Source organism: Sphaerotilus sp. FB-3, from assembly GCF_023706025.1.
Classification (GTDB): domain Bacteria; phylum Pseudomonadota; class Gammaproteobacteria; order Burkholderiales; family Burkholderiaceae_C; genus Sphaerotilus; species Sphaerotilus sulfidivorans.
In genome coordinates, this window is the sequence record NZ_BQWE01000010.1 from 55,892 (window position 1) to 113,202 (window position 57,311).

General features: G+C 71.3%; 47 protein-coding genes and 1 tRNA gene (2 of these 48 running past the window's edge). 29 read left to right on the forward strand and 19 right to left on the reverse strand.

Annotated elements, in window-relative coordinates:
- Positions 1 to 110, reverse strand: partial view of a RidA family protein gene (locus tag NFT33_RS04600; RefSeq protein ID WP_149503437.1) — the start only. It extends 349 nt beyond the left edge of the window; 110 of the gene's 459 nt are visible here — the first part of the coding sequence; it begins with the start codon at positions 108 to 110; the stop codon falls past the left edge of the window.
- Between the two features lie 138 nt (positions 111 to 248).
- Between NFT33_RS04600 and NFT33_RS04605 the strand changes: the two genes are divergently transcribed.
- The 8 genes from NFT33_RS04605 (at position 249) to NFT33_RS04640 (ending at position 14,651) form a co-directional block, all read left to right on the forward strand.
- On the forward strand, positions 249 to 2,804 hold the full coding sequence (locus NFT33_RS04605; RefSeq protein WP_251673493.1) for a DNA internalization-related competence protein ComEC/Rec2: 2,556 nt from the start codon (positions 249 to 251) through the stop codon (positions 2,802 to 2,804).
- A gap of 43 nt (positions 2,805 to 2,847) precedes the next feature.
- A complete protein-coding gene (locus NFT33_RS04610) occupies positions 2,848 to 4,278 on the forward strand; it encodes a circularly permuted type 2 ATP-grasp protein (protein WP_149503438.1) in 1,431 nt (476 codons plus the stop codon).
- 73 nt (positions 4,279 to 4,351) lie between these two features.
- Entirely contained in the window at positions 4,352 to 5,305 is a 954-nt protein-coding gene (locus NFT33_RS04615; RefSeq protein ID WP_037480442.1) for an alpha-E domain-containing protein, read from the forward strand.
- 135 nt (positions 5,306 to 5,440) lie between these two features.
- Positions 5,441 to 9,019 carry a transglutaminase family protein gene (locus NFT33_RS04620; RefSeq protein ID WP_251673495.1) on the forward strand — a complete coding sequence of 1,193 codons (3,579 nt, stop codon included), beginning with the start codon at positions 5,441 to 5,443 and terminating at the stop codon, positions 9,017 to 9,019.
- A 105-nt stretch (positions 9,020 to 9,124) separates the two neighbouring features.
- On the forward strand, positions 9,125 to 11,719 hold the full coding sequence (locus NFT33_RS04625; RefSeq protein ID WP_251673497.1) for a circularly permuted type 2 ATP-grasp protein: 2,595 nt from the start codon (positions 9,125 to 9,127) through the stop codon (positions 11,717 to 11,719).
- Positions 11,720 to 11,766: 47 nt separating this feature from the next.
- The gene (locus tag NFT33_RS04630) at positions 11,767 to 12,789 is read left to right on the forward strand and encodes a transglutaminase family protein (protein ID WP_376744125.1); all 1,023 of its coding nucleotides are present in this window, start codon (positions 11,767 to 11,769) and stop codon (positions 12,787 to 12,789) included.
- A 46-nt stretch (positions 12,790 to 12,835) separates the two neighbouring features.
- A complete protein-coding gene (locus tag NFT33_RS04635; protein ID WP_251673501.1) occupies positions 12,836 to 13,636 on the forward strand; it encodes a transglutaminase family protein in 801 nt (266 codons plus the stop codon).
- A 121-nt stretch (positions 13,637 to 13,757) separates the two neighbouring features.
- The gene (locus NFT33_RS04640; protein WP_251673504.1) at positions 13,758 to 14,651 is read left to right on the forward strand and encodes a hypothetical protein; all 894 of its coding nucleotides are present in this window, start codon (positions 13,758 to 13,760) and stop codon (positions 14,649 to 14,651) included.
- A gap of 12 nt (positions 14,652 to 14,663) precedes the next feature.
- On the opposite strand, the gene NFT33_RS04645 is transcribed toward NFT33_RS04640, so the two are convergent.
- The 8 genes from NFT33_RS04645 to lptF form a co-directional block, all read right to left on the reverse strand.
- Entirely contained in the window at positions 14,664 to 15,764 is a 1,101-nt protein-coding gene (locus tag NFT33_RS04645) for a phosphotransferase (protein ID WP_251673506.1), read from the reverse strand.
- A gap of 43 nt (positions 15,765 to 15,807) precedes the next feature.
- Positions 15,808 to 16,512 (reverse strand): Crp/Fnr family transcriptional regulator, encoded by a 705-nt coding sequence (locus NFT33_RS04650; protein ID WP_251673509.1) that lies wholly within the window; start codon positions 16,510 to 16,512, stop codon positions 15,808 to 15,810.
- A complete protein-coding gene (locus NFT33_RS04655) occupies positions 16,509 to 17,261 on the reverse strand; it encodes a histidine phosphatase family protein (RefSeq protein WP_251673511.1) in 753 nt (250 codons plus the stop codon). Before NFT33_RS04655 ends, NFT33_RS04650 begins: the two co-directional genes overlap by 4 nt.
- Positions 17,262 to 17,343: 82 nt before the next feature.
- Entirely contained in the window at positions 17,344 to 18,531 is a 1,188-nt protein-coding gene (locus tag NFT33_RS04660) for a pyridoxal phosphate-dependent aminotransferase (RefSeq protein ID WP_251673513.1), read from the reverse strand.
- A gap of 34 nt (positions 18,532 to 18,565) precedes the next feature.
- Positions 18,566 to 19,534: a CysB family HTH-type transcriptional regulator gene (locus NFT33_RS04665; protein ID WP_220787306.1), complete on the reverse strand. Its 969-nt coding sequence runs from the start codon at positions 19,532 to 19,534 to the stop codon at positions 18,566 to 18,568.
- Complete coding sequence (locus NFT33_RS04670; protein WP_251673515.1) at positions 19,531 to 19,923, reverse strand: sirohydrochlorin chelatase; 393 nt, start codon at positions 19,921 to 19,923, stop codon at positions 19,531 to 19,533. Before NFT33_RS04670 ends, NFT33_RS04665 begins: the two co-directional genes overlap by 4 nt.
- Before the next feature lie 67 nt (positions 19,924 to 19,990).
- Complete coding sequence (gene lptG / locus NFT33_RS04675) at positions 19,991 to 21,094, reverse strand: LPS export ABC transporter permease LptG (protein WP_220787307.1); 1,104 nt, start codon at positions 21,092 to 21,094, stop codon at positions 19,991 to 19,993.
- 7 nt (positions 21,095 to 21,101) lie between these two features.
- The gene (gene lptF / locus NFT33_RS04680) at positions 21,102 to 22,208 is read right to left on the reverse strand and encodes an LPS export ABC transporter permease LptF (protein WP_149503451.1); all 1,107 of its coding nucleotides are present in this window, start codon (positions 22,206 to 22,208) and stop codon (positions 21,102 to 21,104) included.
- Positions 22,209 to 22,235: 27 nt separating this feature from the next.
- Here lptF and NFT33_RS04685 point away from each other — a divergent pair, with 27 nt between their 5' ends.
- The 5 genes from NFT33_RS04685 (at position 22,236) to NFT33_RS04705 (ending at position 26,133) form a co-directional block, all read left to right on the forward strand.
- Positions 22,236 to 23,696 carry a leucyl aminopeptidase gene (locus tag NFT33_RS04685; RefSeq protein WP_251673517.1) on the forward strand — a complete coding sequence of 487 codons (1,461 nt, stop codon included), beginning with the start codon at positions 22,236 to 22,238 and terminating at the stop codon, positions 23,694 to 23,696.
- Positions 23,693 to 24,145, forward strand: coding sequence for a DNA polymerase III subunit chi (locus NFT33_RS04690; protein WP_309296114.1), 453 nt, complete (start codon positions 23,693 to 23,695; stop codon positions 24,143 to 24,145). The genes NFT33_RS04685 and NFT33_RS04690 overlap by 4 nt, the downstream gene beginning before the upstream one ends.
- Complete coding sequence (locus tag NFT33_RS04695; protein WP_251673519.1) at positions 24,142 to 24,612, forward strand: hypothetical protein; 471 nt, start codon at positions 24,142 to 24,144, stop codon at positions 24,610 to 24,612. The genes NFT33_RS04690 and NFT33_RS04695 overlap by 4 nt, the downstream gene beginning before the upstream one ends.
- 148 nt (positions 24,613 to 24,760) lie before the next feature.
- On the forward strand, positions 24,761 to 25,903 hold the full coding sequence (locus NFT33_RS04700; RefSeq protein ID WP_251673521.1) for a branched-chain amino acid ABC transporter substrate-binding protein: 1,143 nt from the start codon (positions 24,761 to 24,763) through the stop codon (positions 25,901 to 25,903).
- A gap of 140 nt (positions 25,904 to 26,043) precedes the next feature.
- Positions 26,044 to 26,133, forward strand: a tRNA-Ser gene (locus NFT33_RS04705).
- A gap of 269 nt (positions 26,134 to 26,402) precedes the next feature.
- Here the strand turns inward: NFT33_RS04705 and NFT33_RS04710 are convergent.
- Positions 26,403 to 27,215, reverse strand: coding sequence for a DNA/RNA non-specific endonuclease (locus tag NFT33_RS04710; protein WP_251673523.1), 813 nt, complete (start codon positions 27,213 to 27,215; stop codon positions 26,403 to 26,405).
- Between the two features lie 150 nt (positions 27,216 to 27,365).
- Here NFT33_RS04710 and NFT33_RS04715 point away from each other — a divergent pair, with 150 nt between their 5' ends.
- Complete coding sequence (locus NFT33_RS04715; protein WP_251673525.1) at positions 27,366 to 27,863, forward strand: hypothetical protein; 498 nt, start codon at positions 27,366 to 27,368, stop codon at positions 27,861 to 27,863.
- On the forward strand, positions 27,860 to 28,762 hold the full coding sequence (locus NFT33_RS04720) for a DUF2145 domain-containing protein (protein ID WP_220786463.1): 903 nt from the start codon (positions 27,860 to 27,862) through the stop codon (positions 28,760 to 28,762). Before NFT33_RS04715 ends, NFT33_RS04720 begins: the two co-directional genes overlap by 4 nt.
- Positions 28,763 to 28,787: 25 nt before the next feature.
- Here NFT33_RS04720 and NFT33_RS04725 read toward each other — a convergent pair whose 3' ends face one another.
- Both NFT33_RS04725 and mltB read right to left on the reverse strand, forming a co-directional pair.
- Entirely contained in the window at positions 28,788 to 30,743 is a 1,956-nt protein-coding gene (locus tag NFT33_RS04725) for an ABC-F family ATP-binding cassette domain-containing protein (RefSeq protein ID WP_251673527.1), read from the reverse strand.
- Positions 30,744 to 30,756: 13 nt separating this feature from the next.
- Positions 30,757 to 31,836, reverse strand: a complete 1,080-nt coding sequence (gene mltB, locus NFT33_RS04730) for a lytic murein transglycosylase B (protein ID WP_251673529.1) — start codon at positions 31,834 to 31,836, stop codon at positions 30,757 to 30,759.
- A gap of 58 nt (positions 31,837 to 31,894) precedes the next feature.
- Here mltB and NFT33_RS04735 point away from each other — a divergent pair, with 58 nt between their 5' ends.
- From NFT33_RS04735 to NFT33_RS04745, 3 genes are all read left to right on the forward strand, one after another.
- Positions 31,895 to 32,701, forward strand: a complete 807-nt coding sequence (locus tag NFT33_RS04735; RefSeq protein ID WP_251673531.1) for an enoyl-CoA hydratase — start codon at positions 31,895 to 31,897, stop codon at positions 32,699 to 32,701.
- 85 nt (positions 32,702 to 32,786) lie between these two features.
- Positions 32,787 to 33,239, forward strand: a complete 453-nt coding sequence (locus NFT33_RS04740; protein ID WP_251673533.1) for a BLUF domain-containing protein — start codon at positions 32,787 to 32,789, stop codon at positions 33,237 to 33,239.
- Positions 33,240 to 33,250: 11 nt separating this feature from the next.
- Entirely contained in the window at positions 33,251 to 33,964 is a 714-nt protein-coding gene (locus NFT33_RS04745) for an EAL domain-containing protein (RefSeq protein ID WP_220786467.1), read from the forward strand.
- Here NFT33_RS04745 and NFT33_RS04750 read toward each other — a convergent pair.
- Positions 33,949 to 35,634: an electron transfer flavoprotein-ubiquinone oxidoreductase gene (locus NFT33_RS04750; protein WP_251673536.1), complete on the reverse strand. Its 1,686-nt coding sequence runs from the start codon at positions 35,632 to 35,634 to the stop codon at positions 33,949 to 33,951. The two genes, NFT33_RS04745 and NFT33_RS04750, sit on opposite strands and share 16 nt — an antisense overlap.
- A 261-nt stretch (positions 35,635 to 35,895) precedes the next feature.
- Between NFT33_RS04750 and NFT33_RS04755 the strand changes: the two genes are divergently transcribed.
- The 4 genes from NFT33_RS04755 to NFT33_RS04770 are packed head-to-tail and all read left to right on the forward strand — an operon-like array spanning position 35,896 to position 39,157.
- Positions 35,896 to 36,408: a hypothetical protein gene (locus NFT33_RS04755; protein WP_220786469.1), complete on the forward strand. Its 513-nt coding sequence runs from the start codon at positions 35,896 to 35,898 to the stop codon at positions 36,406 to 36,408.
- A gap of 13 nt (positions 36,409 to 36,421) precedes the next feature.
- Positions 36,422 to 37,204, forward strand: coding sequence for an SDR family oxidoreductase (locus NFT33_RS04760; protein WP_149503467.1), 783 nt, complete (start codon positions 36,422 to 36,424; stop codon positions 37,202 to 37,204).
- Positions 37,204 to 37,863, forward strand: coding sequence for a YceH family protein (locus tag NFT33_RS04765; protein ID WP_251673538.1), 660 nt, complete (start codon positions 37,204 to 37,206; stop codon positions 37,861 to 37,863). The genes NFT33_RS04760 and NFT33_RS04765 overlap by 1 nt, the downstream gene beginning before the upstream one ends.
- Positions 37,864 to 37,876: 13 nt before the next feature.
- On the forward strand, positions 37,877 to 39,157 hold the full coding sequence (locus tag NFT33_RS04770; RefSeq protein WP_251673540.1) for a DNA recombination protein RmuC: 1,281 nt from the start codon (positions 37,877 to 37,879) through the stop codon (positions 39,155 to 39,157).
- Here NFT33_RS04770 and mnmC read toward each other — a convergent pair.
- Positions 39,094 to 41,112, reverse strand: a complete 2,019-nt coding sequence (gene mnmC, locus NFT33_RS04775) for a bifunctional tRNA (5-methylaminomethyl-2-thiouridine)(34)-methyltransferase MnmC2/FAD-dependent 5-carboxymethylaminomethyl-2-thiouridine(34) oxidoreductase MnmC1 (RefSeq protein WP_251673542.1) — start codon at positions 41,110 to 41,112, stop codon at positions 39,094 to 39,096. The genes NFT33_RS04770 and mnmC overlap by 64 nt on opposite strands.
- Positions 41,113 to 41,236: 124 nt before the next feature.
- On the opposite strand from mnmC, the gene NFT33_RS04780 reads away from it, so the two are divergent.
- The 7 genes from NFT33_RS04780 (at position 41,237) to NFT33_RS04810 (ending at position 52,765) form a co-directional block, all read left to right on the forward strand.
- Positions 41,237 to 41,701, forward strand: a complete 465-nt coding sequence (locus NFT33_RS04780) for a c-type cytochrome (protein WP_180692811.1) — start codon at positions 41,237 to 41,239, stop codon at positions 41,699 to 41,701.
- Between the two features lie 58 nt (positions 41,702 to 41,759).
- A complete protein-coding gene (gene rimO / locus NFT33_RS04785) occupies positions 41,760 to 43,148 on the forward strand; it encodes a 30S ribosomal protein S12 methylthiotransferase RimO (protein WP_251673544.1) in 1,389 nt (462 codons plus the stop codon).
- A 29-nt stretch (positions 43,149 to 43,177) separates the two neighbouring features.
- The gene (locus tag NFT33_RS04790; protein WP_251673603.1) at positions 43,178 to 44,377 is read left to right on the forward strand and encodes a PLP-dependent transferase; all 1,200 of its coding nucleotides are present in this window, start codon (positions 43,178 to 43,180) and stop codon (positions 44,375 to 44,377) included.
- 12 nt (positions 44,378 to 44,389) lie between these two features.
- A complete protein-coding gene (locus NFT33_RS04795; protein ID WP_251673546.1) occupies positions 44,390 to 46,054 on the forward strand; it encodes a FecR family protein in 1,665 nt (554 codons plus the stop codon).
- The gene (locus NFT33_RS19205; RefSeq protein WP_251673548.1) at positions 46,051 to 48,408 is read left to right on the forward strand and encodes a CHASE2 domain-containing protein; all 2,358 of its coding nucleotides are present in this window, start codon (positions 46,051 to 46,053) and stop codon (positions 48,406 to 48,408) included. Before NFT33_RS04795 ends, NFT33_RS19205 begins: the two co-directional genes overlap by 4 nt.
- Before the next feature lie 19 nt (positions 48,409 to 48,427).
- Positions 48,428 to 52,411 (forward strand): ATP-dependent RNA helicase HrpA, encoded by a 3,984-nt coding sequence (gene hrpA / locus NFT33_RS04805; RefSeq protein WP_376744124.1) that lies wholly within the window; start codon positions 48,428 to 48,430, stop codon positions 52,409 to 52,411.
- Positions 52,412 to 52,507: 96 nt separating this feature from the next.
- Positions 52,508 to 52,765 (forward strand): GlsB/YeaQ/YmgE family stress response membrane protein, encoded by a 258-nt coding sequence (locus tag NFT33_RS04810; protein WP_037483506.1) that lies wholly within the window; start codon positions 52,508 to 52,510, stop codon positions 52,763 to 52,765.
- Between the two features lie 6 nt (positions 52,766 to 52,771).
- Here the strand turns inward: NFT33_RS04810 and NFT33_RS04815 are convergent, their stop codons facing one another.
- From NFT33_RS04815 to NFT33_RS04835, 5 genes are all read right to left on the reverse strand, one after another.
- Complete coding sequence (locus NFT33_RS04815; protein WP_251673550.1) at positions 52,772 to 53,962, reverse strand: ROK family transcriptional regulator; 1,191 nt, start codon at positions 53,960 to 53,962, stop codon at positions 52,772 to 52,774.
- Positions 53,963 to 54,115: 153 nt separating this feature from the next.
- Positions 54,116 to 54,580 carry an RbsD/FucU family protein gene (locus NFT33_RS04820; protein ID WP_251673552.1) on the reverse strand — a complete coding sequence of 155 codons (465 nt, stop codon included), beginning with the start codon at positions 54,578 to 54,580 and terminating at the stop codon, positions 54,116 to 54,118.
- 25 nt (positions 54,581 to 54,605) lie between these two features.
- Positions 54,606 to 55,409, reverse strand: coding sequence for an ATP-binding cassette domain-containing protein (locus NFT33_RS04825; protein WP_149503476.1), 804 nt, complete (start codon positions 55,407 to 55,409; stop codon positions 54,606 to 54,608).
- A 1-nt stretch (position 55,410) separates the two neighbouring features.
- Positions 55,411 to 56,370, reverse strand: coding sequence for an ABC transporter permease (locus NFT33_RS04830; protein ID WP_246607533.1), 960 nt, complete (start codon positions 56,368 to 56,370; stop codon positions 55,411 to 55,413).
- 213 nt (positions 56,371 to 56,583) lie between these two features.
- On the reverse strand, positions 56,584 to 57,311 hold the 3' portion of the coding sequence (locus tag NFT33_RS04835; RefSeq protein WP_220786483.1) for a sugar ABC transporter substrate-binding protein. It continues 271 nt past the right edge of the window; 728 of the gene's 999 nt are visible here — the last part of the coding sequence; the start codon falls outside the window, past its right edge; the stop codon is at positions 56,584 to 56,586.

Below are 57,311 nucleotides of genomic sequence, written 5' to 3' on the forward strand. Positions count from 1 at the left end.
GACAGGAAGACCAGGTTGCCGGTGCGCACGAAGGGCACATAGGCGGCGGCCGGCACGGCCACCGGCGGCAGGCTGATGCCGAGGTCCTGGAGGCGCTGGGAAATGCTCATGGCGGGAGTTCCGTGAATCGGTTCGGTTCGGGGGATTCTTCGTTTCCGGGGCGATGCGTGCTGGCGCTGTCAAGCGCGGATCACCCGTGCACCGCCCGGCTGGGCGCGATCCTACACTGAGCCGAAAAGGGAGGGCGGATGGTCAGCAGCCTGCACGGGGTCTCGGCCGTGATGCCGCTGGGCGTGGCGGCCGGCGCGGTGCTGGCGGGCACGCTGCTGCAGCTCCAGCAGCCGCGCCTGCTGGCGCCGCCCGAGCGCCAGATGCTGCTGGGTGCCGCGCTGCTGCTGCTCCTGCTGGCGTGGATCGGGCTGCGGGCAGGGCGCGGGCGCCGCCGCTGGCCGCGGATTCTCGGTGCCCTCGCGCTGGCACCGGTCGCGCTGCTGCTGACCGATCTGCGTGCCGAGGCCGGCCTGCGCGACCGGCTCGATCCGGCGCTGCAGGACCGGCTGGTGCAGGTCGAGGGCGTGATCGTCGGCCTGCCGGTCTGGCGCGAGGGCGCCTGGCGTGGCCAGATCGAGGTGGAGCGTGCCGGCTGGCCCGGCACCTTGAGCGGCGCACGCGTGGCGGATGCGCCCGCGCCGGTGCCGCTGGTCCTGCCGCGCCGGCTGCAGGTCTTCTGGGGCGAAAGCGGCCTGTCCGGACCGCCGCCTCGGGCCGGGGCGCCACGCGCCGGCCAGCGCTGGCGACTGGCGCTGAGGCTGCGGCCGGTCGAGGCGCCGGCACCGCTGCACGGGCCGGACCTGGCGCTGCGTGCGCTCGAGGAGGGCCTGGGCGGCCAGGGCCGGGTGGTGCAGCGCAGCGGCGTCGCGGCCGACCGGCCGGTGCTGCTGGCCGAGACCGGCCAGGCACGCATCGACCGCTGGCGCCAGGATCGGCGCGAGCATCTGTTCTCGGTGCTGGGCGAGCGGCCGGCGGCCGGGGTGATCACCGGGCTGAGCCTGGGTGACCAGAGCGCGATCGAGCGCGAGGACTGGGCGCTGTTCCGCCTGGCCGGCCTGAGTCATCTGATGGCGATCAGCGGCCTGCATGTGACGATGTTCGCCTGGCTGGCCGGCGTGCTGATCGCGCTGCTGTGGCGGCACGGGCCCGGGCCCGGGCTGATGCTGATCTGTCCGGCGCCGCGTGCGGCCCGGCTGGGCGGGGTGCTGGCGGCGCTGGGCTACGCGCTGCTGTCGGGCTGGGGGGTGCCTGCGCAGCGCACCGTGCTGATGCTGGCCACGGTGGCGCTGCTGCGCGAGGGCGCGCGCGACTGGCCGATGCCGCGCCTGCTGGCGCTGGTGGCGGCGGTGGTGGCGCTGGCCGATCCCTGGGCCTTGCTGCAGCCGGGCTTCTGGCTGTCCTTTGTCGCGGTGGCGCTGCTGATCGCCTCGGAGCCGCCCGGCGCACGGATGCGCACGAAACCGGCGCAGCAGCCCGGGGCGGCGTGGCTGCGCGAGTCGCTGCGCGCCTTGCTGCGCAGCCAGTGGGTGGCCACGCTCGGCCTGGCGCCGTGGACCTTGCTGTTCTTCCAGCAGATCTCGCTGGTCGGGCTGCCGGCCAATCTGGTGGCGATTCCGCTGATCACGCTGGTGGTGACGCCGCTGGCGCTGCTGGGCCTGCTGCTCGAGCCGCTGTGGCTGCCGGCGGTCTGGGCGATCGACCTGCTGCGCCTGATGCTGGAGCCGCTGCTGGCCTGGCCGGGCGCGGCCTGGAGTCCGGCGGCGGCGCCGGTCTGGGCCCAGGCGCTGGGTCTGGCCGCGGCGGTGCTGCTGACGCTGCCCTGGCCCTGGGCGCTGCGTCTGCTGGCGGTGCCGATGCTGCTGCCCCTGCTGTGGCCGGCGCTGGAGCGGCCGCAGCCCGGGCATTTCGAGCTGATCGTGCCCGATGTCGGCCAGGGCCATGCGGTGCTGGTGCGCACCGCAGGCCACGATCTGCTGCACGACACCGGACCGGCCTACGGCCGCCAGGGCGAGGCCGGCGACGCCGGCGAGCGGGTGCTGCTGCCGCTGCTGCGCCGCCTGGGCGTGCGTGAGCTCGACCATCTGGTGCTGAGCCACCGCGACAGCGACCACAGCGGCGGCGCCGCCTCGCTGCTGGCGGCGCTGCCGGTGCGGCTGATGCACAGCTCGCTCGAGCCCGGCCATGCGCTGCGCGGCCGCCCGGCCGGCAGGGCAGCGGCCGGCGTGCCGCACCAGCCTTGCCAGGCGGGTCTGCGCTGGCAGCGCGACGGCGTCGAGTTCGAGTTCCTGCATCCGACGGCTGCGGCCCTGGCCCGCACCGGGCCGCAGCGGCCCGGCTCGAATGCGCTGTCCTGCGTGCTGAGGGTGGCCGGTGGCGGCCGGGTCGCGCTGCTGACCGGCGACATCGGCCAGGAGCAGGAGCTGATGCTGGTCTTGCGCCAGTCCGGGCGCCTGCGGGCCGATGTGATGCAGGTGCCGCACCACGGAAGTGCATCTTCATCGAGCTTGCAATTTGTCAATTCGGTGACTCCGGGCTGGGCTATCGTGCAGGCCGGGAGGTTCAATCCGCACGGTCATCCGGCGGTGGCGGTCGTGCAGCGTCTGCAATCACGCGGTACGAAAGTGATCCATGTGAACCGCTGTGGTGCATGGCACTGGTACGGTGCGAATGCATCGGAGTGGTGCGAACAGGACGCGCGCATCCGCTACTGGCATCAGCCGCTTCCGGGGACGACAGGCCGTGACTGGCCCTGAACTTGCTAAACCCTGTGCACGCTCAACCACCACGACGAGAACAATGATGTTCGATGAAATGAATGCGAGCGGTCCGGTCGTCCGGGACCACTACCGTACCTATGAGCGCTGGCTGCAGCAGCAGCCCGGGGAGGTCATGCAGGCCCGCCGGGAGGAGGCGGAAATGATCTTCCGCCGCGTCGGCATCACCTTCGCCGTCTATGGCGACAAGGATTCCGGCGAAGGCACCGAGCGGCTGATTCCCTTCGACCTGATTCCGCGGGTGATTCCCGCCCACGAGTGGCGCGAGCTGGAAGCCGGCCTGCGCCAGCGGGTCACCGCGCTGAACCGCTTCGTGCATGACGTCTACCACGGCCAGGAGATCGTCAAGGCCGGCATCGTGCCGCCGGAGCAGATCCTCGCCAACGCGCAGTACCGGCCCGAGATGATCGGCGTGGACGTGCCTGGCGGCATCTACTCGCACATCGCCGGCATCGACATCGTCCGCGCGGCCAACCCCGACGGCTCGGGCACCTACTACGTGCTGGAGGACAACCTGCGCGTGCCCTCGGGCGTGAGCTACATGCTCGAGAACCGCAAGATGATGATGCGGCTCTTTCCCGAGCTGTTCGCGCAGCACCGCGTGGCACCGGTCGCGCACTACCCCGACCTGCTGCTGGAGACGCTGCGCTCGGTGGCGCCGGGCGGCATCAACGACCCGACGGTGGTGGTGCTGACGCCGGGCATGTACAACTCGGCCTACTTCGAGCACGCCTTCCTGGCGCAGCAGATGGGCGTCGAGCTGGTCGAGGGCCAGGATCTGTTCGTCAAGGACAACTTCGTCTTCATGCGCACCACGCGCGGGCCGAAGCGCGTCGACGTGATCTACCGCCGCCTCGACGACGACTTCCTCGATCCGCTGGCCTTCCGCCCGGACTCGACGCTGGGCTGCCCCGGCCTGCTGGCGGCCTACCGCGCCGGCAACGTGACGCTGTCGAACGCCATCGGCACCGGTGTCGCCGACGACAAGTCGATCTACGCCTATGTGCCGAAGATGATCGAGTTCTACCTCGGCGAGAAGCCGATCCTGAACAACGTCCCGACCTACCTCTGCCGCGAGGCCGACGACTTCCGCTATGTGCTCGACCACCTGTCCGAGCTGGTCGTCAAGGAGGTGCACGGTGCCGGCGGCTACGGCATGCTGGTCGGCCCGGCCGCGAGCAAGGACGAGATCGCCAGGTTCCGCGAGCACCTGATCGCCAACCCCGGCAACTACATCGCGCAGCCGACGCTGAGCCTGTCGACCTGCCCGACCTTCGTCGAGAAGGGCATCGCGCCGCGCCACATCGACCTGCGCCCCTTCGTGCTGTCGGGCCGCAGCGAGGTGCAGATGGTCTGCGGCGGCCTGACCCGGGTGGCGCTGAAGGAGGGCTCGCTGGTGGTCAATTCCTCGCAGGGCGGTGGCACCAAGGACACCTGGGTGCTCGAGGACTGAGCGCGCGCCAGGACCGGACACCGGACTTGCTTCGACAAGAACCGACAAGAATCAAGACCCAAGGATTTTTCGCATGCTGTCTCGAACCGCCGACCACCTGTTCTGGATGTCGCGCTACATGGAGCGCGCCGAGAACACCGCCCGGATGCTCGACGTCAACTACCAGACCGCGCTGCTGCCGCAGTCGGCTGCGGTCTCCGAGCTGGGCTGGCGCGGCCTGCTGAGCATCTCCGAGCTCAGCGGCGACTTCGCGCGCCGCTATGGCGACGTGACCGCCGCCACCGTCATGACCTACATGGTCCGTGACGAGCGCAATCCCTCGTCGATCTGGAGCTGCCTGCGCGCTGCGCGCGAGAACGCCCGCGCGGTGCGCGGTGCGCTGACCACCGAGGTCTGGGAGACCACCAACCAGACCTGGCTGGAATTCAACCGCCTGCTGCGCGACGGCCTGCTCGAGCGCGATCCGAGCGCGCTGTTCGAGTGGGTCAAGTTCCGCTCGCACCTGTCGCGCGGCGTTCAGGTCGGCACGATGCTGCAGGACGAGGCGCTGCACTTCGTGCGCATCGGCACCTTCCTGGAGCGCGCCGACAACACCGCGCGGCTGCTCGACGTCAAGTTCCATGCGGTCGAGAGCGACTTCTACGGCGCCGCCGACGACCGCGATCAGGAGTACGACTTCTACCACTGGGCGGCGATCCTGCGCTCGGTCTCCGGCTTCGAGGTCTACCGCAAGGTCTACCGCAATGTCATCCAGTCGGACAAGGTCGCCGAGCTGCTGATCCTGCGCCCGGACATGCCGCGCTCGCTGGCGGCCTGCACCCAGGAGGTGGAGGTCAACCTGAAGCTGGTGGCCAACGACCACTCGTCGGAGACGCTGCGCCGTGCCGGCCGGCTGCATGCCGATCTGGAATACGGCCGCATCGACGAGATTCTCGCCACCGGCCTGCATGCCTACCTGACGCAGTTCCTCGACCGGGTCAACGAGCTGGGCGCGGGCATCAGCCGCGACTTCCTGGTCGCGGTCTGAAGACTGGGCTGATTCCTGCCGCGGACCGGACCCGTGCCGGCCCCGCCTGCCCCGGCGAAGCGTCGTGCACCGTGCCGTCATGCACCGTGACTACGATCGCCGGGGTCGTCTTTTCATTTGAAGAAAGATCACGCCGTGTCCATTCACGTCGCTCTCCATCACGTCACCCACTACCGGTATGACCGGCCGGTGACGCTGTCGCCCCAGGTGGTGCGCCTGCGCCCGGCGCCGCATTGCCGCACGCCGGTGCTGTCGTACTCGCTGCGCGTCGAGCCCGAGACGCATTTCATCAACTGGCAGCAGGATCCGTTCTCGAACTATCTCGCCCGCCTGGTCTTCCCGGAGAAGACCACGCAGTTCAAGGTCACCGTCGATCTGGTGGCCGAGATGGCGGTCTACAACCCCTTCGACTTCTTCCTCGAGCCGGGCGCGGAGACCTTTCCCTTCGTCTACGAGGACGGCCTGAAGCAGGAGCTGGCTCCGTACCTGGAGCCGGCGCCGGCCACGCCCGCGCTGCAGGCCTTCCTCGACACGATCGACCGCACCGAGGTGCGCACGATCGACTTCCTGGTCGGCCTGAACCAGCGCCTGCAGAACGACATCCGCTACACCATCCGCCTGGAGCCGGGCGTGCAGACGCCGGAGGAGACGCTGACCAAGGCCTCGGGCTCCTGCCGCGACACCGGCTGGCTGCTGGTGGAGACGCTGCGCCACATGGGCCTGGCCGCGCGCTTCGTCTCGGGCTACCTGATCCAGCTGAAGTCCGACGTCGTGGCCCTGGACGGCCCGAGCGGCACCGAGGTCGACTTCACCGACCTGCACGCCTGGTGCGAGGTCTACCTGCCGGGCGCGGGCTGGATCGGGCTGGACCCGACCTCCGGCCTGCTGGCCGGCGAGGGCCACATTCCGCTGGCCTGCTCGCCGCAGCCTTCGAGTGCGGCGCCGATCACCGGTGCGGTCGACGAGTGCGAGGTCGAGTTCGCGCACGAGATGAAGATCACGCGCATCTGGGAATCCCCGCGCGTGACCAAGCCCTACACCGAGGACCAGTGGGCCGCGGTGCTGGCGCTGGGCGAGCAGGTCGACGCCGAGCTGGTCGGCGGCGACGTGCGACTGACGATGGGCGGCGAGCCGACCTTCGTGGCGGTCGACGACCGCGACGGCGCCGAGTGGAACACCGACGCGCTGGGCCCCACGAAGCGGCTCTATGCCACCGAGCTGGTGCAGCGCCTGCGCGACGAATACGGCCAGGGCGGCTTCCTGCACTTCGGCCAGGGCAAGTGGTACCCGGGCGAGCAGCTGCCGCGCTGGGCGCTGTCGGCCTACTGGCGTGCGGACGGCCAGCCGTGCTGGCACGACATGTCGCTGTTCGCCGACGAGCGCGACAACCACCAGTACACCTCGGCCGATGCCAGGCGCTTCATGCTCGGCCTGACCGCGCGCCTGGGCCTGACCGACCAGTTCGTGCAGACCGGCTACGAGGACACCTGGTACTACCTGTGGCGCGAGCGCCGCCTGCCGGTCAACGTCGACCCCTTCGACTCGCGGCTGGACGACGAGCTCGAGCGCATGCGCCTGCGCCGCGTCTTCGACCAGGGCCTGGAGCAGGAGATCGGCTACGTGCTGCCGATCAAGCCGGCCGAGGGCCCGACGCTGGACGGCCCGCGCTGGGTCACCGGCCCGTGGTTCTTCCGCGACGAGCGCATGTACCTGGTGCCCGGCGACTCGCCGATGGGCTACCGCCTGCCGCTGGACTCGCTGCCCTGGGTGGCGAAGAAGGACTATCCCTTCCTGATCGAGCAGGATCCGTTCGCGCCGCGCGACGCGCTGCCCGCCGCCCATGTGGTGCGCCAGCAGTACGCCGCGCATGTGGCCGGCGGCGGCTTTGCCGAGGGCGGCACGGTGGCGCTGCAGGGCGGCGCCTTCGACGGCGACTACGGCTTCGGCGACATCTACGGCCAGGCCGATGCCAGCACCGCCACCGGCAGCACGGCCGGTCATCCCCGCGAAGGCGGGGACCCACGCGCTCAGACCGCGTCGGATGGCGACGTCGGCGGGACCGGCCGCGCGCGCGCCCTGTCGCCGCTCGACGGCCTGAGCGCCGAGGAGCTGGCGCGCCATCCGCAGCGCTTCGAGTCGGCGCACTGGATCACCCGCACCGCGCTGTGCGTCGAGGTGCGCGATCCGCGTCGCGCCAACGGTCCGAAGGCCGAGAAGGTCGGCAGCCCGTCGGGCGTGATGTATGTCTTCATGCCGCCGCTGGCGCGCCTGGAGGACTACCTCGAGCTGCTCGCCGCGATCGAGGCCACCGCGGCCGCGCAGGGCGTGAAGATCGTGCTGGAGGGCTACCCGCCGCCGCGCGACCCGCGTCTGACGCTGCTGCAGGTCACGCCCGACCCCGGCGTCATCGAGGTCAACATCCACCCGGCGAAGAACTGGCGTCAGCTGGTCCAGCACACCGAGTTCCTCTACGACGCGGCCTGGAAGACGCGCCTGTCGACCGAGAAGTTCATGCTCGACGGCCGCCACACCGGCACCGGCGGCGGCAACCACATGGTCATGGGCGGCGCCACGCCCGCGGACTCGCCCTTCCTGCGCCGGCCGGACCTGCTGGCCTCGCTGCTGGTCTACTGGCACAACCATCCCTCGCTGTCCTACCTGTTCTCGGGCCTGTTCATCGGCCCGACCAGCCAGGCGCCCCGGGTGGACGAGGCCCGCAACGACCAGGTCTACGAGCTGGAGATCGCGCTGCGCGAGATCGAGCGCAACAAGGGCGTCTACGGCGAGGACATGCCGCCGTGGCTGGTCGACCGCACGCTGCGCAACGTGCTGATCGATGTCACCGGCAACACGCACCGCAGCGAGTTCTGCATCGACAAGCTGTACTCGCCCGATTCCAGCACCGGCCGGCTGGGCCTGCTGGAGCTGCGCGCCTTCGAGATGCCGCCGCATGCGCGCATGTCGATCGTGCAGCAGCTGCTGCTGCGCACGCTGATCGCGCGCTTCTGGAACGAGCCCTACCGCGCGCCGCTGGTGCGCTGGGGCACCGAGCTGCATGACCGCTTCCTGCTGCCGAGCTTCGTGCGCATGGACTTCGAGGACGTGATGGAGGACCTGCAGCGCGCCGGCTACGGCTTCGACGCCGCCTGGTTCGCGCCGCACTTCGAGTTCCGCTTCCCGAAGGTCGGCGAGGTCTCGGCCAAGGGCGTGCACCTGACGCTGCGCAGCGCGCTCGAGCCCTGGCATGTCATGGGCGAGGAGGGCGCGATCGGCGGCACGGTGCGCTATGTGGACTCGTCGCTGGAGCGCATCGAGGTGCATGTCAGCGGCCTGGTCGAGCGCCGCCATGTGGTGACGGTCAACGGCGTGCCGCTGCCGCTGCAGCCCACCGGCCGGGTCGGCGAGTATGTGGCCGGCGTGCGCTACCGCGCCTGGCAGCCGCCTTCGGCGCTGCATCCGACCATCGGCGTGCACGCGCCGCTGACCTTCGACCTGGTCGACACCTGGAACGAGCGCTCGCTGGGCGGCTGCCAGTACCATGTCGCGCATCCGGGCGGGCGCAACCACGAGACCTTCCCGGTGAACTCCTACGAGGCCGAGAGCCGCCGCCTGGCGCGCTTCTTCGCGATGGGCCATACCCCGGGTCGCATGGTCGTCGGCGAGACGAAGCGCAGCCTGGAGTTCCCGTTCACGCTGGACCTGCGCCGGGGCTGAACGCCGCTGCGACAGTCGATCTGAACTGCAATACCGGTACGCGGCGGGACACGATTGCGGCTCTCCCGGAGGCGCAAGTCCCGCGCTCCGGTGCATGATGCGCCGATGCAATCGAGTCTTCTTCCCGACGAGACGCCCGGGGCGGCCCTTCTGGCCGCCGCGTCGGCGCTGGCCGGAACGACCGGACACCATGACGAGCTGCGCGGGGTGCTCGTCGGATCCGGATCCCCGGCGACCCCCTCCGGCCTGGCGCCGGTGTGGGAACGCTTCTTCGAGGCCAACGGCGTGGCCGGCTGGCTGGACCTGTCCGCGCGCCTGTCGCGGGTGCAGCGCCGGGTGCGCGAGGACGGCGCGACCTACAACGTCTATGCCGAAGGCGGCGAGAGCGCACGCTCCTGGCCGCTGGAGCTGCTGCCGCTGCTGATCACGCCCGACGAGTGGCGCCACATCGAGGCCGGCGTGCGCCAGCGCGCGCGGCTGCTCGACGCGACGCTGGCCGATCTCTACGGCCCGCAGGACCTGCTGCACGACGGCCTGCTGCCGCCCTCGCTGGTGCTGGCGCATCCGCAGTACCTGAGGCCGATGCACGGCGTGCGCCCGGCCGGCAACCGCTGGCTGCATGTGGTGGCCTTCGACCTGGCGCGCGCGCCCGACGGCGGCTGGCGGGTGGTCGGCCAGCGCACCCAGTCGCCCTCGGGCCTGGGCTATCTGCTGGAGAACCGGCTCATCATCGGCCAGCAGTTTCCCGAGGCCTTCCGCTCGCTGAAGGTGCAGCGGGTGGCCTCGGCCTTCCGCACGATGATCGAGGGCCTGCTGCGCGACAGCCCGGCCGGGACGCACTCGCGCATCGCGCTGCTGACGCCGGGGCCGCGCAACGAAACCTACTTCGAGCATGTCTTCCTGGCCCGCTACCTCGGCATCACGCTGGTGGAGGGCTCGGACCTGACGGTGCGCGGCAACCGGCTCTATCTGAAGACGCTCGGCGGGCTGGAGCAGGTGCATGTGCTGCTGCGCCGGGTCGACGACGAGTGGCTCGACCCGCTGGAGCTGCGCCCGGACTCGGCGCTGGGTGTGCCCGGCCTGGTGCAGGCGGTGCGGGCCGGCGAGGTGGTGCTGGCCAACGCGCCCGGCGCCGGCGTGCTCGAGAGTCCGGGCCTGAGCGCCTTCTGGCCCGGCATCGCCGACCGGCTGCTGGACGAGCCCCTGAAGCTGCCGGCGCACACCAGCTGGTGGTGCGGCGAGGCCAGCGTCTGGGAGGCCACCCGCCCGCGGCTGCGCGACTACCTGATCGTGCCGACCTTCCCGGCCGGTGCGGTGACGCGCAGCTTCGCGCCGGTGATGACCAGCGAGCTCTCCCCGCAGGCGCTGCGCGAGTGGGAGGCGCGCATCGACGCCGACCGCGCCGCGCACACGCTGGTGATGCCCGCGCGCCCCTCCGAGCTGCCGGTCTGGCATGCCGGGCGGCTCGAGCCGCGCCCGGTGGTGGTGCGGGTCTATGCGATGTCGGACGGCGCCGGCGGCTGGCAGGTGCTGCCCGGTGGCCTGACCCGGGTGGCCGGGCGGCGCAGCGGCGTCGACGCCTATCTGTCGATGCAGTCCGGCTCGGCCAGCACCGACACCTGGGTGCTGACCGACGGCGAGGTCGACGCCACCACGCTGCTGCCGCGTCCGCTCGATGCGGCCGATCTGGCCGGCTGGCGCCGGGTGGTCACCAGCCGCGCGGCGGAGAACCTGTTCTGGCTCGGCCGCTACACCGAGCGGGCCGAGAACAGCGTGCGGCTGGCGCGGCTGGCGCTGGAGGCGCTGCCCTCGGGCAGCGCGCCGGTGCTGCAGGTGCTGCACCGGCTGCTGGTCGGGCAGGGCATGATCGGCGCGGCGGTGCCGCTGCCGGTGCAGGGCTCGTCGCAGGCAGCGCGGGTGTTCGAGCGCGCATTGATGCATTCGCTCGGCGACACCCGCGGCAGCTTCAGCGTGGCCTACAACCTGCAGGCGCTGCGCCAGTGCGCCGAGGCGCTGCGCGAACGGCTCTCGACCGAGCACTGGGGCCTGATCAAGCACCTGAGCGAGCTGTTCCCGCGCCAGCTCGCCGGCATCGGCGCACGCGAGGGCCACGAGCCGCTCAGCGACGTGCTGGGCGTGCTCAACCAGGCCGCGCTGCATCTGGCGGCGATCACCGGCGCGCAGACCGACCGCATGACCCGCGACGACGGCTGGCGCCTGCTCAGCGTCGCGCGCCAGATCGAGCGGCTGGACATGCTGGCGCAGGCGCTGGAGGCCGGCTTCCAGGCCGGGCTGCATGACCTGGACGACGGCTTCGCGCTGCTGCTGGGCCTGTTCGACTCGACCATCACCTACCGCGCGCAGTTCCAGGCCCGCCGCGAGGTGCCGCCGCTGCTGCACCTGCTGGTGCAGGACACCGACAACCCGCGCTCGCTGGCCTGGGTGGCGCGCACGCTGCGCGAGCGGCTGCGCAAGCTCGCCCGCCACGATCCGGCCTGGGCCGAGGCGGTCGCGCTGACCCTGCCGAGTCCGTCGGACTGGTCGCTCGAGACGCTCAGCACCCGCGATGCCCACGGCCGCCACAGCGCCCTGATGAGCGCGCTGCAGGAATGCCACCAGGCCGCGCTGGGCGTCTCCGGCGAGATCAGCCGGCATCTGTTCTCCCATGTCGGCCCGGCCGACCGCACCGTCTGGCAATGACGCTTCCCGAGATCCAAGAGCTCCCCGAGACGCCCGAGCGCCCCGCGATCGCGGCGGCAACTCCAGCCTCCGAGACGGCCCGTGCCGCCGAAGCGGCCGAGGCACAGGCGCCGCGCCGGCTGCGCGTGCTGCACGAGACCTGCTACGACTATGACGCGCCGGTCGAGCTGGCCCACCATCTGGGCATGCTGCGGCCGCGCCACACCCCGCTGCAGCAGGTGCTGGAATGGCAGCTCTCGGTCACGCCGCAGCCCGATGTCGCGCCGGCCGCGCCCGGCGAGCCCGACGATCCGGACGGGCTGCTGCGCGCCGGCGACGAGCGGGTGCTGGTGACGCCGGGCGTGCAGCAGAGCCTCGATCCCTGGGGCAACCACCGGGTGGGCTTCTCGCATTCGCGGGTGCATGACCGGCTGGTGGTCAGTTCCAGCTTCGTGGCCGACATCGCGCCGCTGCCGCGGCTGCAGCCCGAGGCCAGTCCGGCCTGGGAGGCGGTGGCCGAGCGGCTCGACTACCGGCCCGGCGCCGGCTTCGAGCCGGCGGTGGAGTTCACGCTGGGCTCGCTGTACGCGCCGCGCGAGGCCTCGCTGGCGCGCTTCGGCGCCGAGGTCTTCCGTCCCGGCGTGCCGCTGCTGGCCGGGGCGCTGGCGATGATGCACCTGATCCATCGCCGCTTCGAGTACCGGCCGCTGGCCACCTCGGTCAACACCCGCGCGCCCGAGGCGCTGGCGCAGCGCCAGGGCGTCTGCCAGGACTTCGCCCATGTGATGATCGGCGCGATGCGCTCGCTCGGGCTGGCGGCGCGCTATGTCAGCGGCTATCTGCTGACCCAGCCGCCGCCGGGCCAGCCGCGGCTGGTCGGCGCCGACGCCTCGCATGCCTGGGTCGCGGTCTGGTGCCCGCTGCATGGCTGGGTCGCGCTCGATCCGACCAATGCGGTGCCGGCCGGCCTCGACCATGTGACGCTGGCCTGGGGCCGCGACTATGCCGACGTGGCGCCGCTGCGCGGGGTGATCCGCGGCGGCGGCCGTGCGGTGCCCTGCGTCGGCGTGACGGTGATGCCGATGGAGTGAGCGCGCCCCGGTTGCGGGCGCGCTTCTTGCATTCGTGGTGCGGATCGTGAAACTGAAGATCCGTCACCTGACCCGCTACCGCTACGCCAGTCCGCTGCGCGCCGCGGTCCAGACCCTGTGCCTGACGCCCAGCTCCGGCGCCGGGCAGCAGGTCCACCACTGGTGCCTCGATGTCAGCGGTCGGCTGCAGCCGCACACCGATGCCTGGGGCAACCGCAGCCATCTGATGCACATCGAGGCCGGCGAGCGCGAGTTGCGCTGCGAGGCCTCCGGCGTGGTCGAGACCTGCGGCCAGGCCTGGTCGCCGGAGCCTGCCGGGCCGGATCCCCGGGTCTATCTGGCGCCTTCGTCGCTGGCCGTGCTGGATGCGGCGATGCGCCATGATCTGCGCGATGCCGGCCTGGAGGCGCCGCGCGACGAAGACCTGGCGCTGGCGCTGGCCCGCCATGTGGCCGAGCGGGTGCGCTATCGCCCGGGGGCCACCCATGCCACCACCACCGCGGCGCAGGCCTGGCAGGGCGGAGAGGGTGTGTGCCAGGATCAGGCCCATGCCTTCGTGGCCGCCTGTCGTGGCCTGGGCGTGCCGGCCCGCTATGTCAGCGGCTATTTCCATGCGCCGGGCAGCGAGTCGCTGGCCAGCCATGCCTGGGCCGAGATCTGCCCCGATCCGGCCGCGCGCCGCTGGCTGGGCATCGACATCACCCATGTCGGTCGGGTCGACGAGCGCCATGTGCGGCTGGCGGTCGGCCCCGACTATGCGGCCTGCTCGCCGATCCGCGGCGTGCGCAGCGGCGGCGGGCGCGAGCGGCTGACGGTCGAGCTGGAGATCGTCGCGCTGCCGGCCTGAACCGATGGCGGGCTGGCGTGCCTCCCCCGGAAAGCATGGGAAGCTGCAGAACCGGCAGAACTTCAGCGCTGTCACGGTCTGGCCGATAAGGAGGCAGAGAAACCGCCTTCACCCGTCCACCATGTTCAAGGCCTTGCAGAAGCTGCAGAAGATGTTCGGCTCTCGTCCGGAGGACGAGCCCGACTCGCGGCTGCTTGATGGCTGGGCCCACAGCCGGGGCCATCAGCTCAAGCGGGTGCGGCGCGGCGAAGGCCGGGTGATCGAGTTCGACTGCGATGACCGGCGCGGGCGCATGGAATGGGGCCCTTCGCACCGGGCCTACATCAAGGGGCGCGAGCTGCGCATCCGCATCGACGCCGGGCTGCCCGGACAGATGGAGATGATGATCATGTCGCGCCGGCTGGCCCAGCAGCTCGGTGGCGAGGCCTACCAGACACTGACCAGCGCGCACCAGACCGGCATCGATGCCGATCTGCCCGAGGAGGTGCGCTGGCTGTCGATGCTCGAGAAGGTGCCGGTGCCCTCGTCGGCGGCCGGCTATGTGCTGATGTCGTCCTCGCCGGTGCATGCGCGGCGCTGGCTCGATGGCGATCTGCTCAGCCGTGTCAGCCGCGCCTCCAATCTCTGGCTCGGTGACAGCGCACCGCTGGTGGTGATGACGCTGCGGGGCTGCATCTACCTGCGCACCGAAGCCGGCGCGCTGGAGGAGCCGATGCTCGACGGCGCCCGTGCACTGGCGGAGTCCGCGCTGCTGTCGGCCCGCCAGGCGCTGCTGCGCCCGGTCGACGAGCCTGATGCGCCGCCGCCGGCACCGCTGCGCCCGGGCCTGTCGAGCGCGGCCGGCGGCCGGCGCATCGGTGCGATGGGGCCGCCGTCGGGCTTCGAGAATCCGTCGGTGCTGGAGCTGCCGATGGACAGCGACATGATGGCGATGTCGATGCCGGCGCCCACCCCGCCGCCGACGACGCCGCCGACGACGCCGACGCCGACGCCGACGCCGACGCCGCGGCGCTGAGACCTCCCCCGGTCAGCGTGCTCCGGCGCGTTGCGCATGCCGCCAGGCCAGCTCGGCCATCGGGCGGGCGCCGGCCGCAGCCTGGCGGGCCTGCGCGCTCGAGGCGGTGCCGTCGACCACCCGGCGCGCGATGCCCTGCAGGATCGCGCCGATGCGGAACAGGTTGTAGGCGAGGTAGTAATCCCAGTCGGCCAGCAGCGCCTCGACCGCGTCGGCCGTCATGCCCGGGCGGGTGCGCGCCAGGTAGCGCCGCACGTAGTCGCCCTCGGCCGGAATGCCCAGCGCGGGCAGGTCGCAGCCACCGATGCCGCGGAAGGCGCCCGGCGGGATGTGCCAGGACATCGCGTGGTAGCTGAAGTCGGCGATCGGGTGGCCGAGCGTCGACAGCTCCCAGTCCAGCACCGCCAGCACCCGCGGCTCGGTCGGATGGAAGATCAGGTTGTCGAGCCGGTAGTCGCCATGCACCACCGCGACCTGCGTGTCGTCGCGCGCGGCCGCGGGCAGGTGCGCCGGCAGCCAGTCGATCAGCCGGTCCATCTCGGGAATCGGCTCGGTGACCGAGGCCTGGTACTGACGGCTCCAGCGCGCGATCTGGCGCTCGAAGTAGCTGCCCGGGCGGCCGTGGTCGCCCAGGCCGACCGCCTGCGGATCGACCCGGTGCAGCGCGGCGATCACCCGGTTCATCTCGTCGTAGATCGCGCCGCGCTCGGCCGGCGTCATGCCCGGCAGCGTCTGGTCCCACAGCACCCGGCCCTCGACATGCTCCATCAGGTAGAAGGCGCGGCCGATCACCGCCTCGTCCTCGCACAGCAGCAGCATGCGCGGCACCGGCACCTCGGTGGCGGCCAGCGCGCCCATCGCCCGGTACTCGCGCTCGATCGCGTGCGCCGAGGGCAGCAGCTTCGCCGCCGGTCCCGGCTTGGCGCGCATCACCCATTGCCCGGCGGGCGTGTGCAGCCGGAAGGTCGGGTTGGACTGGCCGCCGCTGAACTGCTCGACCTGCAGCGGGCCGTCGAAGCCGTCGAGCCGCCCGCGCAGCCAGGCGGCGAGCGCGTCGGCGTCGAAGGCATGCTGCGGGGCCACCGGGCGGGTGGTCGGGGCGGAAGAGGTCATCGCAGGCATCTCCTGGCAGGGGCGGAATCGGGGCGTTCGGCGTTCAGCGCTCGGCGATCGCCATCAGCTTCTCGCGCGAGAGCACCACCAGCCGGGTCGGCTCGACCCGCACCGCGCCCTCGCGCTCGAAGCCCTTGAGCTCCTGGTTGACCCGCTGGCGCGAGGCGCCGACCAGCTGCGCCAGGTCTTCCTGCGCCAGCTGCAGGCCGATGCGGATCTCCTCGCCGTAGCTGATGCCGTAGCTGCGCGACAGGTGCAGCACCTGCTTGGCCAGCCGGGCCGACAGCGGCCGGGTGTTGAGGTCCTCGAAGGAGGCGAACATCAGCCGCAGCCGGCGGCAGTTCAGCCGCAGCAGCGCCTCCGACAGCTCCGCATGGCGCGAGAGCAGGTCGAAGAAGTCGTGCTTGCGCACGATCAGCAGCGTGCTCGGGCCGTGCGTGGTCGCGTCATGCGTGTGCGGCAGGCCGTCGAACAGCGAGATGTCGCCGAACCAGGTGCCGGGCTCGACATAGGTCAGCGTGATCTGCTTGCCCGACATCGACACCGAGCTGGCGCGCACCGCGCCGCTGGCCACCGCCACCCAGTCGGTGGCCGGCGCGCCGCGGGTGCCGATCTGGATGCCGTCCGGATAGCGGCGGATGATGGTGCGGCTGATGATGTCGTGGCGCAGCGCCGGCGACAGCTTGGAGAACCAGGAGCCGGATTCGATGTTCCGGCGTTCCTCGGGGGTCAGGACAGGGGTGGTCATCGCGTCGTCAGGCCGCCGGCGTACTGCGCCAGCAGCCTTTCCATCGTGGTGGTGCGTTCGTCGGGCTGCAGCCAGTCGGTGGGCGAGAGGTTGACGGCGCGCAGCACCGCATCCTGTCCGCCGGGGCCGAGATCGACGATGTTGATGCAGGCCGGCGACTGTTCCAGCCGGCCGAGAAAGGCGCGGCCGCCGCACAGCCAGCCCGACAGCAGCGCGCGGTTGACGCCGCCGTGCAGCACCAGCAGCGCGGTCTGCCAGCCGGCGTCGTCCTGCAGCCGAGCCATCGCCGGCAGCACCCGGTCGAGCAGCGCGCCGATCGTCTCGCCGCCGAGAAAGGCGCGCTGCTCGATCGTCTTCGTTCCTGTCTCGCCGGATGCTGGCGCGAACGCGCCGGTGAAGGCCTCGCGCAGCTGCTCCGGCGCCAGGCTGGAGAGCCGGCCCGGGCGGATCTCCTCGAAGTCCGGCTCGATGTCGATCGACCGGCCGGACTGGCCGCAGGCGGCCAGCACCCGGCGCGCGGTCTCGAGCGTGCGCGGCAGGCCGCTGACGACGGCCCGGTCGAAGACCACGCCGGCCGCGGCGAACAGCGCGCCGGCCGCATCGGCCTGGGCGCGTCCGGCCGCGTTCAGCGGCACCTCGTGCGGGGGCAGCGGCGTGCCGTCGGGCAGGAAATAGTCGACCGCCCCGTGCCGCATCAGATAGAGGCGGCGACGGGGCGGCGGGGTGAAGAGATCGGCGGCATTCGGCATGGGCGCCGATTCTGGCACGCAAAAAAGAACGATCGTTCGTTCTTTCTGGCGCAAACGGTTCCGATCAGATCAGGACTTTCCCTCAGGCCAGCGGACCGCGCGGGACCAGATGCTGGCGCAGCCGCGCCAGCGCCCGTTCGAGCGTCTCGTCGCGCTTGGCGAAGCACAGCCGCGTGAACTGCTGGTCGTGCCCGTCCGGGTAGAAGGCCGACAGCGGAATGGCGGCCACGCCCACCTCGCGGGTCAGCCATTCGCAGAAGGCGGCCTCCGGCAGCGCGGCGATCTCCGGCGCCAGGCCGGCGTAGCTGACGCACTGGAAGTAGGTGCCTTCGCAGGGCAGCAGCGCCAGTCCGGTGCCGGCCAGACCGGCGCGGAACAGGTCGCGCTTCCTCTGGTAGAAGGCCGGCAGCTCAAGGCAGGGCGCCGCATCCGCCATGAAGGCCGCCAGCGCGTGCTGCATCGGCGTGTTGACGGTGAAGACGTTGAACTGGTGGACCTTGCGGAACTCGGCCATCAGCGCCGCCGGCGCGGCGACGAAGCCGACCTTCCAGCCGGTGACATGGCAGGTCTTGCCGAAGCTGGAGATCAGCACGCCGCGCTCGGCCAGCGCCGGATGGCGCGCGATGCTCTGGTGCGTCGCGCCGTCGTAGACCATGTGCTCGTAGACCTCGTCGGCCAGCACCAGGATGTCGGTGGGCGCCAGCAGCGCGGCGAGCTGCTGCATCTCGGCCTCGGTCCAGACGGTGCCGGTCGGGTTGTGCGGCGTGTTGACCAGGATGGCGCGCGTCCGGGGCGTGATCGCCGCGGCGATGGCGGCGAAGTCGGGGCGGAAGCGGCCCGGCGTCAGCGCCACATGCACCGCGCGCGCGCCCGCCAGCAGGATCGAGGGCTCGTAGCTGTCGTAGCAGGGATCGAGCACGATCACCTCGTCGCCCGGATGCACCAGCGCGAGCACCGCGGTCAGGATCGCCTGGGTGGCGCCGGCGGTGATGGTGATTTCCAGGCCGGGGTCGTAGGTGCGGCCGTGCAGCGCGGTGATCTTCGCGGCGATCGCCTCGCGCAGCGCCGGCACGCCGGCCATCGGCGGGTACTGGTTGTGGCCGGCGTCGAGCGCGTCCTTCACCGCCTGCATCAGCCGCGGGTCGCCGTCGAAGTCCGGGAAGCCCTGGCCGAGATTGACCGCGCCGTGCTGCTGCGCCAGCGCACTCATCGTGGTGAAGATGGTCGTGCCGACCGCAGGCAGGCGGCTGGTGAGGGCGGGCGTGGGCATCGGGGGTCTCCAGGGCAAGGACGGTGGGCAGGACTCAGAGGCCGTCGCTGGCGGCGGGCTGGTCGAGGCTCTGGCCGAGCATCGCGCGCTCGATCAGCGGCCGGCTCAGCCGCTCCGACAGCAGCTCGGCGAAGGTGTAGACGAAGTTGCGCAGGTAGGCGCCGCGCTTGAAGGCGATGCGCGCGACATTCGGGCCGAACAGATGGCCGACCGGCCGCGCGGTCAGGTCGCCGCCGGGGGCGCACAGCACATCGTCGAGCACCGCCATCTCGGCGACGATGCCCACGCCCAGACCCAGTCGGACATAGGTCTTGATGACGTCCGAGTCGATCGCCTCCAGCACGAAGCTGGGCTTGAGGCCGCGCTGCTCGAAGGCGGCATCGATGCGCGAGCGGCCGGTGAAGGACGGGTGATAGGAGATCAGCGGCTCGGCGGCGAGCTGCTCCAGCGTCGGGCGCTCCAGCCGCGCCAGCGGGTGGCCGACCGGCAGCACCGCGACATGGCGCCACTCGTAGCAGGGCAGCGTCACCAGGTCGTCGTACTGGGTCAGCCGCTCGGTGGCCATGCCGATCTCGGCCGCGTCGTCGAGGATCATCTGCGCCACATCCTCGGGCGTGCCCTGGTGCAGGCTGACCGCGACCTTGGGGTAGCGCGAGCGCAGCGCCGCCACCGGCGTGGGCAGCACATAGCGCGCCTGGGTGTGGGTGGCGGCGATCGACAGCGTGCCGGCCTCCTGGCGCGAGTAGTCCTCGCCGATGCGCTTGAGGTTGGCGACCTCGCGCATGATGATCTCGATCGACTGCAGCACCTGGCGGCCCGGCTCGGTCACGCGGCGCAGCCGCTTGCCGTGGCGCGCGAAGATGTCCACGCCCAGTTCCTCCTCGAGCTCGAGAATGGCCTTGGAGATGCCGGGCTGTGAGGTGTGCAGCGCGCGCGCGGTCTCGGTCAGGTTCAGGTTGCGCCGTGCGGCCTCCTGGACGAAGCGGAACTGGTGCAGGTTCATGCGGCCGGCTCTTCCGCGGGGGGGGCGTCGACCAGCGTCAGCGCGGCCTGCGCGATCGCGCGGCTGATGGCCTCGGTCTCGCCGATCGCGGCGGTGTCGCGGATCGTCACCGCCGGCAGCTGCGCGCGCAGGCCGGCCAGCAGCTCGGGCAGGTCGCGGCGCACATGGCCGCCGGCGCCCAGGAACAGCGGCACCACGGTGATCAGGGTGCAGCCCTGCGCGGCCAGCGCGTGCGCGGCCGCGTCCAGGCGCGGCTCCATCAGCTCGAGATAGGCCAGCGCGACCGGGCGGCCGCCCGCGGCCTCGCGCATGCGCGCGGCGATGGTCTCGAAGGGGCGCGCCCAGGCGGGGTCGCGGGCGCCGTGGGCGAACAGCAGGATGCCTTGCATCGGAAGTCTCCGGACAGGTGGGACGCGGGGAGGAACACGGGGAGGTGCACGCGGAGGAAATGCGACCTCAGCGGTAGCGCACCAGCCAGCTGAAGGCCGCCAGCGACATCAGCAGGTAGACCACGCTGGGCACGCTGGCGGCCAGCCAGGGCGTCCAGTCGTGCAGCAGGCCCAGATGGCCGCTGACATTGTTGAGCAGCACGAAGCTGATGCCCAGCAGGATGCCGCCGAAGACCTTCAGCGGCACGCCGCCGGCACGGGCGTGCAGATAGGCGAAGGGCAGCGCCAGGCCCAGCATCACCAGGCAGGCGAAGGGGTAGAGCGCCTTCTTCCAGAACTGGATCGCATGGCGCTGGGCGGTCTGCTCATGGTCGGACAGGTGGCTCATGTAGGTCCACAGCGCCGCGGTCGACATGGTGCGCAGCGGCAGCACCGCGGCCGAGACCACCTCGCGGGTCAGCGTCGAGGGCCAGTCGAGCGTGGCATGGCGGCGGTCGGGCTGCAGCGCTGGCGTGGCGTCGGCCGCCCACTGCGACACCAGCACGCCTTCGAGCCGCCAGGTGCCGTCGGCGCCGACCTGCGCGCGCTCGGCGGTGGTGCGGGTGCGCAGCTCGCCCTTCGGTCCGAACTCGAGAATGCGCACCCGCTCGAGCTCGCCCTCGTCGGGGGCTGCACCGATGCTGATGGTGAAGCGGTGCTCGCCGTCGGCCTCGGTGCGGCTGTCGCGCAGCCACAGGCCGCCGCGTCCGACCGACAGCCCGCCGTGGCGGCGCGACTCGATCACGGTGGCCTGCGCATCGCACCAGGGCGCGACATAGTCGCCGACGACGAAGGTCAGCGCCGCCATCACCAGCCCGAGCCGGGCCAGCAGCCACAGCGCGCGCCCCGGCCCCAGGCCGCCGGTGCGCAGGATGGTGAACTCGCTCGACTGCGCCAGCCGGGCCAGCGCGTAGATCGCGCCGATCAGCAGCGCGATCGGCATCAGCTCGTAGAGATGGCCGGGCAACTGCAGCACGCACACCAGCAGCGCCTGCTCGAGGCGGTAGTCGCGCCCGATCGCGTCGAGCTCGCCCACCAGGTCGATGAAGAAGAACAGGCCGAGAAAGGCCAGCGTGACGAACAGCGTCGCGCCGAGGATCTCGCGGTAAAGCAGCCGCCGGACGGTGCGCATGGGGTGTTCAGGAAGTCGGTGAAGGGGAGCGATGCCAGGGCAGGCGCGGCAGGTTCGAGCCTGCCACCCGCCAGCGCAGCAGCGCCAGCGCGCCGGCCAGCATCGAGCCGTGCACCGCCAGCAAGGCGCCCGCGGCCGGCAGCCGGCCGTTGGCCACCCAGGCCTGGCTCAGCGAGACCAGGTTGAAATAGACGACGAAGCCCAGCAGCGCGACCATCAGCACCCAGTTGTTGCCGCCGCGCGGCCCGCCCGAGGCCAGGCCGATGCCCCACAGCAGCAGGTTGAAGGCGGCCAGGATCATGCCCAGGCGCCAGACCAGCTCGCCGCGGCTGCGGGCCTGGTCCGAGCGCAGCAGCGTCAGCGTGTCCTGCGCCTTCGGGGGCAGCTCGGCCAGCGGCCCGGCGCTTTTCTCGCCGATGCGCACCACATAGCGCTCGAAGCGCGCGATGGTGCGGGTGCCGCCCTCGACATCGAGATCGGTGCGCGCGCCGTTCGACAGCACCAGCTCGCGCTGGCCGTCCTCGCGCGGCTCGATGCGTCCGGCCTGGGCGGTGGTCACCGACTCGCCGTCCTCGCGCTGGTCGAGAATGAAGATGTTGCGCCCGTCGCTGCTGTCGGCCGACTGCTTGTCGAGAAAGAACACCCGCCTGCCGTCGCTGGAGGTCTGGAACTGGCCCGGCGCGACCCGCGACAGGTCGGAGCGGCGCTCGTAGCGGTCGCGCAGCTCGGTGGTGTTGCGGTTGGCCCAGGGCCAGACCAGCAGCATCAGCGCCGTCACCGCCACCAGCACCGGCACCGCGAAGCGCAGCACCGGCCGCACGAAGCGCGCGATCGACACGCCGCTGCTGAACCAGACCGCCATCTCGCTGTCGCGGTACATGCGCGTGAGCACCGACACCACCGCGACGAACAGCGACAGGCTCAGCATCGTCGGCAGCTGCGCCAGCGCGATGTAGCCCAGCAGCAGCACGACATCCTGCGGCGAGACCTTGCCGCCGGCGGCCATGCCGAGGGTGCGGATCAGCATCATCGTCAGCACGATCGTCAGGATGACGATCAGCGTGCCGCCGAAACTGCGGGAAAGATCCTTGCGTAGGGTGGAATCGAATAACATCGGCGCGTCTTGGAACAGCGCGGAATTATGGACGTTCGAACTCTCGTGGCGGAATCGCCGGACTTTTCGCAACTCGACCGCGAGGCGCTGGTCGTGGTCGTGCCCCCGGATCGTGCCCAGTGGCAGCTCGACGCGGCGCTGTGCGCGCTGCTCGACGAGGCGGTGGCCGCCGGCGATCTGGCGCTCAAGCCGGGTCGCACGCTCTACATGCATCGGCCGGCCGGCCTGAAGGCCGCGCGGCTGGCGGTCGCGGTGGCGGCCGACGGCAGTGCCCGCGCCTGGAAGAAGGCGCTGGCCGCGGGTCTGGGCCTGATCAAGGGCGGCGGCGCCAGCCGCGCCGCGCTGGTCTGGGCCGGCGCGGGCCAGCCCGACGCCGCGATGGCCGAAGCCGCTGCCTGCGTGGCCTCCGATCTGGTCTATGTCTACCGTCTGACCAAGCCGAGCGCGCCGGAGGCCCCGCGCCTGGGCGCGGTCGAGCTGGTCTGCGCCACCGCCGCCGAGGCCGAGGTGTCCGCCGGCCTGGCGCGCGGCGCGGCGATCGCCGCCGGCGTCGAGCTGGCGCGCGAGGTCGCCAACCGTCCGGCCAATCACTGCACGCCCTCGCATCTGGCCGACGAGGCCCGCGCGCTGGCGAAGATGAAGGGCGTCAAGGCCGAGATCCTCGAGCGCAAGGAGATCGAGGCGCTGGGCATGGGCTCCTTCCTGGCGGTGGCCCAGGGCTCGGCGGAGCCGCCGCGCTTCATCGTGCTGAAGTACCAGGGCGCGGGCAAGAAGGACGCGCCGGTGGTGCTGGTCGGCAAGGGCATCACCTTCGACACCGGCGGCATCTCGATCAAGCCGGCCGCCGACATGGACGAGATGAAGTTCGACATGGGCGGCGCCGCCAGCGTGCTGGGCACCTTCCGCGCGGTGGCCGCGCTGCGCCCGAAGGTCAATCTGATCGGTCTGATCCCGACCTGCGAGAACATGCCCGACGGCCGCGCGGTCAAGCCCGGCGACGTGGTCACCTCGATGTCGGGCCAGACCATCGAGATCCTCAACACCGACGCCGAGGGCCGGCTGATCCTGTGCGACGCACTGACCTATGCCGAGCGCTTCAAGCCGGCGGCGGTGGTCGACATCGCGACGCTGACCGGTGCCTGCATCATCGCGCTGGGTCATCACCACGCCGGTCTCTTCAGCCCGGACGACGCGCTGGCCGACACGCTGCTGGCCGCAGGCCGCGCCGCGCAGGACACCGCCTGGCGCCTGCCGCTCGACGAGGAGTACGACGAGGCGCTCAAGAGCAACTTCGCCGACATGCCCAACGTCGGCCCGCGTGCCGGCGGATCGATCACCGCAGCCAAGTTCCTGCAGCGCTTCGCCAAGGCCTACCGCTGGGCGCATCTGGACGTGGCGGGTGTCGCCTTCCGCAGCGGCGCGGCCAAGGGCGGCACCGGTCGCCCGGTGCCGCTGCTGACGCACTTCGTGCTGTCGCAGGCCCAGTGAGCGCGGGCGCCGTGATGCCGGCGGTCGCCTTTCACTTCAACGTGCCCGAGCGGCGTGGCTACGTCTGCCGGCTGCTGCGCAAGGCCTGGCGCAGCGGCGCGCGGGTGGTAGTGACCGGCGAGGCGGCGATGCTGGCCGAGGTCGACCGGCTGCTGTGGACCTTCGAGCCGCTGGAGTTCGTGCCGCACTGGCGTGGCGCAGGCGTCGACGCGGTGCCGGAGCGGCTGCGCGAGACGCCGGTGCTGCTGCTGGAGCAGCACAGCCCGGCGCTCGGCCATGACGTGCTGGTCAATCTCGGTCACGAGGTGCCGCCGGACTGGCAGCGGTACCGGCGTGTCATCGAGGTGGTCAGCCGCGACGAGTTCGATCGCGACCGCGCGCGTGCACGCTGGCGCCACTACGGCGCCGCCGGTGCCGCCATCGAGAAGCACGAGGCGGGGGGCGCATGAGCCCGACCGGTGTGCCGCCGCGCGTCGCGCCGCCCGAGGTGCCGGTCCTCACCGAGGTGGTGCTGCCAGCGCGCCCCGAGGTCGTGCCGCAGGAGCCGCCGCTGGTGGCGGGTGTCTCCGGCGCGCTGCCTGCGGCCGAGGCGGTGGCGGTCGCGCTGGCGATCGAGTCGGGTCGCAGCCCGCTGCCCGCGGGGGCTCCGGCGATGGCCGTCGCTGCGCCGTCGCCACCCGTGGCCGCAGCGCTGCCGGCCGATCTGCAGGAGCAGATCGTGCTGCAGGTGCTCGGCGACATGCAGCGCCAGGTCGACCGGCTGCTGGAGTTCCGCCTGCGCGAAAGCCTGGCGCCGGTGCTCGAGCGCCTGGCCGACAGCCTGGTCGACGAGGTCCGCGAGCAGCTTGCGCTCACGCTGCGCGATGTGGTGCGCCGTGCGGTGGCCCAGGAGCTGGCGCGGCATCGCTCGCGCTGAAGTCTCCGGCCGTCATCCGGATCGGCTGCTCTGCCGTTGTCTGAGGGCTTACCCGCGAACTTGATCCAGCCGCTGGAGAGCGGTCCGGATTTGGGTTAAGTTTTCTGCCTGTCATTCCCCATCATTCGCAACCCTGGAGTTCTGATCCATGAATCACAAGCTCAATGTCGCTCTCGCTGGCCTGGCGCTGCTGGCTGCCGCAGGTTCTGCCTCGGCTCAGGAAGTGGTCAAGATCGGCCATGTGGGCCCGACGAGCGGCGGCATCGCGCACCTGGGCAAGGACAACGAGAACGGCGCGCGCATGGCCGTGGACGAGCTCAATGCCAAGGGCGTGACGATCGGCGGCAAGAAGGTGAAGTTCGAGCTGCTGGCCGAGGACGACGGCGGCGACCCGAAGCAGGGCACGGCCGCGGCGCAGAAGCTGGTGGACTCGAAGGTCGCCGGCGTGGTGGGCCACCTGAACTCGGGCACCTCCATCCCGGCATCGAAGATCTACAGCGACGCGGGCATTCCGCAGATCTCGCCGTCGGCGACGAACCCGAAGTACACCCGCCAGGGCTTCAAGACGACCTTCCGTCTGGTGGCGGACGATGTTCACCTGGGCGGCACGCTGGGCAAGTACGCGGTGACGCAGCTCAAGGGCAAGTCGATCGCGGTGATCGATGACCGCACGGCCTACGGCCAGGGCGTGGCCGACGAGTTCGAGAAGGGCGTGAAGGCGGCCGGCGGCAAGACGGTGGCGCGCGAGTTCACCAACGACAAGGCGACGGACTTCACCGCGATCCTGACCAACCTGAAGGCGAAGAAGCCGGACATCGTGTTCTTCGGCGGCATGGACGCGGTGGCGGGCCCGATGATCCGCCAGATGAAGCAGCTGGGCATCAAGGCGAAGTTCATGGGCGGCGACGGCATCTGCTCGGGCGAGCTGCCCAAGCTGTCGGGCGGCGCGATGGAGGACAGCCAGGTGGTGTGCGCCGAGGCCGGCGGCGTCGAAGGCGAGCAGAAGAAGGGCATGGACGAGTTCAAGGCCCGCTTCAAGACGAAGTTCAACGCCGACGTGCAGATCTACGCGCCGTATGTGTACGACTCGGTGAACGTGCTGGTGGCGGCGATGGAGAAGGCCGGCTCGAGCGATCCGGTCAAGTACCTGCCGGTGCTGGCCAAGACGACGGGCTACAAGGGCGTGACCGGCACGATCACCTTCGACGAGAAGGGCGACATCAAGAACGGCGCGCTGACGATGTTCACCTACAAGGGCGGCAACCGCGAGCAGATCGCGGTGGTGCGCTGAGCGTCGGACTGCCGGTGTCGGGCGGATCTGCGGTCCGCAGCGGTCACGGCAACAGCAACGACAACGAGGGGGCTTCGGCCCCCTTTTTCATGGCGCTCTTTTCAATCCGAAATTTCTCATGCTAGAATGCATGTCTTTCCGGAGAGGTGGATGAGCGGTTTAAGTCGCACGCCTGGAAAGCGTGTGTGGGTTAATACCCACCGCGGGTTCGAATCCCGCCCTCTCCGCCATAACAAGTGAACGCCCGAAAAGCCTTGTGAATCAACAAGTTAGCTTCTCGGGCGTTTCTACTTTCAATCCCGTTGTTCCCCCGCGCTATCGGCGTGCAGAGGAGCGGCCGATCGGGCTGGCACGAGCGCAGCCAGCACTAACCCCGGCGCCTGCCGGGTCAGCACGCAGCTGAAGGCGGAGTTTGCCGCCAGCGGTCGCGCCCATGGCCGCAGCCTGGGGGCGCTGCGGCGCACACAGAACCAGAACCTGGCTGGCGTGTCGGGCGCGCTCACTGCCCCGGATTGAGGCCGGGCAGGAACTCGATGCCGGTGCGCCTGACCAGCTCCGCATAGCTGATCGGGCGCGGGAAGGATGCATCGTCGCGGTTGTCGATCCAGTAGGCCCAGGCGCGGTTCTCGGCCTCGTCGTAGACCAGCTTGTAGAGCTGCGACGGCACCCAGACCTGGTTGTCGCCGATGGTGCGCGGCCGCTTCGGAAACATCGGGCCGGTGTAGACCTGGACCGCGCCCTTGCTGCGCATCACGTACTTGCGGGTGGCCTGCTCGATGTCGGCCCAGGGGCCGCGGTTGTTCTGCTGCGCCTGCGGCACCATGTTGGCCATCGAGAAGCTCTGCGCCATCGCCTGCGCGGTGGGCATGTCGGCCGCCGGGGCCATGTGGCCTCGGTCGAAGCCGGAGTTGCGGTAGTCGTCCGGCGTGGCCCGGTCGGCCGAGGGCAGGCGGGCCTCCGGATAGAAGCGGTTGGTGCGCTCCTCGCCGCGCGCGTCCTGCAGCTGGCGCCGTGTCAGCCGCTCGATCACCAGCACCGGCGTGCGGCTCTGGCCGGAGTGAATGACCGCGAAGGCATCGAAGCACAGCTCGCGCAGCCGGCGCTGCGGGCTGAGGTCGATGCGTGGCAGCACGCTCTTCTGCGGGAAGAACTGCGGGCAGCGGCTGCTGCTGCCAGGATAGCCCAGCGGGCCCCCGGCGGCGGGCGCGGCAGGGGGCGTCGCCTCGCCCGACTGTGGCAGCAGGGACTTCAGATAAGAGGTCAGATCGGTGTTCGACAGCAGCAGTGCAACAACGCTGGCAATGCTGGCCAAGGTGATGGGGCGGGGGCGGAGCAGGGACACGTCGGAACAGGAAATGGACCTGAAGATTCGATGAAGGGTTGTGACACTAACCGAAGTCGACGCGGAACACCGCTCAGATCGGGGAGTCGACTCCTGCCTGTCGCTGCTAACGTCCTGCGCATGAACGATTCCTCGATCCCGTCCCGTCTGCTGCGCGTCTGCGCGATGCCTGTGCTGCTGGCGCTGGCTCAGGCCACGGCCGCGGTGCCGGCGCTGGCCGCCAGCACCGCGGCGTCTTCGGCGCTCGACAGCGCCTCCTCGTCGGTCGGCAGCCTGTCGACCTCGATCGGCCAGTCCAGCCGAAGCTCGTCGGGCGGCGATCTGGCCGCCGGCGACTGGCGGGTGACCGATGTCGCCGAGCTGGCGCCTGACGCCGCCGAGCCCGGGCGCGCGCTGCTGGCGCTGACGCTGCAGGCCGAGCCCGGCGGCGCCGAGCTGGTGCTGAAGCTGCCGCGCGTGCTGGCCGAGCGCCAGGCACTGGACACCGGTGTGCTGCTGAACGTGCGCCGTCAGGGCTGGGGCTTCGAGCTGGCCCGTGCCGGTGCCGCCGAACCCTTCTTCCTGGTGCTGGACGACATGCGCCACCGCGAGCTCGGCTCGCGCCCGGTCACGCTGTGATCCGGGCCGCGGCCTGGCCGCTGGCGCTGCTGATCCCGCTGCTGCTGCTGGCGCTGCCGGCCCGGGCGGATCTGCTGCGGCCGTGCGCGGTCGCGCCGGATCCGGGGCCGCGCGCCATCGGCCGGATGCTGATGCTGGCCGAGCGGGTGCGCAGCACGCTGGAATCCTCCGGGCGCCGGGTCGCGCTGGTGTCGCGCGCCGGTCTTGACCTGGATCGCATCGGCCACCGCTTCTCGCATGCCGGCTTCAGCGTGCGTGCCAGCGCCGACGGGCCGTGGTCGGTGCGCCAGCTCTATTACGCCTGCGAGGAGGGCCGCTCGCGCCTGTTCGACCAGGGGCTGGCCGGCTTCCTGGCCGGTGCCGAGCGGCCTGAGCGCGGCCATCTGTCGGTGGTGCTGCTGCCGCGGGAGGCCCGTGCCGACGAGGCCGCGCTGGAGACGGCGCTGCTCGATGCCGGCCGCTCGCTCGAGGTGCTGGGCGCGGTCTACAGCCCCAATGCGCACGCCTTCTCGACCCGCTACCAGAACTGCAACCAGTGGGCGATCGAGCTGATCGCGGCCGCCGGTGGCGCCGGTCCCGGGCGCGAGGCCGCGCAGGCCTGGCTGCGCCGCACCGGCTACCAGCCCAGCCGCATCGAGCTGCCGCTCTGGGCGGTCGACCTCACGCGCCTGGTGCCCTGGCTGCACCATGACGACCATCCAGCCGAAGATCTTGCCGCCGGGCGAATGCAGGTCAGCCTGCCGGCGGCGCTCGAGGACTTCCTGCGCCAGCGCTGGCCTGCGGCCGAGCGGCTGGCCTTCTGCCATGCCGGCGCCCGTGGCGTGCTGCGCCGGGGCTGGGCGCCGCTGAGCGACGACTGCATGCCGGAGCCGGGTGACGAGGTGTTCGCGCTGGAGTGACGGCCCGCTTCTTCGGCCGCGTGGCTCAGGCCGCCTCCATCGCCTCGATCTGCTCGCCGATCTCCAGCCACTCCATCTCGAGCGTCTCGATGCGATCGGCAAGCTCCTTGAGGCGGCGGCCCTGATCGGCGCGCTCGGCCGGGCTCAGGTCCGGGCGGGCCATCGCCTCCAGGAGCGCGGCATGTTCGGCCTGGGCCTTCTCCAGCGCCTGCTCGGCCTGCTGCTGGCGCTTCTTCAGCGGCCGGGTCAGCTCGGCGAGCTTCATGCGGGCGGCTGCCTGGGCCTTGCGCTCGTCGCGGCTGGACGGTGCGGCCGGCCCTGCGGCGGCCGGCTGGCTGACGGCGCGGGCCTGCTCCTGCGCGGCGCGGTCTTCCTCGCGGGCGCGCCGGGCGATCTCGCGGCTCTGCTCGAGCAGCCATTTCTGGTAGTCGTCCAGATCGCCGTCGAAGGGCTCGACCTGGCCGCCGGTCACCAGCCAGAACTCGTCGCAGACCTCGCGCAGCAGCGCGCGGTCGTGGCTGACCAGCATCACCGTGCCCTCGTACTCGTTGAGCGCCATGCTCAGCGCCTCGCGGGTGGTGAGGTCGAGGTGGTTGGTCGGCTCGTCGAGCAGCAGCAGGTTGGGGCGCTGCCAGACCAGCATCGCCAGCACCAGGCGCGCCTTCTCGCCGCCCGAGAGCGAGCCGACTTCCTGATTGACCATGTCGCCGACGAAGCGGAAGCGCCCGAGGAAGTCGCGCAGCTCCTGCTCGCGCGCCTGCGGGCTGACCTCCCTGGCCAGGCGGATCATGTGCGCCAGCGGCCCCTCCTCGGGCCGCAGCACATCCATTTCCTGCTGCGCGAAGTAGCCGATCGCCAGGCCCTTGCCCTCCTGGACCCGGCCCGACAGGCGCGGGAGCGCCCCGGCCAGCGTCTTGACCAGCGTCGACTTGCCCTGGCCGTTGGCGCCCAGGATGCCGATGCGCTGGCCCGGCAGCACCGATTTCGTCACGCCGCGCACGATCGCCGTCTCGCCGTAGCCGACCTCGACCGCATCCATCACCAGCATGGGGTTGGGCAGGCTCAGCGGTTCGCGGAAGGAGAACTCGAAGTCGGCGGCGGTCAGCACCGGCGCGAGCTTCTCCATGCGGGCCAGCGCCTTGACCCGGCTCTGCGCCTGCTTGGCCTTGGTCGCCTTGGCCTTGAAGCGGTCGATGAAGCGCTGCAGCTGCGCCACCTTCTCCTGCTGGCGGCTGTAGGCGGCCTGCTGCTGCAGCATGCGCTCGGCGCGCATCGACTCGAAGGTGGTGTAGTTGCCGCCATAGCGGGTCACCCGGGCCTCGTCCAGGTGCAGCGTGACCCGGGTCACCGTGTCGAGGAACTCGCGGTCGTGGCTGATGACCAGCATCGTGCCCTCGAAGCGCAAGAGCCAGGCCTCCAGCCAGACCAGCGCGTCCAGGTCCAGGTGGTTGGTGGGCTCGTCGAGCAGCAGCAGGTCGCCCGGGCACATCAGCGCGCGCGCGAGCTGCAGCCGCATGCGCCAGCCGCCCGAGAAGCTGTTGACCGGCAGATCCAGCTGGCTGACCCGGAAGCCCAGGCCGAGCAGCAGCGCCTGCGCACGCGAGCGGGCGTCGAAGGCGCCGGCTTCGGCCAGGCGCGCATGGGCCTCGCCGATGGCGTGGCCGTCGCCGCTGGCCTCGGCCTGGGCCAGCGCGGTGCGCGCGGCCATCAGCGGCGCGTCGCCCTCGAGCACGAACTCGGTCGCGCCGGTCTCGGTCTCGGGCATGTTCTGCGCGACCTCGGCGATGCGCCAGCGCGGCGGCATCTCGATGTCGCCGGCGTCCGGGTGCAGCCGGTCGGTCAGCAGCGCGAACAGCGAGGACTTGCCCGCGCCGTTGCGCCCGACCAGCGAGGCCTTCTCGCCGGGCTGGAGCGTGAACGAGGTGTCGTCGAGCACGAGCTTCGTGCCGCGACGCAGCGTGATGTTCTTGAACTGGAGCATGGGAAAGTCGGGTTCAGCGCTGATCGGCGACGAGCTTCAGCGCCGAGAGCGTGTCGGCCAGGTCGATGACCGCCATCGCGTAGTAGGCCGACCAGTTGTAGCGGGTGATCGTCCAGAAGTTGCCGGTGCCGGCCACGAAGGAGGGCGGCTCGACGCCGTTGCGCAGCTCCACCAGCGCGAGCGGGCCGGCGAACTGCTGTCCTGCCGGGCTGAGCGTGGCGCCGCGCGCGGCCATGTCCGCCGCCTTGAAGCTGGGCAGGATGTCGGGCGCCAGCAGCGCCTCGCGATCCGGACCCTCGGGCGGCGGCAGCACGTCGAAATGGGTCGGCAGATCGCGCTGCCAGCCATGCACCGACAGGAAGTTCGCCACGCTGCCGACCACATCGGCGATGCTGCGGTGCAGGTCGACGCGGCCGTCCTCGTCGAAGTCGACCGCGAACTTCAGCCAGGAGCTGGGCATGAACTGCGGCATGCCCAGCGCGCCGGCATAGGAGCCGCGGATCGTCATCACGTTGACCCGGTCGCGCGCGGCCAGCACGAACAGGGCTTCGAGCTCGTCGCGGAAGAAGGCCGAGCGGTCGCTGCGCCCGCGCGGAAAATCGAAGGCCAGCGTCGAGAGCGCGTCGATCGCGCGGAAGCCCCCGGTCTGGCGGCCGTAGATCGTCTCCACGCCGATGATCGCCACGATCACCGCGGCCGGAACGCCCCAGCGCGCCTCGGCCGCAGCCAGCACCGCCTCGTTGTCGCGCCAGAACTTCACGCCCTCGCGCACCCGCAGCGTGTCGAGAAAGCGCGAGCGGTAGACCTTCCAGTTCTTCGCCGCCGGACTGGCTGCCGGCATGATCAGCCGCGCGACCTGCGGCTGGTAGCGCGCGTCGGCCAGCGCGGTGGTGACCACCTCGTCGTCGAGCTGGGGATGGCGGCTGACGAGCTGGCGCACGAAGGCGGAAACATCCTCGCGGCCTTCGTAGCCGGGCGGCGGCGAGGGCACGGTCTGGGCGGTGGCCAGGGCCGGGGCGACCGCCAGGGCGGCAGCCGCGGTGGCGAGCCGCGCCGTCAGGCGGCGGCGCATCGGGTTCGGGGTTGCTGACATGGCGTGATTGTCGCCGCTGGCGCTAAGCTGCGCCGTGCACCCACCTGAGGAGACCCCGATGAACAACAGCCAGGACAGCCTGTCCGACCCGATCCTGCTGAGCCAGCGCGACGCGCATGGCGTCGTCACGCTGACACTGAACCGCCCCGACGCCTTCAACGCGCTGTCGGAGGCGATGCTGGCGGCGCTGCAGTCCGAACTCGACGCGCTGGCCGGCGACGAGACGCTGCGCGCGGTGGTGCTGGCCGCCTCCGGCCGGGCCTTCTGCGCCGGCCATGACCTGAAGGAAATGCGCGCCGAGCCCACGCTGGACTACTACCGCGATCTGTTCGGCCGCTGCGGCCGGGTCATGACGGCGATCCAGCGCCTGGCCGTGCCGGTGATCGCGAAGGTCCAGGGCGTGGCCACCGCCGCCGGCTGCCAGCTGGTGGCGGCCTGCGACCTCGCGGTGGCCGTCGACCGCGCGCGCTTCGCGGTCAGCGGCGTCAACCTGGGCCTGTTCTGCGCCACGCCCGGCGTGGCGCTGTCGCGCAACGTGCCGCGCAAGCAGGCCTTCGAGATGCTGGTCACCGGCGAGTTCATCTCCGCCGAGGAGGCGCGCCAGCGCGGCCTGGTCAACCGCGTGGTGCCGGCCGAGGCGCTGGACGCCGAGGTCGCCCGGCTGGTCGACAGCATCCTGGCCAAGCCGCGCACCGCCATCGCGATGGGCAAGGCGCTGTTCTACCGCCAGCTCGAGATGGGTCAGGAGGCCGCCTACCAGAGCGCGGTGCAGACCATGGCCTGCAACATGATGGACGACAGCGCGCTCGAGGGCGTGCAGGCCTTCATCGACAAGCGCCCGCCGGCCTGGGCCCGCCCGGACTGAGACGGCGCCCCTGCGCAGTGGTACGGATCAAGTCCCGGGCACGGATGGCCGAAAGAACCGGCCGTCCCGTCCCCAGGAGTCCACGATGGCGACCGAGCCCGATCTCGTCCACTGCATCTACGCCAGCTCGGCCACCCGGCCCTTCTCGTTCGACCAGCTGGTCGAGCTGCTGGCGGTGGCGCGGCGCAACAACGCCGCACTGGGCGTGACCGGCATGCTGCTGCATGACCGGGGCAGCTTCTTCCAGGTGCTGGAGGGCCCGGCGGCGACGGTCGATGCGCTGTACGCGCGCATCGCCGCCGATGCCCGCCATGCGGAGATCGTGCGCATCATCCATGAGCCGGTTGCGCGGCGCAGCTTCGGCCAGTGGTCGATGGGCTTCGTGCAGGCCGACGACGAGCTGCTGCGCAGCGTCGAGGGCGCCAACGACTTCTTCCGCGGCGGCACCGCGCTGAGCGCGATCGACAGCGGCCGCGCGCGCAAGCTGCTGCAGGCCTTCGGCGCCGGCCGCTGGCGCCGGCGCGACGGCGCCGCCTGAGGTCGACAACCATGGACCGCTCGGCCTTCTCCTTCGCGTTCCAGCCGATCGTGCATGCGCCGAGCGGCCGCGTCTGGTCGCATGAGGCGCTGATCCGCGGTCCGGCGGGCGAGCCGGCCGGGCAGGTGCTGTCCGGGCTGGACGAGCCGGCGCTGCACCGGCTCGACGCGACCGGCCGCGGCCGCGCGATCGACCTGGCGGTGCGGCTCGGGCTGCAGGGGCGGCTCAACCTCAATTTCCTGCCGCGCAGCCTGGGCGAGGACGACGGCATGCTCGAGGCGATGTTTCTCGCCGCGCAGCGCCACGGCCTGCCGCTGGAGCGGCTGGTGCTGGAGGTGACCGAAAGCGAGGCGATCGGCGATCTGGCCGGCTTCGCGCAGCGCATGCGCCGGGTGCGGGCGCTGGGTCTGCAGCTGGCGATCGACGACTTCGGCGCCGGCCACTGCGGGCTGAACCTGCTGGCGGAGTTCCAGCCCGACCTGCTCAAGCTCGACATGGCGCTGCTGCGCGGCATCGAGCGCAGCGGGCCGCGCCAGGCGATCGTGCGCGCGGTGCTCGGCGCCTGTCTCGACCTGGGCATCGAGGCGGTCGCCGAGGGCGTCGAGACGCCCGAGGAATACCGCTGGCTGGCCGGCGAGGGCGTGGAGCTGTTCCAGGGCTACCTATTCGGCCGCCCCGGCTTCGAGGCGCTGCCCGCGCCCCGCCTGCCTCACATGCCGGCGTAGTTCGGACCGCCGCCGCCTTCCGGCGTGACCCAGACGATGTTCTGCGTCGGGTCCTTGATGTCGCAGGTCTTGCAGTGCACGCAGTTCTGCGCGTTGATGACGAGCTTGTCGTGGCCGTTGTCGGTCTTGACGAACTCGTACACGCCGGCCGGGCAGTAGCGTGACTCCGGTCCGGCGTAGACCGCCAGGTTGGTCTCGACCGGCACGCGCGCGTCCTTCAGCGTCAGGTGCGCGGGCTGGTGTTCCTCGTGGTTGGTGTTGGAGACGAACACCGAGCTGAGGCGGTCGAAGGTGATGACGCCGTCCGGCTTCGGGTACTCGATCTTCTCGCACTGGGCGGCCGGCAGCAGGCGGGCGTGGTCCGGCTCGGTGCGGTGGATCGTCCACGGCGGGGCCTCCAGGCCGATCTTGGGCAGCAGCCAGTGCTCGATGCCGGTCATCAGCGAGCCGACCCAGACGCCCTTCTTGAACCACTGCTTGAAGTTGCGCGAGCGGTCCAGCTCCTTGTGCAGCCAGCTCGCCTCGAACGCCTCGGGGTAGGCGTTCAGCTCGTCGCCCTGGCGGCCGGCGGCCAGCGCGTCGAAGGCGGCCTCGGCGGCGAGCATGCCGGTCTTGATCGCGGCGTGGCTGCCCTTGATGCGCGCGGCGTTCAGGTAGCCGGCGTCGCAGCCGATCAGCGCACCGCCCGGGAACACCGTCCTGGGCAGGCTCAGCAGGCCGCCGGCGGTGATCGCGCGTGCGCCGTAGCTCAGGCGCTTGCCGCCCTCGAGGTACTGGCGGATCGACGGATGCGTCTTCCAGCGCTGCATTTCCTCGAACGGGCTCAGCCACGGGTTCTTGTAGTCCAGGCCGACGACAAAGCCCAGCGTGACCTTGTTGCCTTCGAGGTGGTAGAGGAAGCCGCCGCCGTAGGTGTCGGGCTGCATCGGCCAGCCGGCGGTGTGCACCACCAGACCGGGCTGGTGCCTGGCCGGATCGATCTCCCACAGCTCCTTGATGCCGATGCCGTAGCTCTGCGGATCCTTGCCTTCGTCGAGCTGGAAGCGGGCGATCAGCTGCTTGCCCAGATGGCCGCGTGCGCCCTCGGCGAAGAGGGTGTACTTGCCGTGCAGCTCCATGCCGATCTGGAAGGCGTCGCTGGGCTCGCCGTCCTTGCCCACGCCCTGGTTGCCGGTGGCGATGCCCTTGACACTGCCGTCGTCGTTGTAGAGCACTTCGGCCGCTGCGAAGCCGGGAAAGATCTCCACGCCCAGGCCTTCGGCCTGCTCGGCCATCCAGCGCACCACGCTGCCCAGGCTGATGACATAGTTGCCGGCGTTGTGGAAGCAGTCCGGCACCAGGAAGTCGGGCGTCCTGGTGGCGCCCGTCTCGTTCAGGAACAGCACCTGGTCGGCGGTGACCGGCTGGTTCAGCGGCGCGCCGCGCTCCTTCCAGTCCGGGAACAGCTCGTTCATCGCGATCGGGTCCATGACCGCCCCCGACAGGATGTGCGCGCCCGGCTCCGAGCCCTTCTCGATGACCACCACCGAGAGTTCCTGCCCCTTTGCGCTGGCGAGCTGCTTGAGACGGATGGCGGCAGCCAGTCCGGCCGGGCCGGCACCGACGATGACGACGTCATATTCCATCGCGTCGCGCGGGCCGTACTGGGCGAGGATCTCCTGGGGAGTCATGAGGGTTGTCCTGTGTTGTTGGAGCGGCGTGAATTCTAACGGTCCGGGTACAAAAAAAGAACGACCGTTCTTTTTAGTGGCGATGCGGATGCGCCACAGCGCTGCACGCCACGGGCGCGGCGAGATGCCCCTGTGCACGCGGCCTTTTCCGTGCACCTGGTACCGGGCGATATTTCTATTCTCCCGACATCAGGCGCAGTCAGTGCAAACCCGGAGGAGTCCGGTCGATCGGCGAGCGCCCAGGCAACAGGGGTAGGTGTCATGCTGGGACTGCTGGTTTCAGAACTGGTCGGAATGGTCGAGGCGCGTCATGGTGCGGTCATGGCCGATGTGCTGATGTTCGCGACCGATGTGCCGGCGCGTGATCCGGTGCAGCCGCTCGACGGCTATCCGGCCGAGCAGCTCGAGGTGCTGATCGATGCGCTGGCGCTGCGCACCGGAGAGTCGCCGCGCGAGCTGGTGCGGGTCTTTGCGTCGCGGCTGGTGCGCCGCATCCAGCATGTGCATCCGACGCTCTACCAGCGCCATGCCGATCTGCTCGAGCCGCTGCTGCTGCCGGCGCAGGATCTGCCGCTGCCGTCCGCGCGGCCGGTCAATGATCTGGCGCGCCGCGAGATCGAGATCCTGTTCGGCGATCGATGCGAGGTGCAGCGCCTGGTCGATGGCCTGCAGCAGGACATCGCCCGCCTCCCGCTGCAGCGCCGGGCCGGCAGCGGGCGACATGCTATCGTCAGCGACCACCCGAAGCGCAAGTTTCGGCAGATTCCCACCTGACCAGGAGCATGTCATGAGCTATTCGATCGACCTGTCCGGCCGTGTCGCGCTGATCACCGGCGCGTCCAGCGGCCTGGGCGCCCAGTTCGCCCGCGTGCTGTCGCAGGCCGGTGCCGCGGTGGTGCTGGGCGGCCGGCGCTCCGACCGGCTCAAGGAGCTGCGGGCCGAGATCGAGGGCCAGGGCGGCGACGCGCATGTCGTCGAGCTGGATGTGACCGATCTCGACAGCATCAAGTCGGCGGTGGCGCATGCGGAGACCGAGGTCGGGGTGCTCGACATCCTGATCAACAACTCCGGCGTCAGCGCCACCCAGAAGATCCTCGATGTCACGCCCGACGACTTCGACTTCATCTTCGACACCAATGTGCGCGGCGCCTTCTTCGTCGCGCAGGAGGTCGGCCGGCGCATGGTGGCGCGCGCGCGCGGCGCTGCGCCCGGCACCTACACCGGCGGGCGCATCGTCAACATCGCCTCGATGGCCGGCCTGCGCGTGCTCAGCCAGATCGGGCCCTATGCGATGAGCAAGGCCGCGGTGATCCACATGACCCGCGCGATGGCGCTGGAGTGGGGCAAGTTCGGCATCAATGTCAACGCGATCTGCCCGGGCTACATCGACACCGAGATCAACCACCACCACTGGGACACCGAGGCCGGCCACAAGCTGGTGAACATGCTGCCGCGCAAGCGCCTGGGCAAGCCGGAAGACCTCGACCTGGTGCTGCTGATGCTCTGTGCCAACGAGAGCCACTTCGTCAACGGCGCGGTGATTCAGGCCGACGACGGCTTCGGCCTGTGATGCAAAGGACCGTGATGATCCGCCGCACGCTGACCGCGCTGGAAGCCCGCATCGTCGCGGTGCTGGTCGAGAAGGAATCGACCGTGCCCGACACCTATCCGCTGTCGCTCAACGCGCTGTGCGCGGGCTGCAGCCAGAAGACCGCCCGCGATCCGGTCATGAGCGTGAACGAGGCGCAGGCCCTGGCCGCGATCGAGGAGCTCAAGGCGCTGAGCCTGGTCATCGAGATCAGCGGCACCCGCACCGTCAAGTTCGAGCACAACCTCGGCCGCGCGCTGGGCGTGCCGGGCGCGGCGGTGGCGCTGCTGGCCACGCTGATGCTGCGCGGCCCGCAGACCGCAGCCGAGCTGCGCCTGCACAGCGAGCGGCTGCACCGCTTCGCCGATGTGTCCTCGGTCGAGGGCTTCCTCGACGAGCTGGCCGGCAAGGCCGAGCCGATGGTGCGCAAGCTGCCGCGTGCCCCGGGTGCGCGCGAGTCGCGCTGGGTGCATCTGCTGTGCGGCGAGGTGCAGATCGAGGCGACCGGCGCCGAGCCGGGCGCGATGGCTGCAGCCGCCGACGCCGGCCTGGCCGAGGAGGTCGCGGTGCTGCGTGCCGAGGTGGCCGAGCTGCGCGCGCGCCTGGACCGCCTGGCCGCTGCGCTGGGCACCGAGGTCTGACGCCCGGCAGCGCATGAGCGGTCTCGAGACGGCGCTGCTGGCGCTGGGGCTGGCGCAGTCCGGCCTGCTGGTCTGGCTGCTGCTGCGCCCGGCACCGCCGGCCGCGGTGGATGCGCAGCTGGAGGCCCGGCTGGCCGAGCGGCTGCAGGAGCTGAGCGACGCGGTGATCGACGCCGGCCACGCGCACAGCGAGCGTGTCGAGCGCGAGCTGCGCGCCGAGGTCCAGGCCAGCGCCCGCGGCCTGCGCCAGGAGTCGAACGCGCAGCTCGCGCAGCTGCAGCGCCTGCTGATGACCCAGTCGGGCGAGGCGCTGCGCACCCAGGACGAGCACCTGCACCGCCTGGCCGAGGCCAGCGAGCGCCGGCTGCAGGCGCTGCAGCAGATGGTGGAGCAGCAGCTCGACCAGATGCGTGCCACCGTCGACGACCGGCTTCAATCGACGCTGGAGACCCGCCTGGGCGAGAGCTTCCGGCAGGTGGCCGAGCGGCTCGAGCAGGTGCATCGCGGCCTGGGCGAGATGCAGACGCTGGCGCAGGGCGTGGGCGACCTGCGCCGGGTGCTGGGCAATGTCAAGACGCGCGGCATCCTGGGTGAGGTGCAGCTGGCGGCGCTGCTCGAGCAGGTCTTCACGCCGCAGCAGTTTGCGGTCAACGTGGCGACCGTGCCCGGCAGCCGCGAGCGTGTCGAGTTCGCGATCCGTCTGCCCGGACAGGGCGCGCGGGCGGGCGAGGCGCCGGTCTGGCTGCCGATCGACGCGAAGTTTCCGCGCGAGGATTTCGAGCGGCTGCTCGACGCGCAGGACCGCGCCGACCGCGATGCGGCCGAATCCGCCGCGCGGGCGCTGGAGGCACGCATCCGCGACGAGGCGCGCACCATCGCCGCCAAGTACCTGGCGCCGCCGCACACCACCGACTTCGCGGTGCTCTTCGTGCCGACCGAGGGGCTCTATGCCGAGCTGCTGCGCCGGCCAGGTCTCTTCGAGCGGCTGCAGCGCGAGCACCATGTGACGCTGGCCGGGCCCACCACGCTGCTGGCGATGCTCGGCAGCCTGCAGATGGGTTTCCGCACGCTGGCGCTGGAGCAGCGCTCGACCGAGGTCTGGAAGATCCTCGGCGGCGTCAAGACCGAGTTCGCCCGCTTCGGCGAGGTGCTCGAGAAGACGCGGCGCAAGCTGCAGGAGGCCAGCTCCAGCATCGAGTCGGCCGAGGTGCGCACCCGCGCGATGGCACGTCAGCTGCGCTCGGTCGAGGGGCTGACGGACGAGCGGCCTCCCGGCGACCGCGCCGAGGACTGACGCGCCGGGTCGATCGCGTCGCGCAGGTCGGCCGCGACCGGGCAGGGCGCGCCGGTGATCCAGGACGCCAGCACCTCGCCGGCCAGCGCCGCGCTGGCCAGCCCGCGCGAGCCCAGGCCGGCCAGCAGGTAGAGGCCGCCTTCTTCGTCATGCCGACGCGGGCGCAGCCGCAGCGCATCCAGGCGCTGGCGCCCGGTCGCGGCGGCGGCGGCCAGGGCCGCTTCGTCCACCGGCGGCCCGGCCAGCGGCAGCCGGTCCGGCGTGACCGCGCGCCAGCCGACCCGGCCCGCCAGATCCTCGACTCTTTCCATGGAGAGGTTCGCTTCGACCAGCCCCAGGCGCTGCGCGCGCTGCAGGTTGTGGCGGTGGTCGGCCGCACGCACCTGGGGATCGGGGTCGTCATGCTGGGTGGTGGCGCCAGTCAGGATCCGGCCGTCGGGCAGCGCGAGCGCATAGCCCTGGCCGGAGAGCGGGCGCAGCCGCGACGGATCGACCCGCAGCCCCGGCCAGCCCGCGGGCAGCACCGTGGTCTGGCCGCGCACCGGCGCCAGCGACAGCCGGGCGCGGTCCTGCAGCAGCGCCGGGCTGCCCAGCGCGGCCGCGACCACCAGCACCGGCGCGGCTGCCAGCACCCGGTCATCCGCATCCAGCGCTTGCCACAGGCCGTTTTCGCGCCTCAGCTGCTGCACCGCCAGCCCGCCGCGGAAGGTGGCGCCGTGCAGCAGGTGGCGGCTCCAGTCGGCCGGCGAGAGCCAGCCGCCCTGGCCGAACTGCCAGCCGCCGCAGCCGTCACCGCCGTCGATGCCGATCGGCAGGCCGCTGAAGGCGGCTGCGGCCGCGGCGTCCTGCCAGTCGATCCAGTCGGCCGGCAGGCCGACTGTGGCGAGCTGGGCGCGGGCGCGGGCCTCGTCCAGTCGCGGCTCCAGCCGCAGGAAGCCGTCGAGCCGGCCGGCCACGCGGCCCTGCGCCAGCGCGGGCGCGGCCAGCCGTGCGGTGCGCAGCGCGGCAGTGCGGAACCAGCGCGCGTGCAGGCTGTCGGGCGCGTTGAAGATGCCGTGCATCAGCCCGCCGGGATTGCCCGAGGTCTCGGCCGCCGGCGTGGCCTGGCGGTCGATCACCTCGACCTGCCAGCCCTGGCGCAGCAGGCCGTGTGCGGCAGCCGCACCGGCCAGGCCCGCGCCGATCACCAGCGCCTGGCGCGGTCCGGCGTGCGGCGGGCGCCACGCGGCGGGCCGTGGCGGCACGAAGCGCGGCGCGTGCCGCGCCACCGTGATGTCGCGCTTGCCGCCGAAGCCGGGCGCGCGCTCGACCGCGAAGCCGATCGAGGCCAGCCCGTCGCGCACCGCCCGCGCCGCGCTCCAGGTCGCGGCGGTGGCGCCGGGCGCGACCAGGCGGGCGAGCCGGCGGAACAGCTCGGCGCTCCACAGCTCGGCATTGCGCGCGGGTGCGAAGCCGTCCAGGTAGAGCGCGTCGGCCTCGGCCTGCAGCCCGGGCAGCGTCTGCAGCGCGTCGCCGAAGACCAGCAGCAGCTGCACCCGGCCGCCCTCGAAGTCGAGCGCGTGCAGGTCGGGCGTCAGCGGCGGCCACTGCGCGAGCAGCTCGGCCGCCAGCGCTGGCGCTTCGCTGCTGCGGTGCACGCGCGCCAGGTCCGCGGGCGTGAGCGGGTGCTTTTCCAGCGAGATGAAGACCAGCCGCTCGCAGCGCTGCGGATCCGCCCGCCAGGCCGCCCAGGTGGCCAGGAAGTTGTTGCCCAGGCCGAAGCCGGTCTCCAGCACCACGAAGCGCTCGCGGCCCTGCCAGCGTCCGGGCAGGCGGTTGCCGCCCAGGAAGACATGGCGTGCCTGAGCGAAGGCGCCGGCGGTGGCGTGGTAGACATCGCCGTAGTCGGGCGCGCAGGGGGTGCCGTCGGGCAGCAGGTCGATGCGGGCGGGGGAGATCGGGGCAGCAGCGTTCATCGGGGCGGCATTGTCGGGGATCGCGGTGCGGCCCGGACGGGCAGGGCACACTTGCGGCTTTTGCCTCTGGCGCCTGCGTCCTGACATGACATCGAACCGCTCACCGAACCGCTCCACGAACCGTTTGTTCTCACGCTCCCTGCTGATGCTGGCCGGTGCCGGCACGCTGGCCGTGACGCTGGCCGGCTGCTCGGCCGAGCCGGCCGACACCCATCCCGACCAGCCGGTGAGCAAGCGGCGCGAGATCTTCAAGTCCTTCACCCGCAACTTCGAGCCGATCGGCCAGGTCGCGCGCGATCGCAAGCCCTACCAGGCGGCCGAATTCCTGGCGCAGGCGCAGGCACTGCAGAAGCTGGCCGATCAGCCCTGGGCGCTGTTCCCGGCCGACAGCAACTACCCGCCGACCCGCGCGCTGTCGGCGGTCTGGGACAAGCCGGCCGAGTTCGCCCAGGCCAGCGCCGACTACCGGCAGAAGGTGGATGCGCTGGTGGCCGCGGCCCAGGGTTCCGACCTGGATCGCATCAAGGCGGCGGTCAGCCAGGTGGAGGGCAGCTGCCGCAGCTGCCACGACGCGTTCCGCAAGCCGTGATGCCGGGCGGGCGGCGGTGTCTGCGCCGGCGGCTGCGCTCTCTGGGACAATCCGGCCCATGAGCGACCTCCAGAACATTTCCTCCACCTCCGCCGCGCCGAAGATCGGCTTTGTCAGCCTCGGCTGCCCGAAGGCCCTGACCGACTCCGAGCTGATCCTGACCCAGCTCTCGGCGGAGGGCTATGCCACCAGCAAGACCTTCCAGGGTGCCGACCTGGTGATCGTCAACACCTGCGGCTTCATCGACGATGCGGTCAAGGAAAGCCTGGACACCATCGGCGAGGCGCTGGCCGAGAACGGCAAGGTGATCGTCACCGGCTGCCTGGGCTCGCGCACCGCCGACGGCGGCGAGAACCTGGTGCGCCAGGTCCACCCCAAGGTGCTGGCGGTGACCGGCCCGCACGCCACCCAGGAGGTGATGGACGCGGTGCATCAGCATGTCCCGAAGCCGCACGATCCCTTCATCGATCTGGTGCCGGCTGCCGGCGTCAAGCTGACCCCGAAGCACTACGCCTACCTGAAGATCAGCGAGGGCTGCAACCACCGCTGCAGCTTCTGCATCATCCCGTCGATGCGCGGCGACCTGGTCTCGCGCCCGGTGGGCGATGTGCTGAGCGAGGCCCGCGCGCTGTTCGAGGGCGGCGTGAAGGAGCTGCTGGTCATCAGCCAGGACACCTCGGCCTACGGTGTGGACGTGAAGTACCGCACCGGCTTCTGGGACGGCACGCCGGTCAAGACCCGCATGTTCGACCTGGTGGCGAAGCTGGGCGAGATCGCCAAGCCTTATGGCGCCTGGGTGCGGCTGCACTATGTCTATCCGTACCCGCATGTCGACGAGATCATTCCGATGATGGCCGAGGGCCTGGTGCTGCCCTACCTCGACGTGCCCTTCCAGCATGCGCACCCGGATGTGCTCAAGCGCATGAAGCGCCCGGCCAGCGGCGAGAAGAACCTCGAGCGCCTGCTGAAGTGGCGCGAGCTCTGCCCGGACCTGGTGGTGCGCTCGACCTTCATCGCCGGCTTCCCCGGCGAGACCGAAGCCGAGTTCGAGTCCCTGCTCGACTTCCTGAAGGAGGCGAAGATCGACCGCGCCGGCTGTTTCGCCTACTCGCCGGTCGATGGCGCCGCGGCGAACGACCTGCCCGGCGCACTGCCGGACGCGGTGCGCGAGGAGCGCCGCGCGCGCTTCATGGCGGTGGCCGAGCAGGTCTCGATCGAGAAGCTGAAGTCGCGCGTGGGCGCGACGATGCAGGTGCTGGTCGACAGCGCGCCAGCCCTGGGCCGCAAGGGCGGCGTGGCGCGCACCTACGCCGACGCGCCCGAGATCGACGGCACCGTGAAGATCCTGCCGCCGTCCAAGGCCTCGCGCACGATGAAGGTCGGCGAGTTCGCGCGGGTGCGCATCAACGGCGTGCTCGGCCACGACCTGATCGGCGAGCTGCTGTGAGCGATTCCGGCAGCGATTCCGGCCGGCCGATGCGGCCGGAGACCGCGCAGGTCCACCATCCGTACACCGCGCCGGCGGGCTTCGATGCCCAGCTGCCCGCGGTGCACAAGGCCTCGTCGGTGTTCTTCCCGTCGGTCGAGGCGCTGCGCCGCACCGAGTGGATCGACGGCAGCGGCTACACCTACGGCCTGCACGGCACGCCCACCACGCTGACGCTGCAGGCGCGGCTGGCCACGCTGGAGGGCGCGAACCATGTCCTGCTGGCGCCCAGCGGCCTGGCGGCGATCACGCTGGTCGACATCGCGCTGCTGGCCTGCGGCGACGAGCTGCTGCTGCCCGACAACGTCTACGGCCCGAGCCGCAGCTTTGCCGCGCACGAGCTCAAGGCCTGGGGCATCGCGCACCGGATCTACGACCCGATGGACGTGGCCTCGCTGGAGGCGGCGCTGACGCCCGCCACCCGGCTGGTCTGGCTGGAGGCGCCGGGCTCGGTCACGCTGGAGTTCCCGGACCTGCGCGGTCTGGTGCGGCGGGTGCGCGAGCGCGCGCCGCAGGCGCTCATCGCGCTGGACAACACCTGGGGCGCGGGCCTGGCCTTCGATGCCTTCGACCTGGGCGAGGGGCTGGCGGTGGACCTGACGGTGCATGCGCTGACCAAGTACCCCTCGGGCGGCGCCGACGTGCTGATGGGCTCGGTCGCCTGCCGGGACGAGGCGCTGTACCGGCGGCTGGCGCTGGCGCATGCGCGCCTGGGCCTGGGCGTGGGGCTGAACGATGTCGAGGCGGTGCTGCGCGGGCTGCCGTCGATGCGGCTGCGCTACGAGGCGCAGGACGCCGCGGCGCGGCGCATCGCGCAGTGGGCGCTGGGCCGGCCGGAGTTCGTGCGGGTGCTCAGCCCGACGCTGCCGGGCTCGCCCGGCCACGAACACTGGGCGGCGCTGTGCCGCTCGGCCGCCGGGCTGCTGACGCTGGAGCTCGATCCGCGCTTCGACCGGGCCGCGGTCGAGGCCTTCGTCGACGGCCTGCGCTTCTTCCGCATCGCCTGGTCCTGGGGCGGGCCGGTGAGTCTGGCCGTGCCCTACGAGGCCCGCGCGATGCGCAGCCTGGCCACGCCCTACCGGGGCACGCTGGTGCGGCTGTGCATCGGCCTGGAGTCGGTCGAGGACCTGATCGCCGATCTGGCCGCCTCGGCCGACGCGGCGCTGAAGATTGACGATCTGAAGGTCTGAAGGGCAGCAGGCATGCATCTTCTTTCGTGGAATGCCTGGGGCCGAGCGCTGCAGCTGGCGGCGATCGGGCTGACGATGGCGGCTGCTGCCGAGGCGTCGGCCGGCGAGCCGGTCTTCACCCATGTGGTCACCCGTGAGGAGACCCTGATCGCGCTGAGCCGGCGCCTGCTGGCCGATCCGCGCCAGTGGCCGCAGCTGCAGCAGCACAACCGGATCGCGGACGCGCGCCGCATTCCGGTCGGCACGGTGCTGAAGATTCCGGTGCGCCTGCTGGCCACCGAGCCGGTGCCGGCGCGGGTGCTGTCGGCCTCCGGCGAGGTGTCCGGCCCGCAGGGCGTGGCGGTGGCGGCGGGTCAGGCCCTGCCGCAGGGCGCCCGCCTGCAGGCCGGCGACGGTGGCCAGGCCACGCTGCAGCTGGTCGACGGCACCGTGCTGAGGCTGCGTGCGGGCAGCGCCGTCCAGGTCGAGACCTCGCGGCGCCTGCCCGGCTCGGGCGGTGCGCTGTCGGGCGTCAAGGTCGAGGACGGTCAGGTGGAGGTCCAGGCGCAGAAGCGCTCTGGCGCGGGCGCGCCCGGCTTCCAGATCAGCACACCGCAGGGCCTGCTGGGCGTGCGCGGCACCGAGTTCCGGGTGAGCGTCGATGCCCGCGCGGAAACCACCCGCAACGAGGTGCTCGAAGGCCAGGTGATGACCGAAGGCCGCGACGGCCGTGCGGGCCGCAGCGTGGCGGCGGGTTTCGGCGTCGTTGTCGACCGCAGCGGCACGGTGACGCCGCCGGTGCGGCTGCTGGCGCCGCCCGATGTGTCTGCCTGGCCGGCGCTGCAGGAGCGGGTGCTGGTGCGCTTCCCGATCCGGCCGCAGCCGGCAGTGGTGGCGTACCGGGCGCAGGTGGCCGCGGCCGCCGACCCGGCTTTCGAGCGGGTGCTCCAGGATGTGCGAAGCACCGGCGCCGAGCTGCGTCTGGTCGATCTGCCGGATGGCGACTACCGGATTCGGGTTCGGGCCGAGGACGCGCAAGGCCTGCAGGGCCGGGATGCGCTGCATCTTTTCACCCTCAAGGCCCGTCCGGAGCCGCCGCTGCCCACGGGTCCGGGGCCCAAGGCTGTCGTGTCCGGTGCGCGGCTGGACTTGGCCTGGGCGTCCGTCGACGAGGCTCGCAGCTACCGCCTGCAGCTGGCTCGCGACGAGGCCATGCGCGAGCCGATCCAGGACCAGCGCACCTTGGCGGGTACGGCCTGGTCGGTGGACGCGCTGGCGCCCGGCGTCTATTTCTGGCGACTGGCCAGCGAGCGCAGTGACACCGACCAGGGCCCGTTCGGTCCGGTGCAGCGGGTCGAGCTGCGGGCCCTGCCTGCGCCGCTGCCGCCGCCACGCGTGGGCGAGGACAGTCTGAAACTGGCCTGGGAGGGCCTGCCGGGACAGACCTTCGAGGTCGAGTTGGCGCGCAGTGCCGACTTTGCCGTGCTGGAGCTGACCCGCCGCACCGAGCAGTCCGCGCTGGAGCTGAGGCTGCCAGGCACCGGCCGCTATTGGGTCCGGATGCGCGCGCGCGACCCCGATGGCTTCGTCGGCCCCTACACCGCGCCGCAGGCCTTCACCGTTCCGAACTGCCTGCGCGATGGTCAGCAGCGCTGCGTCGGCGGGGCGGACGGGGGCTCGGTGCTGATCTCGCCATGAACGGTGCGGCCGTGCGGCCGCGCTGGCCCGCGGGCGTCGGCGTCGCGGTGGTGCTGGCCGCGCTGGCCTTTGCGCTGGCGCTGGGCGGCTGGACCTGGCGCGCCGACCGGCTGGTCTACGACATCGGCCTGTCCTTCTGGCGCCGCCCGGTGCCCGAAGGCATCGTCATCGTCGCGATCGACGATGCCAGCGTGGCGGCCATCGGGCGCTGGCCCTGGCCGCGTGCGGTGCACAGCACGCTGCTGGCCCGTCTGGCCGCGGCCCGGCCCCGGGCGATCGGCCTGGACGTGACCTTCAGCGAGCCCGACGCCGATCCGGCACAGGATGCGCTGCTGGCGCGTCAGCTCGCGGCGGCCGCGCCGGTGGTGATGTCGGTGGACTGGGTGATCGCCGGACCCGGCCAGACCCCGCAGCTGCTGGCGCCGGTCACCGGTCTGCCGCCCGGCGTGAGCCTGGGCACGGCCGAGGCTTCGGTCGATGCCGACGGGGTGATGCGTCATGCCTTCCTGGGCGCCGGGCCGGCGGCGGCCCCGCTGCCGCACATGGCGCTGGCGCTGCTGCGCGCCGGTGGCGAGACACCGGCGCCGGGTCTGCCGGTGGCCGTGCAGGACGAGCAGGTGCCGGTGGCCGGTCGGGCGCCCTGGCTGCGCCAGGAGCGCTTTCTGGTGCGCTATGCCGGCCCGCCCGGCCACATCGAGCGGGTCTCCTATCTGGATGTGCTGCGCGGCGCGGTGCCGCCTGAGCGCCTGGCCGGTCGCTATGTGCTGGTCGGCATGACCGCCACCGGCCTGGGCGACACCGTGGCCACGCCGGTCAACCGCCAGCACCATGCGATGCCGGGTGTCGAGGTGCTCGCCCACACGCTGCACACGCTGCGCAGCGGCGATACCGTGCGGCCGCTCTCGCCGCTGGAGGGGGCGACGCTGTCGGCGGCGCTGGTGCTGGCGCTGCTGGCGGGCATCGAGCGGCTCGGTGCCGGTCGGGGTGCGCTGGTGCTGGCGGTGGGCTCGGTGCCGCTGGTCGTCGGCATCAGCCTGGCGGCGCTCGGGGCCGGAGTGTGGTGGAGTCCGGTGCCCTGGGGGCTGGCGGCGGTGCTGGCCTATCCGCTGTGGAGCTGGCGGCGGCTGCAGCAGGCGGTGGATGCGCTGGATGCCGAGATCGGCCTTCTCGGGCCGGAGGCCGGCCTGAGTCCGGGCGCGCCGGTGCCGCTGCCCTCGCGTCGGCGCGATGCGCTGGCGTTGCGGCTCGATGCGCTGCATGCGGCCACCGACACGGTGCGCAGCGCGCGGCGTTTCCTGTCGGATGCGCTGGCAGGCCTGCCCACCGCGATGGCGGTGACCGACGAGCGTGGCCGGGTGCTGCTGGCCAATGCGCTGGCGGCGCAGCTCTTCGAGCTGGATCGGGCCGAAGACATGCCTGGCCTGGAGCTGCCGGGCCTGCTGGTGGAGTTCATGCCGGTGCCGGGCGCGCCGGTGAAGGAGCTGGAGGCGATCTTCCAGCCCCGACCGACCGCGCCGGCGGCCTGCGTGGTCGAGGCCCGCGCCGAGCGCCTGGGCGACTTCCTGCTGCATTTTGCGCCGGTGCTGCTGCTCGGCCAGCAGCGCTGGGTGGTGACCTTCTCGGATGTGAGCGCCATCCGCCAGGCCCAGCGACGCCGCGACCGCGCGCTGGCCTTCGTCTCGCACGATCTGCGCTCGCCGGCCAATGCGCTGATGCTGATGGCCGATCTGTACCGGCGCGGGCGCATGGACATGACGCAGGAAGCCTTTCTCGACGAGGTGCAGCGCCTGGGCGCGCGCACCCAGCAGCTGGCCGACGACTTTGTCCGGGTCGCGCATGTCGAGACCCGGCCGCTGCAATGCCAGCCGGTGGCGCTGGCTGCGCTGCTCGACGAGGTGGTGGCGGACTTCCGGCCCCAGGCCCTGGCCGCGCAGATCCGGCTGGGCTGGCAGACCGATCCAACGGCGGGTCGATCTGCATCGGTCTGGCCGATGGACCGGGCGCTGGTGCAGCGCGCGGTAGGCAATCTGGTGTCCAACGCGATCAAGCACAGCCCGGCCGGCGGCGAGGTCGTGATCTGGGTGCGCACCCATGCTGACACCGACCTCCATGCGGAGGACGCGCTGTCGCTGACGGTGTGCGATCAGGGGCCGGGTCTGTCGGCCGAACAGCGCGAACGGCTGAACCAGGGCGACGAGGGCCTGCCCTCGGGCGATGCCGGCGGGGTCGGCCTGGGGTTGCAGTTCGTGCAGATCGTGGCGCGGCGCCACGGTGGGCGGCTGCGCGCGCTGCCCGGCCGTGCCGAGGCGACCGGCCGCTTCGAGCTGGCCCTGGGCCGGGCAGGTGCAGGCTGAGCGCGGATAATCCCGCCCCGTGACTGCACCGACCGTTTCCCCGCCCGCCCCGCCGCCGGCCCGCCCGCCGCGTTCCTCCCGTCCGCCCCGTGCTGCGCGCCCGCCGGTGGCGCCCAATCCGGTGCCGCCGATCACCTATCCCGACAGCCTGCCGGTCAGCGCGCGCCGCGACGAGATCGCGCAGGCGCTGCGCGATCATCAGGTCGTCATCGTCTGCGGCGAGACCGGCTCAGGGAAAACGACGCAGCTGCCCAAGATTGCGCTCGAGCTGGGCCGCGGCCTGGGGGCGGGCGGCACCGGCCTGATCGGCCACACCCAGCCGCGCCGCATCGCCGCCAGTTCGGTGGCCAAGCGCATCGCCGACGAGCTGAAGTCGCCGCTGGGCGAGGTGGTCGGCTACAAGGTGCGCTTCCAGGACCGGCTGCAGGCCGGCGCCTCGGTCAAGCTGATGACCGACGGCATCCTGCTGGCCGAGACGCAGACCGATCCGCTGCTGAAGGCCTACGACACGCTGATCATCGACGAGGCGCACGAGCGCAGCCTCAACATCGACTTTCTGCTCGGCTATCTGCGGAGAATCCTGCCGCGCCGGCCGGACCTGAAGATCGTCGTCACCTCGGCCACCATCGACGCCGAGCGCTTCGCGCAGCATTTCGCCTCGCGCCAGGGGCCGGCGCCGGTGATCATGGTCAGCGGCCGCACCTTTCCGGTCGAGCAGCGCTGGAAGCCCTTCGAGGAGGCGAAGGACTTCGACCTGAACGACGCCATCGCCGACGCGGTCGATGAGCTCTGGCGCGGCGCCGGCGGGGGCGACATCCTGATCTTCCTTCCGGGCGAGCGCGAGATCCGCGAGGCCGCCGACCATCTGCGCAAGCACCTCAGCCACCAGCCGCTGCACCGCCATGCCGACATCCTGCCGCTGTTCGCGCGGCTGTCGCAGGCCGAGCAGGACCGCGTCTTCGAGACCGGCGGCGCCAAGCGCATCGTGCTGGCCACCAACGTGGCCGAGACGTCGCTGACGGTGCCGGGCATCCGCTATGTGATCGACGCCGGCACCGCGCGCGTCAAGCGCTACAGCTACCGCAACAAGGTCGAGCAGCTGCAGGTCGAGCCGGTCAGCCAGGCGGCGGCCAACCAGCGCGCCGGCCGCTGCGGCCGGGTGGCCAACGGCATCTGCATCCGGCTCTATGACGAGAAGGACTTCCAGAGCCGCCCGCGCTTCACCGACCCGGAAATCCTGCGCTCCTCGCTCGCCGGGGTGATCCTGCGGATGAAGTCGCTCGGCCTCGGTCTGGTGGAGGACTTTCCCTTCATCGAGCCGCCGCCGCGCAAGGCGATTGCCGACGGCTACGCGCTGCTGGGCGAGCTGGGCGCGGTCGACGAGGCCAACGAGCTGACCGCCATCGGCCGCGAGCTGGCCAAGCTGCCGCTGGACCCGCGCGTGGGCCGCATGATCCTGGAGGCGCGCAGCCGCGAGGCGCTGCACGAGGTGCTGGTCATCGCCAGCGCCTTGAGCGTGCAGGACGTGCGCGACCGCCCGCTGGAAGCGCAGCAGGCCGCCGACGAGAAGCATAAAAAATTCGACGACGAACGCTCCGAGTTCATGGGCTACCTGAAGCTCTGGAAGTGGATCGAGGAGGGCCGCGGCAGCCACGGCCATGCCGATGCGGCTCGGGCCGGGCAGAAGGTCGACACCCACAAGCTCAGCAACCGCCAGCAGGAGCAGCGCCTGCGCGAGAGCTTCGTCAACCCGCGCCGGGTGCGCGAGTGGCGCGACATCCACAGCCAGCTCCACACCGTGGTGGCCGAGCACGGCTGGCGCCTGAACGGCACGCCCGCCACCTACGAGCAGGTGCACCAGTCGATGCTGGCGGGCCTCTTGGGCAACATCGGCTGCAAGGCCGACGATGACGAGTGGTATCTGGGCGCGCGCGGCATCAAGTTCTGGCGCCATCCGGGCGCGCACCTGTCGAAGAAGCCGGGGCGCTGGCTGATCGCCGCCGAGCTGGTCGACACCACGCGCCTGTTCGGCCGCGGGCTGGCCGCGATCGAGCCGCAGTGGATCGAGCCGATCGCCGGCCATCTGCTGAAGAAACAGCTGCTCGAGCCGCACTGGGAGAAGAAGGCGGGCGAGGTGGTCGCCTTCGAGCGCGCCACGCTCTACGGCATCGTCGTCTACAACCAGCGCCGGGTGAACTTCGGGCTGGTCGACCCGGTGGCCGCGCGCGAGATCTTCATCCGCGAGGCGCTGGTGGGTGGCGAGTGGGAGACGCGGCTGCCTTTCCTGGCGCACAACCAGAAGATGATCCGCCAGGTCGAGGAGCTGGAGCACAAGTCGCGCCGCCAGGACGTGCTGGTCGACGAGCACCTGATCTTCGCCTACTACGACGCGCAGCTGCCGCAGGAGGTGGTCAGCGGCGCGAGCTTCGAGCGCTGGTACCGCCATGAGCAGAAGCTCAACCCGAAGCTGCTGCATCTGACGCGCGACGAGCTGATGCGCCACGAGGCCGCCGGCATCACCACCGCGGCCTTCCCGAAGACGATCCGCCTCGGCGGCATCGACTGCACCGCCACCTACCTGCACGCGCCGGGCGATGCCAAGGACGGCGTGACCGTCACCGTGCCGATCTACGCGCTCAACCAGGTCAGCGAGGAGCGCTGCGACTGGCTGGTGCCCGGCATGCTGGAGACCAAGGTGATGGCGCTGGTCAAGAGCCTGCACCAGCGCCCGCGCTCGCGGCTGATGCCGCTGGCCGAGTTCGTGGCCGAGTTCGTCGAGCTGAACCCGTTCGCGCAGGGGCCGCTGCTGGAGACGCTGCTCAAGGCGGTGCGCGAGCGCACCCAGCTCGCGGTGCAACGCAATGACTTCAAGCTCGACATGGTGGCGCCGCACCTGTTCATGAACTTCCGTGTCGTCGACGAGCACGGCCGCCAGCTCGGCACCGGGCGCAACCTGGCGGCGCTGAAGGCCGAGCTGGGCGGGCAGGCGCGTTCGGCCTTCCAGGCGCTGGCGGCGCTGAAGACGGGCAGTGGCCCGACGTCCCCGGCCGCCGCGGTCACGCCGGCGCCGGCAGCCGCGTCCGTCGCGGCGGGCAGCCCGGCGCGTCGCGGCGCCAGCGCCAGTGCGTCGCCGGCCGCGCCCGAGCCCGTCACGCCGCAGGCCTACACCGCCTGGACCTTCGGCGAGCTGCCCGAGCTGATGGAGATCCGCAAGGCCGGCCAGACGCTGATCGGATTCCCGGCGCTGATCGACCGCGGCACGCATGTCGAGATCGAGGTCTTCGACGAGCCGGCCGCCGCGGCCGTGAAGCACCGCGCCGGCCTGCGCCGTCTGCTGGCGCTCAATCTCAAGGAGCCACTGAAGTACCTCGAGAAGAACATTCCCGACCTGCAGAAGATGGCGGTGGCCTTCATGCCGCTGGGCACGCAGGAGGAGCTGCGCACCCAGATCATCGATGTGGCGCTGGAGCGCGCCTTCCTGGCCGAGCCGCTGCCGCATGACGCGGCCTCCTTCCAGGCGCGCATCGACGAGGGCCGCACCCGGCTGAACCTGATCGCGCAGGAAATCGCCCGTCAGGCCGGGGCGGTGCTGCTGGAGTTCGCCGCGGCGCAGCGCAAGCTCAAGGATGCCCGCGCTCCGAAGGAAGTCGCCGACGACATCGCCGCGCAGCTGCAGCGCCTGATGGGCAAGCGCTTCATCGCAGCCACTCCGTGGGCGCAGCTGCAGCACCTGCCGCGCTACCTCAAGGGCGTGCAGCTGCGGCTCGACAAGCTGCGCGGCGACCCGGCGCGCGACGCGCAGCGCCTGGCCGAGCTGCGTCCGCTCGAGCAGCGCTGGAGCCGGCGGGTGGCCGAGCTCAAGGGCGCGCCCGATGCCCGCCTCGACGAGTACCGCTGGCTGATGGAGGAGCTGCGCATCAGCTTCTTCGCCCAGGAGCTGAAGACGCCGCAGCCGGTCAGCACCAAGCGGCTGGACAAGGTCTGGGCGCAGATGTCGATGTGATGCCACAACCTTGGTCGTGACATCCGTCACGATTTTCCATCAGAATCGGAACGCCATCGAACCGGTGGCGCAATCCGTTCTGGAAGGACAGTGACCATGGGTCTCATCGGCACGATCGTGATCGGTTTTCTGGTGGGCTGGCTGGCCCGCGCCATCCTGCCCGGCACGCAGGCGCTGGGCTTCATCCTGACCACGCTGCTGGGCATCGGCGGCTCGCTGGCGGCCGGCTATGTCGGCCAGGCGCTGAACTGGTACAGCGTCGGCCAGCCGGCCGGCTTCATCGCTTCGGTGGTCGGTGCGGTGGTGCTGCTGTTCGTGGTCGGCAAGCTGCGGGGCGGCTCGGCCTCGGCCTGAGGCGCCTCAGTTGCTGTCCTGGCGGCGCGGGTCGGCCTTCAGGAAGACCTCGGGGTGCGGCGCGAAGTCGGCGTGCAGCGGCAGCAGCGCGCCGCCCAGCGCCCGCGCGTCCGAGCCGATGCTGCCGGCATGCAGGCGAGGGCGGCGCACGCCCTCCCAGCAGTGCGCATCGAGCGCGTCGCCGCTCTGGGCGATCAGCCGGGCCAGCAGGCGGCGGTCGATCACGCCGTCGATGACGACATCGTCGATGTCGAGCACGCAGCTGGCGCCGACGATGGCCATCGCCAGCGCCCGCGAGGCATTGCCCAGCCAGGCCTGGGTGTGCGGATGCCAGGGCGGCTCGAGCGCGCGCTCGTCCAGCGCGGCCGAGGGATCGATCCGGGCGGTCTCGTACAGGCGCTGCAGGTTCAGCAGCGAGGCCGCGCCCAGCAGCTGCGTGCTGGCGGTGCCTGCGCCAGGCACCGCCAGCGGCATCGAGCCGATCGCGCCGGCATTGCCGTGGGCGCCGGGATGCAGCCGGCTGTCGAGCACCAGGCCGCCGCCGCTGAAGGTGTCGACGAAGATGTAGAGAAAGTTGCGCAGGCGACGGCCCTCGCCGCCGACCAGCTCGGCCAGGCTGGCGGCCACCGTGTCCTTGGCGGCATGCACCGGCAGGCCGGTCGCCGTGGCCAGATGGCCGGCCAGGTCCAGCGTCTCCCAGGTCCGCGCCTGGGCTTCGGGCATGCCGAACAGCCCGGTCCAGCCGCCGATCGACAGCGGTGCGGCCACGCCGATGCCGCACAGCCGCTCCGGCCGGTCCAGCGGCAGCATGCGTGCGCTCAGCGCCTCGCGGCAGCGCCGGATCATCGCCAGCAGCGCCGCGGGCAGATGCTCGGGATCGGGCCAGGCGTAGGGCAGGCCCTCGCGGTGATGGACCCGGCCGAGAAAGTCGACCAGCAGCACATCCGCATGCTGGCGCCCGACCTTGACGCCGATCGCCCAGGCGCCCTCCGGATCGAGCGCGATCGGCACCGAGGGCTGGCCGATGCGCCCGCGCAGCGGCTCGCGCTTGAGCAGCAGGCCCTCGGCGAGCAGCGCGTTGACGATCATCGAGATCGTCTGGGTGCTCAGCCCGGTGACCCGCGCCAGCTCGGCCTTGGGCAGCTCGCCGTGCAGCCGGATGGCCTGCAGCACCACCCGCTCGTTGAACTGGCGCATGCCGTTCTGGTTCGAGCCGCGCGGCGGGCGTCGGCTGGAGGAAGAAGAGCGGTCGAAAGAGGCGTCAGGGAAGGGCTGATCCGGATTCACCATGGCAGAAGGCCCGCACGAAGGCGGGCCGGTCTCGAGGAATGAGGCGGGTGCTGCCGAGCCTCAGACGTCGAGCGGCTCTCCGATCACGCCCTTCTTGAACAGGAAGTTGCCGTAGGGCTGCAGGTCGGAGGTCAGCACGATCGCGAAGGCCTCGCGGACGCGATCATAGAACGCGAAGCGCTCCACCGCCTCGCATTGCTCGGAGCGGGCATGGCCGTCCTGCTCGAGCATCGCCACCACATCGCGCTGCAGCCGGCTGCGGTAGCCGTCGGGCATGGTGCAGACCTGCATGTAGGCCACCGGCTGCTCGACCGCCGCATCCAGGTTCATCAGCGACAGCACCGCGCGCGAGGCGCGCAGCACATCGGCGCCGGGCAGATGGATGACCGGCTTGCTGCGGCCTTCGGTGGCCAGCCGGGCGGCGGTGAAGTTGGCATCGGCGATGACGATCGCGTCGCCGTGTCCCATCTCGGCCAGCACCTTCAGCAGGTCCGGCGTCAGCAGCGGATCGATTCCCTTGAGCATGGCGAAGGATCTCCGGGGTTTTTCTTCAGTGCGCCAGGCATTCGGCCGGGATCTGCTCCGGCGGCATCGCGCCGGTCATCACCGCGACCGTGTCGCTCATGCTGATCTTCTTCGGGTCGAGCACCGCGGCGCGCCGGCCCAGGCGGGCGACATGGATGCGGTCGGCGATCTCGAAGACATGCGGCATGTTGTGCGAGATCAGGATCACCGGCAGGCCCTTGTCGCGCACCCGGCGGATCAGCTCCAGCACCATGTTGCCTTCCTTGACGCCGAGCGCCGCGGTCGGCTCGTCGAGAATGACCACCTGCTTGGCGAAGGCGGCGGCACGCGCCACCGCCACGCACTGGCGCTGGCCGCCCGAGAGCGTCTCCACCGCCTGCGTCATCGAGCGGATGCCCACCTTCAGGTCGTTCATCCGGGCGATGCTCTGCTCGAGCATCTTCTTCTTGTCGAGCATGCGCAGCACGTTGCCGGCAAAGCCTTCGCGGCGCAGCTCGCGGCCCAGGAAGAGGTTCTCGGCGATGGTCATCGCCGGGGCCACCGCCAGATCCTGGTAGCAGCACTCGATGCCGGCCTGGCGGGCCTCGATCGGGGTGCGGAAGCGCACCGGGCGGCCTTCGAGCAGGATCTCGCCCTCGTCGGGCACGGTCGCACCCGACAGCGCCTTGATCAGGCTGGACTTGCCGGCGCCGTTGTCGCCGATGACCGCCAGGATCTCGCCGGCGCGCAGCTCGAAGTCGGCGCCGTCCAGGGCGGTGACCTGACCGTAGCGCTTCACCAGGCCGCGGGCCTGCATGACGATCTTGTGTTGATTCGGGGTGGCGCTCATTTCAGCGGGCTCCCTTGCGAGACAGTTGGTCGACGGTGACGGCGATGATGACGAGGATGCCGGTGATCAGCACCTGGTAGACGGAGGACACGCCCATCAGCGTCAGGCCGTTGCGCAGCACGCCGACGACGATGGCGCCGGCCAGCGTGCCCAGGATCACGCCCCGGCCGCCGAACAGGCTGGTGCCGCCCAGCACGACCGCGGTGATCGCGTCCAGGTTCTCGGTCTGGCCGGCGTTGGGATCGCCCACGCCGGTGCGGGCCACCGCCAGCAGCGAGGCCACGCCGTAGAAGGCACCGGCCAGCACATACACGCCCAGCAGCACGCGGTCGGTCGGAATGCCCACCAGGCGGGTGGCCTCGGGGTTGTTGCCCACCGCGTAGACATGGCGGCCCGAGGGCGTGTCGCGCAGCCAGAACCAGACGCCCAGATAGAGCAGCACCATCAGCACCGTGCCGTAGGCGATCGGGGTGTCGCCGATCTTGAAGGTGTGGCCCAGCCACAGCATGGCGTCTGGCACGCTGGTGACGGTCTGCGCACCGGAGTAGAGCTGCGTGATCGCGAAGGCGATGTTGAAGGTGCCCAGCGTCACGATGAAGGGCGGCAGCTTGATGCGGGTCACCAGCAGGCCGTTGACCAGGCCGAAGCCGGCGGTGACGGCAATGCCCAGCAGGATGGCCAGCGGCGCGGGAATGCCGAAGTCCTCGGCGACCTTGGTCATGACGATCGAGCCCAGCGCCATGACCATGCCGCATGACAGGTCGATGCCGGCGGTCAGGATGATCAGCGTCTGGCCGATGGCGATCACGCCCACGACCATGACCTGCTGCAGGATCAGCGCGAAGTTGGCGCCGCTGAAGAAGTTGTCGGTGGTGAGCCCGAAGATGGTGCAGGCGATCGCCAGGGCGATGAAGGGCCCGAGCTGGCTGACCGGCGGCAGCTTGTCTTTCAAGGTAGTCACGCGGGAATCCTTGCGCAAGAGGAGGAGAGAGGGCGAAAAAGGCGGGCGACGGGCGGCACGAGGCCGAGCGCCGGCCGCGGCACGGCAGGAGCCGAAAGGCCCTCTTGCGAGGGCCATGGAGGAGAACCGGAAGGGGCGCCGCGGTGCCGCGTCGGGCACCGGGCGAGGTCTGGGCGCTGGCGCGGATCAGCGCCGGCGGCCATCACCGTCAGATCACTTCTTGCCCCAGCACAGGTCGACGCCGACCTTGGTGTCCTTGCTGTCGACGCCGGCCACCGGCTTGGCGGCGATCAGGGTCACGCCGGTGTCGACATAGCCGCTGACCTTCTTGCCGGTCTTGGCGTACTCGACGCCGGCGGCCACGCCCATGGCGGCCATCTTCAGCGGGTACTGCTGCGAGGTCGCGGCGATCTTGCCGCCGGCGACGTCCTTGACGCCATCGCAGCCACCGTCGACCGACACGATCACCACATCCTTTTCCTTGCCGGCGGCCTTCAGCGCGTTGTAGGCACCCGCAGCGGCCGGCTCGTTGATCGTGTAGACCAGGTTGATGTTCGGGTTCTTCTGGAGGCAGTTCTCCATGCCGGTCTGGCCCTTGGCGCGGTCACCGAAGGAGTCGGCCATGCAGACCACCTCGGCTGGCTTGGCCAGCTCGTTGTTCTTCGCGTCGAAGGACTGCAGGCCATAGCCCTGCAGGAAGCCGTTGTGGCGCTGCGCACCCACCGGATGGCCGGGGAACAGGTCCAGCGTCGCGATCACCGGGGCCTTGCCGCCCAGCGCGGCCTTGGCGTACTGGCCGATCAGCACGCCGGCCTTGTAGTTGTCGGTGGCGAACAGCGCATCGGTGGCGTCGACCGGATCGGTCGGGCTGTCCAGCGCGATCACCATCACGCCCTTGTCGCGCGCCTTCTTGATGGCCGGGATGATGGCCTTCGAGTCGC

Coding starts and splice junctions, on each gene's coding strand:
- NFT33_RS04610 (WP_149503438.1), top strand. CDS start 2,848: ATGATGTTCGATGAAATGAATGCGAGCGGTCCGGTCGTCCGGGACCAC.
- NFT33_RS04795 (WP_251673546.1), top strand. CDS start 44,390: ATGCATCTTCTTTCGTGGAATGCCTGGGGCCGAGCGCTGCAGCTGGCG.
- NFT33_RS04750 (WP_251673536.1), bottom strand. CDS start 35,634: ATGACTCCCCAGGAGATCCTCGCCCAGTACGGCCCGCGCGACGCGATG.
- NFT33_RS04640 (WP_251673504.1), top strand. CDS start 13,758: ATGTTCAAGGCCTTGCAGAAGCTGCAGAAGATGTTCGGCTCTCGTCCG.
- lptF (WP_149503451.1), bottom strand. CDS start 22,208: ATGTTATTCGATTCCACCCTACGCAAGGATCTTTCCCGCAGTTTCGGC.
- NFT33_RS04685 (WP_251673517.1), top strand. CDS start 22,236: ATGGACGTTCGAACTCTCGTGGCGGAATCGCCGGACTTTTCGCAACTC.
- NFT33_RS04625 (WP_251673497.1), top strand. CDS start 9,125: ATGCAATCGAGTCTTCTTCCCGACGAGACGCCCGGGGCGGCCCTTCTG.
- NFT33_RS04815 (WP_251673550.1), bottom strand. CDS start 53,962: ATGCGCCAGTTCAACGAGCGGGTGGTGCTGCAGGCCATCCGGCTGCAC.
- NFT33_RS04605 (WP_251673493.1), top strand. CDS start 249: ATGGTCAGCAGCCTGCACGGGGTCTCGGCCGTGATGCCGCTGGGCGTG.
- NFT33_RS04765 (WP_251673538.1), top strand. CDS start 37,204: ATGCAAAGGACCGTGATGATCCGCCGCACGCTGACCGCGCTGGAAGCC.
- NFT33_RS04740 (WP_251673533.1), top strand. CDS start 32,787: ATGGCGACCGAGCCCGATCTCGTCCACTGCATCTACGCCAGCTCGGCC.
- NFT33_RS04760 (WP_149503467.1), top strand. CDS start 36,422: ATGAGCTATTCGATCGACCTGTCCGGCCGTGTCGCGCTGATCACCGGC.
- NFT33_RS04650 (WP_251673509.1), bottom strand. CDS start 16,512: ATGACCACCCCTGTCCTGACCCCCGAGGAACGCCGGAACATCGAATCC.
- NFT33_RS04770 (WP_251673540.1), top strand. CDS start 37,877: ATGAGCGGTCTCGAGACGGCGCTGCTGGCGCTGGGGCTGGCGCAGTCC.
- NFT33_RS04715 (WP_251673525.1), top strand. CDS start 27,366: ATGAACGATTCCTCGATCCCGTCCCGTCTGCTGCGCGTCTGCGCGATG.
- NFT33_RS04755 (WP_220786469.1), top strand. CDS start 35,896: ATGCTGGGACTGCTGGTTTCAGAACTGGTCGGAATGGTCGAGGCGCGT.
- lptG (WP_220787307.1), bottom strand. CDS start 21,094: ATGCGCACCGTCCGGCGGCTGCTTTACCGCGAGATCCTCGGCGCGACG.
- NFT33_RS04825 (WP_149503476.1), bottom strand. CDS start 55,409: ATGAGCGCCACCCCGAATCAACACAAGATCGTCATGCAGGCCCGCGGC.
- NFT33_RS04745 (WP_220786467.1), top strand. CDS start 33,251: ATGGACCGCTCGGCCTTCTCCTTCGCGTTCCAGCCGATCGTGCATGCG.
- NFT33_RS04615 (WP_037480442.1), top strand. CDS start 4,352: ATGCTGTCTCGAACCGCCGACCACCTGTTCTGGATGTCGCGCTACATG.
- NFT33_RS04790 (WP_251673603.1), top strand. CDS start 43,178: ATGCGGCCGGAGACCGCGCAGGTCCACCATCCGTACACCGCGCCGGCG.
- mnmC (WP_251673542.1), bottom strand. CDS start 41,112: ATGAACGCTGCTGCCCCGATCTCCCCCGCCCGCATCGACCTGCTGCCC.
- NFT33_RS04645 (WP_251673506.1), bottom strand. CDS start 15,764: ATGACCTCTTCCGCCCCGACCACCCGCCCGGTGGCCCCGCAGCATGCC.
- NFT33_RS04655 (WP_251673511.1), bottom strand. CDS start 17,261: ATGCCGAATGCCGCCGATCTCTTCACCCCGCCGCCCCGTCGCCGCCTC.
- NFT33_RS04810 (WP_037483506.1), top strand. CDS start 52,508: ATGGGTCTCATCGGCACGATCGTGATCGGTTTTCTGGTGGGCTGGCTG.
- rimO (WP_251673544.1), top strand. CDS start 41,760: ATGAGCGACCTCCAGAACATTTCCTCCACCTCCGCCGCGCCGAAGATC.
- NFT33_RS04660 (WP_251673513.1), bottom strand. CDS start 18,531: ATGCCCACGCCCGCCCTCACCAGCCGCCTGCCTGCGGTCGGCACGACC.
- NFT33_RS04700 (WP_251673521.1), top strand. CDS start 24,761: ATGAATCACAAGCTCAATGTCGCTCTCGCTGGCCTGGCGCTGCTGGCT.
- mltB (WP_251673529.1), bottom strand. CDS start 31,836: ATGTCAGCAACCCCGAACCCGATGCGCCGCCGCCTGACGGCGCGGCTC.
- NFT33_RS04695 (WP_251673519.1), top strand. CDS start 24,142: ATGAGCCCGACCGGTGTGCCGCCGCGCGTCGCGCCGCCCGAGGTGCCG.
- NFT33_RS04670 (WP_251673515.1), bottom strand. CDS start 19,923: ATGCAAGGCATCCTGCTGTTCGCCCACGGCGCCCGCGACCCCGCCTGG.
- NFT33_RS04735 (WP_251673531.1), top strand. CDS start 31,895: ATGAACAACAGCCAGGACAGCCTGTCCGACCCGATCCTGCTGAGCCAG.
- NFT33_RS04820 (WP_251673552.1), bottom strand. CDS start 54,580: ATGCTCAAGGGAATCGATCCGCTGCTGACGCCGGACCTGCTGAAGGTG.
- NFT33_RS19205 (WP_251673548.1), top strand. CDS start 46,051: ATGAACGGTGCGGCCGTGCGGCCGCGCTGGCCCGCGGGCGTCGGCGTC.
- NFT33_RS04725 (WP_251673527.1), bottom strand. CDS start 30,743: ATGCTCCAGTTCAAGAACATCACGCTGCGTCGCGGCACGAAGCTCGTG.
- NFT33_RS04665 (WP_220787306.1), bottom strand. CDS start 19,534: ATGAACCTGCACCAGTTCCGCTTCGTCCAGGAGGCCGCACGGCGCAAC.